Annotated in this window: 52 protein-coding genes, 1 tRNA gene and 1 riboswitch (1 of these 54 cut by a window edge); of the genes, 28 read left to right on the forward strand and 25 right to left on the reverse strand. The window is 70.9% G+C overall.

The window, feature by feature from the left end; genetic code table 11:
* On the reverse strand, nt 1-103 hold a 103-nt coding region (locus ABD329_RS33825; RefSeq protein WP_158786612.1), incomplete at its 3' end, for a biotin carboxylase N-terminal domain-containing protein.
* Nucleotides 104-447: 344 nt separating this feature from the next.
* On the opposite strand from ABD329_RS33825, the gene ABD329_RS33830 reads away from it, so the two are divergent.
* On the forward strand, nt 448-900 hold the full coding sequence (locus ABD329_RS33830; RefSeq protein WP_309142883.1) for a hypothetical protein: 453 nt from the start codon (nt 448-450) through the stop codon (nt 898-900).
* 62 nt (nt 901-962) lie between these two features.
* Here the strand turns inward: ABD329_RS33830 and ABD329_RS33835 are convergent, their stop codons facing one another.
* The 4 genes from ABD329_RS33835 to ABD329_RS33850 form a co-directional block, all read right to left on the reverse strand.
* A complete protein-coding gene (locus ABD329_RS33835) occupies nt 963-1,568 on the reverse strand; it encodes a Maf family protein (protein WP_198280491.1) in 606 nt (201 codons plus the stop codon).
* Nucleotides 1,569-1,713: 145 nt separating this feature from the next.
* Nucleotides 1,714-1,845, reverse strand: a complete 132-nt coding sequence (gene mmpB / locus ABD329_RS33840) for a morphogenic membrane protein MmpB (protein WP_020870724.1) — start codon at nt 1,843-1,845, stop codon at nt 1,714-1,716.
* Between the two features lie 94 nt (nt 1,846-1,939).
* Nucleotides 1,940-2,146 (reverse strand): acyl-CoA carboxylase subunit epsilon, encoded by a 207-nt coding sequence (locus ABD329_RS33845; protein ID WP_086883216.1) that lies wholly within the window; start codon nt 2,144-2,146, stop codon nt 1,940-1,942.
* Nucleotides 2,147-2,168: 22 nt separating this feature from the next.
* Entirely contained in the window at nt 2,169-3,767 is a 1,599-nt protein-coding gene (locus ABD329_RS33850) for an acyl-CoA carboxylase subunit beta (RefSeq protein ID WP_198280490.1), read from the reverse strand.
* A gap of 261 nt (nt 3,768-4,028) precedes the next feature.
* Between ABD329_RS33850 and ABD329_RS33855 the strand changes: the two genes are divergently transcribed.
* From ABD329_RS33855 to hutH, 6 genes are all read left to right on the forward strand, one after another.
* Entirely contained in the window at nt 4,029-4,916 is an 888-nt protein-coding gene (locus ABD329_RS33855; protein WP_198280779.1) for a biotin--[acetyl-CoA-carboxylase] ligase, read from the forward strand.
* Between the two features lie 146 nt (nt 4,917-5,062).
* Nucleotides 5,063-6,241 carry an adenylate/guanylate cyclase domain-containing protein gene (locus ABD329_RS33860; protein ID WP_198280778.1) on the forward strand — a complete coding sequence of 393 codons (1,179 nt, stop codon included), beginning with the start codon at nt 5,063-5,065 and terminating at the stop codon, nt 6,239-6,241.
* A 295-nt stretch (nt 6,242-6,536) separates the two neighbouring features.
* Nucleotides 6,537-8,099, forward strand: a complete 1,563-nt coding sequence (locus ABD329_RS33865) for a cytochrome P450 (RefSeq protein ID WP_198280777.1) — start codon at nt 6,537-6,539, stop codon at nt 8,097-8,099.
* A 258-nt stretch (nt 8,100-8,357) separates the two neighbouring features.
* Nucleotides 8,358-9,152 (forward strand): enoyl-CoA hydratase/isomerase family protein, encoded by a 795-nt coding sequence (locus ABD329_RS33870; RefSeq protein WP_198280776.1) that lies wholly within the window; start codon nt 8,358-8,360, stop codon nt 9,150-9,152.
* A gap of 312 nt (nt 9,153-9,464) precedes the next feature.
* Complete coding sequence (locus tag ABD329_RS33875; RefSeq protein WP_344317376.1) at nt 9,465-10,583, forward strand: GGDEF domain-containing protein; 1,119 nt, start codon at nt 9,465-9,467, stop codon at nt 10,581-10,583.
* 587 nt (nt 10,584-11,170) lie between these two features.
* On the forward strand, nt 11,171-12,715 hold the full coding sequence (hutH, locus tag ABD329_RS33880) for a histidine ammonia-lyase (RefSeq protein WP_198277368.1): 1,545 nt from the start codon (nt 11,171-11,173) through the stop codon (nt 12,713-12,715).
* A gap of 94 nt (nt 12,716-12,809) precedes the next feature.
* On the opposite strand, the gene ABD329_RS33885 is transcribed toward hutH, so the two are convergent.
* On the reverse strand, nt 12,810-13,115 hold the full coding sequence (locus ABD329_RS33885; RefSeq protein ID WP_037954470.1) for a hypothetical protein: 306 nt from the start codon (nt 13,113-13,115) through the stop codon (nt 12,810-12,812).
* Nucleotides 13,116-13,214: 99 nt separating this feature from the next.
* Between ABD329_RS33885 and ABD329_RS33890 the strand changes: the two genes are divergently transcribed.
* From ABD329_RS33890 to ABD329_RS33900, 3 genes are all read left to right on the forward strand, one after another.
* Complete coding sequence (locus ABD329_RS33890; protein WP_164434909.1) at nt 13,215-13,541, forward strand: hypothetical protein; 327 nt, start codon at nt 13,215-13,217, stop codon at nt 13,539-13,541.
* Nucleotides 13,542-13,770: 229 nt separating this feature from the next.
* The gene (locus ABD329_RS33895) at nt 13,771-15,048 is read left to right on the forward strand and encodes a L,D-transpeptidase (protein ID WP_198277367.1); all 1,278 of its coding nucleotides are present in this window, start codon (nt 13,771-13,773) and stop codon (nt 15,046-15,048) included.
* 267 nt (nt 15,049-15,315) lie between these two features.
* Nucleotides 15,316-16,104, forward strand: coding sequence for a VOC family protein (locus ABD329_RS33900; RefSeq protein WP_198277366.1), 789 nt, complete (start codon nt 15,316-15,318; stop codon nt 16,102-16,104).
* Between the two features lie 127 nt (nt 16,105-16,231).
* On the opposite strand, the gene ABD329_RS33905 is transcribed toward ABD329_RS33900, so the two are convergent.
* Nucleotides 16,232-17,695, reverse strand: coding sequence for a DUF2079 domain-containing protein (locus ABD329_RS33905; RefSeq protein WP_198277365.1), 1,464 nt, complete (start codon nt 17,693-17,695; stop codon nt 16,232-16,234).
* Nucleotides 17,696-17,778: 83 nt separating this feature from the next.
* On the opposite strand from ABD329_RS33905, the gene ABD329_RS33910 reads away from it, so the two are divergent.
* From ABD329_RS33910 to ABD329_RS33925, 4 genes are all read left to right on the forward strand, one after another.
* A complete protein-coding gene (locus ABD329_RS33910; protein ID WP_198277364.1) occupies nt 17,779-18,462 on the forward strand; it encodes an HNH endonuclease family protein in 684 nt (227 codons plus the stop codon).
* 161 nt (nt 18,463-18,623) lie between these two features.
* Nucleotides 18,624-19,241 (forward strand): SurA N-terminal domain-containing protein, encoded by a 618-nt coding sequence (locus ABD329_RS33915; protein ID WP_198277363.1) that lies wholly within the window; start codon nt 18,624-18,626, stop codon nt 19,239-19,241.
* A gap of 14 nt (nt 19,242-19,255) precedes the next feature.
* Nucleotides 19,256-20,260, forward strand: a complete 1,005-nt coding sequence (locus ABD329_RS33920; protein WP_198277362.1) for a nucleoside triphosphate pyrophosphohydrolase — start codon at nt 19,256-19,258, stop codon at nt 20,258-20,260.
* A 103-nt stretch (nt 20,261-20,363) separates the two neighbouring features.
* The gene (locus ABD329_RS33925; protein WP_198277361.1) at nt 20,364-20,783 is read left to right on the forward strand and encodes a DUF6479 family protein; all 420 of its coding nucleotides are present in this window, start codon (nt 20,364-20,366) and stop codon (nt 20,781-20,783) included.
* A gap of 92 nt (nt 20,784-20,875) precedes the next feature.
* Here the strand turns inward: ABD329_RS33925 and ABD329_RS33930 are convergent, their stop codons facing one another.
* From ABD329_RS33930 to ABD329_RS33960, 7 genes are all read right to left on the reverse strand, one after another.
* Complete coding sequence (locus tag ABD329_RS33930; RefSeq protein WP_198277360.1) at nt 20,876-22,249, reverse strand: tryptophanase; 1,374 nt, start codon at nt 22,247-22,249, stop codon at nt 20,876-20,878.
* A 157-nt stretch (nt 22,250-22,406) separates the two neighbouring features.
* A complete protein-coding gene (locus ABD329_RS33935; protein WP_198277359.1) occupies nt 22,407-23,549 on the reverse strand; it encodes a tryptophan dimethylallyltransferase family protein in 1,143 nt (380 codons plus the stop codon).
* A gap of 345 nt (nt 23,550-23,894) precedes the next feature.
* Nucleotides 23,895-25,241, reverse strand: coding sequence for a cytochrome P450 (locus tag ABD329_RS33940; protein WP_138915271.1), 1,347 nt, complete (start codon nt 25,239-25,241; stop codon nt 23,895-23,897).
* 9 nt (nt 25,242-25,250) lie between these two features.
* Entirely contained in the window at nt 25,251-25,841 is a 591-nt protein-coding gene (locus tag ABD329_RS33945; RefSeq protein ID WP_198277358.1) for a GTP-binding protein, read from the reverse strand.
* Nucleotides 25,816-26,187 (reverse strand): DUF742 domain-containing protein, encoded by a 372-nt coding sequence (locus ABD329_RS33950; protein ID WP_164434928.1) that lies wholly within the window; start codon nt 26,185-26,187, stop codon nt 25,816-25,818. Before ABD329_RS33950 ends, ABD329_RS33945 begins: the two co-directional genes overlap by 26 nt.
* Nucleotides 26,184-26,585 (reverse strand): roadblock/LC7 domain-containing protein, encoded by a 402-nt coding sequence (locus ABD329_RS33955; RefSeq protein ID WP_037954446.1) that lies wholly within the window; start codon nt 26,583-26,585, stop codon nt 26,184-26,186. The genes ABD329_RS33950 and ABD329_RS33955 overlap by 4 nt, the downstream gene beginning before the upstream one ends.
* Entirely contained in the window at nt 26,582-27,739 is a 1,158-nt protein-coding gene (locus ABD329_RS33960) for a sensor histidine kinase (RefSeq protein ID WP_198277357.1), read from the reverse strand. The genes ABD329_RS33955 and ABD329_RS33960 overlap by 4 nt, the downstream gene beginning before the upstream one ends.
* A 651-nt stretch (nt 27,740-28,390) precedes the next feature.
* Between ABD329_RS33960 and ABD329_RS33965 the strand changes: the two genes are divergently transcribed.
* From ABD329_RS33965 to ABD329_RS34005, 9 genes are all read left to right on the forward strand, one after another.
* Nucleotides 28,391-29,668 (forward strand): cytochrome P450 family protein, encoded by a 1,278-nt coding sequence (locus ABD329_RS33965; protein WP_198277356.1) that lies wholly within the window; start codon nt 28,391-28,393, stop codon nt 29,666-29,668.
* 185 nt (nt 29,669-29,853) lie between these two features.
* Nucleotides 29,854-30,867, forward strand: a complete 1,014-nt coding sequence (locus tag ABD329_RS33970) for a transglycosylase family protein (RefSeq protein ID WP_344317367.1) — start codon at nt 29,854-29,856, stop codon at nt 30,865-30,867.
* Between the two features lie 255 nt (nt 30,868-31,122).
* Nucleotides 31,123-31,290, forward strand: a riboswitch (cyclic di-AMP (ydaO/yuaA leader).
* Between the two features lie 6 nt (nt 31,291-31,296).
* Nucleotides 31,297-31,995, forward strand: a complete 699-nt coding sequence (locus ABD329_RS33975; protein ID WP_198277880.1) for a LysM peptidoglycan-binding domain-containing protein — start codon at nt 31,297-31,299, stop codon at nt 31,993-31,995.
* A 213-nt stretch (nt 31,996-32,208) separates the two neighbouring features.
* Nucleotides 32,209-33,489 (forward strand): phosphopyruvate hydratase, encoded by a 1,281-nt coding sequence (gene eno / locus ABD329_RS33980; RefSeq protein ID WP_086884820.1) that lies wholly within the window; start codon nt 32,209-32,211, stop codon nt 33,487-33,489.
* A gap of 104 nt (nt 33,490-33,593) precedes the next feature.
* The gene (locus tag ABD329_RS33985; protein ID WP_198277879.1) at nt 33,594-34,076 is read left to right on the forward strand and encodes an FtsB family cell division protein; all 483 of its coding nucleotides are present in this window, start codon (nt 33,594-33,596) and stop codon (nt 34,074-34,076) included.
* Between the two features lie 70 nt (nt 34,077-34,146).
* Entirely contained in the window at nt 34,147-34,695 is a 549-nt protein-coding gene (locus ABD329_RS33990) for a DUF501 domain-containing protein (RefSeq protein ID WP_198277878.1), read from the forward strand.
* Nucleotides 34,692-35,651 (forward strand): Ppx/GppA phosphatase family protein, encoded by a 960-nt coding sequence (locus ABD329_RS33995; RefSeq protein WP_198277877.1) that lies wholly within the window; start codon nt 34,692-34,694, stop codon nt 35,649-35,651. Before ABD329_RS33990 ends, ABD329_RS33995 begins: the two co-directional genes overlap by 4 nt.
* 394 nt (nt 35,652-36,045) lie before the next feature.
* A complete protein-coding gene (locus tag ABD329_RS34000) occupies nt 36,046-37,425 on the forward strand; it encodes an NAD(P)/FAD-dependent oxidoreductase (protein ID WP_198277876.1) in 1,380 nt (459 codons plus the stop codon).
* 223 nt (nt 37,426-37,648) lie between these two features.
* Nucleotides 37,649-38,959: an SAM-dependent methyltransferase gene (locus ABD329_RS34005; protein ID WP_198277875.1), complete on the forward strand. Its 1,311-nt coding sequence runs from the start codon at nt 37,649-37,651 to the stop codon at nt 38,957-38,959.
* Nucleotides 38,960-39,059: 100 nt separating this feature from the next.
* On the opposite strand, the gene ABD329_RS34010 is transcribed toward ABD329_RS34005, so the two are convergent.
* Complete coding sequence (locus tag ABD329_RS34010) at nt 39,060-41,609, reverse strand: ABC transporter permease (RefSeq protein ID WP_198277874.1); 2,550 nt, start codon at nt 41,607-41,609, stop codon at nt 39,060-39,062.
* Between the two features lie 72 nt (nt 41,610-41,681).
* Nucleotides 41,682-42,455, reverse strand: coding sequence for an ABC transporter ATP-binding protein (locus ABD329_RS34015; protein WP_214665001.1), 774 nt, complete (start codon nt 42,453-42,455; stop codon nt 41,682-41,684).
* 413 nt (nt 42,456-42,868) lie between these two features.
* Between ABD329_RS34015 and ABD329_RS34020 the strand changes: the two genes are divergently transcribed.
* Both ABD329_RS34020 and ABD329_RS34025 read left to right on the forward strand, forming a co-directional pair.
* Nucleotides 42,869-42,951: transfer RNA gene (locus tag ABD329_RS34020), tRNA-Leu, on the forward strand.
* A 185-nt stretch (nt 42,952-43,136) separates the two neighbouring features.
* Nucleotides 43,137-44,033, forward strand: coding sequence for a Bax inhibitor-1/YccA family protein (locus ABD329_RS34025; RefSeq protein ID WP_198277872.1), 897 nt, complete (start codon nt 43,137-43,139; stop codon nt 44,031-44,033).
* Between the two features lie 152 nt (nt 44,034-44,185).
* Here ABD329_RS34025 and ABD329_RS34030 read toward each other — a convergent pair whose 3' ends face one another.
* Entirely contained in the window at nt 44,186-44,416 is a 231-nt protein-coding gene (locus ABD329_RS34030; RefSeq protein WP_037954490.1) for a DUF4287 domain-containing protein, read from the reverse strand.
* A gap of 119 nt (nt 44,417-44,535) precedes the next feature.
* Between ABD329_RS34030 and ABD329_RS34035 the strand changes: the two genes are divergently transcribed.
* Nucleotides 44,536-44,877, forward strand: coding sequence for a hypothetical protein (locus ABD329_RS34035; protein WP_198277871.1), 342 nt, complete (start codon nt 44,536-44,538; stop codon nt 44,875-44,877).
* 18 nt (nt 44,878-44,895) lie between these two features.
* Here the strand turns inward: ABD329_RS34035 and ABD329_RS34040 are convergent, their stop codons facing one another.
* The 3 genes from ABD329_RS34040 to ABD329_RS34050 all read right to left on the reverse strand — a co-directional run bounded on the left by ABD329_RS34040 (nt 44,896) and on the right by ABD329_RS34050 (nt 48,841).
* Complete coding sequence (locus ABD329_RS34040; protein ID WP_198277870.1) at nt 44,896-45,819, reverse strand: hypothetical protein; 924 nt, start codon at nt 45,817-45,819, stop codon at nt 44,896-44,898.
* A 313-nt stretch (nt 45,820-46,132) separates the two neighbouring features.
* A complete protein-coding gene (locus tag ABD329_RS34045) occupies nt 46,133-47,353 on the reverse strand; it encodes an acetyl-CoA C-acetyltransferase (RefSeq protein ID WP_198277882.1) in 1,221 nt (406 codons plus the stop codon).
* Between the two features lie 456 nt (nt 47,354-47,809).
* Nucleotides 47,810-48,841 (reverse strand): SGNH/GDSL hydrolase family protein, encoded by a 1,032-nt coding sequence (locus ABD329_RS34050; RefSeq protein WP_198279346.1) that lies wholly within the window; start codon nt 48,839-48,841, stop codon nt 47,810-47,812.
* A 197-nt stretch (nt 48,842-49,038) separates the two neighbouring features.
* Between ABD329_RS34050 and ABD329_RS34055 the strand changes: the two genes are divergently transcribed.
* On the forward strand, nt 49,039-50,424 hold the full coding sequence (locus ABD329_RS34055) for a cystathionine beta-synthase (protein WP_198279347.1): 1,386 nt from the start codon (nt 49,039-49,041) through the stop codon (nt 50,422-50,424).
* 282 nt (nt 50,425-50,706) lie between these two features.
* On the opposite strand, the gene ABD329_RS34060 is transcribed toward ABD329_RS34055, so the two are convergent.
* A complete protein-coding gene (locus ABD329_RS34060; RefSeq protein ID WP_198279348.1) occupies nt 50,707-51,144 on the reverse strand; it encodes a hypothetical protein in 438 nt (145 codons plus the stop codon).
* An 86-nt stretch (nt 51,145-51,230) separates the two neighbouring features.
* On the opposite strand from ABD329_RS34060, the gene ABD329_RS34065 reads away from it, so the two are divergent.
* Complete coding sequence (locus ABD329_RS34065) at nt 51,231-52,610, forward strand: acyl-CoA synthetase (RefSeq protein ID WP_198279349.1); 1,380 nt, start codon at nt 51,231-51,233, stop codon at nt 52,608-52,610.
* A gap of 25 nt (nt 52,611-52,635) precedes the next feature.
* Here ABD329_RS34065 and ABD329_RS34070 read toward each other — a convergent pair whose 3' ends face one another.
* From ABD329_RS34070 to ABD329_RS34085, 4 genes are all read right to left on the reverse strand, one after another.
* Nucleotides 52,636-54,084, reverse strand: coding sequence for a purine-cytosine permease family protein (locus ABD329_RS34070; RefSeq protein WP_198279350.1), 1,449 nt, complete (start codon nt 54,082-54,084; stop codon nt 52,636-52,638).
* 15 nt (nt 54,085-54,099) lie between these two features.
* Complete coding sequence (locus ABD329_RS34075) at nt 54,100-55,038, reverse strand: ABC transporter substrate-binding protein (RefSeq protein ID WP_198279351.1); 939 nt, start codon at nt 55,036-55,038, stop codon at nt 54,100-54,102.
* A 90-nt stretch (nt 55,039-55,128) separates the two neighbouring features.
* Nucleotides 55,129-55,806, reverse strand: a complete 678-nt coding sequence (locus ABD329_RS34080; RefSeq protein ID WP_198272135.1) for an ABC transporter permease — start codon at nt 55,804-55,806, stop codon at nt 55,129-55,131.
* Between the two features lies 1 nt (nt 55,807).
* On the reverse strand, nt 55,808-56,269 hold the 3' portion of the coding sequence (locus ABD329_RS34085) for an ABC transporter permease (RefSeq protein ID WP_198279352.1). It continues 180 nt past the right edge of the window; 462 of the gene's 642 nt are visible here — the last part of the coding sequence; the start codon falls outside the window, past its right edge; it ends in the stop codon at nt 55,808-55,810.

Below are 56,269 nucleotides of genomic sequence, written 5' to 3' on the forward strand. Positions count from 1 at the left end.
CCGGATCGGCGTAGACGGCTACGCTCGCGATCCCGGCATCCCGGCAGGCACGGGCAACACGGACAGCGATCTCGCCACGGTTGGCGATGAGCACCTTGCGCACGATGGCTCCCTCCTTGAAACAAGCCGAGTTTAGGTACAGGCAACACCTCGCGCCGAGCAGACCCCGGGCGTGAGCTTGACCACACGGAGCGTGAACCTCGCGCTGGACGAACGTCCGGCTCCCCCGTCGCTCCACGGTACGCCCGGTTTTCGGGGCCGTGGCGCGGTCCGCGATGTGGGCAAGGTCTCTGGCGCGCCGTGCTGCGGCGCTTCACGTTTCTTTGTGGAGACCCTACGAATGCCGGGCGGAAACTTTGCCACGGCGTTCAGCTCGTCCACACCTCTTGTGGCGGCGCGTACCCGTTAGTAGCGTGCTTCGGCACTGACAGAGTGGAGGGGATCGCGGTGGCGCGCAGACCAGTGGCCGCGGTGGCGGCAGTGACGCTGATGGTCGAGGCGGTCGGCATAGCGCTGCTGAACTGGATCCTCGGCCTGGTCGTGGACCGTCAGCAGATGTCCTTGGGCGGCATGGACACCGACGCGATGTCGATCGGGACCTGGGTCGCGGGCGGCCTCTTCGGCCTCTATCTGCTGGTGTGCGGGGTGGTGCTGCTGCGCACCGCCGTGCGCGACCGCGCCCCCGGCCGCCTGGCCCGCATCCTGCTCATCACCTGTGCGGTGGTGCACGGGCTGTTGGGCGCGTTCTCGGTCGGCCTGGTGGGCTGGGCGGCGTTCGCGTTCATGATGGTGGTGCTGGGGTTGATCGTGCTGAGCCTGCTGGGGTACGAGGCGGAATCGCCCGCCAAGCCCTCCGCCGAGGCCGCGGGCGGCGGTCAGGACGCCCCCAGCCCGGCCTGAGCGGGGAAAGGATCCAGGGAAAGCCCTAAGGGAAGTCCAGGGAAACGCCTAGCCGGAATTCCCTAGTCGTTCCAGAGGTCCGTGATCCGCACGTCCAGTTCGCCGAGCAGTCGGCGGAACAGCGGCAGGGACAGCCCGATCACGTTTCCGGAGTCGCCCTCGATGCCGTCGATGAACGGCGCCGAACGGCCGTCGAGCGTGAACGCGCCCGCCACGTGCAGTGGTTCGCCGCTGGCGACGTACGCCGCGATCTCCTCGTCCGTCGGCTCGCCGAAGTGGACGGTGGTGGACGCGGTGGCCGAGGTGCGGCGGCCGCTCGCCGTGTCGATCACGCAGTGCCCGGTGCGCAGCACCCCGGCCCGGCCGCGCATCGACTTCCAGCGGGCGGTGGCCTCCTCGGCGTCGGCCGGTTTGCCGAGCGCCTGACCGTCCAGCTCCAGCACCGAGTCGCAGCCGACGACGAGGGAGCCGGCCGTCTCCGGTAGCCCGGCCACGGCGGTGGCCTTCGCCTCGGCCAGCACCCGGGCCAGCTCGGCGGGGGTCTCGGCGCTGATCGCGTCCTCGTCCACCCCGCTGACGATCACCTTCGGCGCCAGTCCGGCCTGTCGCAGCAGCCCGAGCCGGGCGGGCGAGGCGGACGCGAGGACGAGAGTGCGCTGCGCAGTCATGCGCACCAGGGTAAGCCGCTCCTGGAGAAGGCCCGCTGCTGCGGGTGTCCGGCGGATCTTTCCCGTCCCCGCCCCAGTTGCGGGAAGGGGCGGGGAGGGGAGCAGCCCGCCGCAGGCGTACGCGTACCGCCGGGCAGGACACCCGCTACGGCCACATCCCCAGGATGCACATCGCCAGCAGCACGGAGACGGTCAGCACGGTGCGGGCGCGGCGGAGCATGGCCTCGGCGCGCCGCAGTTCCTCGGGCGGCTCATCGGGCGGCTCGGACCACAGCATGAATCCGATCCTGAGGCCGGAGACGCCGGGGCGCCTGAGTACGCGTACTCAGGCGCCCCGGCGCGAAGCTGCCATTCGGCCCGCCGCGGACCGCTCAGGCCGGCCAGTAGGTGGTGCGCCACGCTTTGGGACCCGGGTGCGGCACCCGGTGGCTGGGGACGGTGCGGGCGGGGTCGGACCACTCCTCCGGATCGTCCTCGGTCTGCGCGGCGGCCATGGCTGCCGCCGCGCGTGCTTGCACCACCGCCAGAGTGGCGGCCAACTCCTCGGGGGTCGGGTTGCCCCGGACAATACGGATCATGGAACAGCCCTTCGCTAGGGGGCTAGAGGGGGATGTTGCCGTGCTTCTTCGGGGGCAGCGCTTCGCGCTTGTTCCGCAGCGTCCGCAGACCGCGGACGATGTGGCGACGGGTCTCGGAGGGCATGATCACAGCATCCACATACCCCCGCTCGGCCGCGATATACGGATTGAGGAGGGTGTCCTCGTAGTCCGCGATCAGCTCGGTCCGGGTGGTCTCCGGATCGTCGGAGGAGGCGATGGTGCGCCGGTGGAGGATGTTGACCGCGCCCTGGGCGCCCATGACCGCGATCTGCGCCGTGGGCCAGGCCAGGTTGAGGTCCGCGCCCAGGTGCTTGGAGCCCATCACGTCGTACGCGCCGCCGAACGCCTTGCGGGTGATGACCGTGATCAGCGGGACGGTGGCCTCCGCGTAGGCGAAGATCAGCTTGGCGCCGCGCCGGATGATGCCGTTGTACTCCTGGTCGGTGCCGGGCAGGAAGCCGGGCACGTCCACGAAGGTCAGTACGGGCACGTTGAACGCGTCGCAGGTGCGCACGAAGCGCGCGGCCTTCTCGGAGGCGTCGATGTCCAGGCAGCCGGCGAACTGCATCGGCTGGTTGGCCACGATGCCCACCGGGTGGCCCTCGACCCGGCCGAAGCCGGTGATGATGTTGGGCGCGAAGAGCGCCTGCGTCTCCATGAACTCGTTGTCGTCCAGCACGTGCTCGATGGCCTTGTGCACGTCGTACGGCTGGTTCGCCGAGTCCGGGATGAGGGTGTCCATCTCCCGGTCCTCGTCCGAGACCTCCAGATCGGCCTCGTCGGGGAAGGCCGGGGGCTCGGAGAGGTTGTTGGAGGGGAGGTACGACAGCAGCGCCTTGACGTACTCGATGCCGTCCTTCTCGTCCCCGGCCATGTAGTGCGCGACACCGGAGGTGGTGTTGTGGGTCCGGGCGCCGCCCAGCGCCTCGAAGCCGACGTCCTCGCCCGTGACCGTCTTGATCACATCCGGCCCGGTGATGAACATGTGCGAGGTCTGGTCGACCATCACCGTGAAGTCCGTGATCGCCGGGGAGTAGACCGCCCCGCCCGCGCACGGGCCCACCACCAGGCTGATCTGCGGGATCACCCCGGAGGCATGGGTGTTGCGGCGGAAGATCTCGCCGTACATGCCGAGGGAGACCACACCCTCCTGGATGCGGGCGCCACCGGAGTCGTTGATGCCGACGACCGGGCAGCCGGTCTTCAGCGCGAAGTCCATGACCTTGACGATCTTCTCGCCGAACACCTCCCCGAGCGCCCCGCCGAAGACCGTGAAGTCCTGGGAGAAGACGGCCACCGGGCGGCCGTCGACCGTGCCGTAACCGGTCACGACCCCGTCCCCGTAGGGCCGGTTCTGGTCGATGCCGAAGTTGGTCGAGCGATGCCGGGCGAACTCGTCGAGCTCGGTGAAGGACCCCTCGTCCAGGAGGAGGTCGATGCGTTCGCGCGCGGTCAGCTTGCCCTTGGCGTGCTGCTTCTCCACCGCGCGCGCGGACCCGGCGTGGGTCGCTTCCGCGATGCGGCGCTTCAGGTCCGCGAGCTTCCCCGCGGTGGTGTGGCGGTCTGGAATCTCGGGGGCGGTCTCCGGCTCGGTGGACATCGGGATGCGGCTCCTGCTCGTCCTGGGGGTGGATACGGCGGGTCTTCAGGATCGGGAGAACGGGGCTTCAGGATCGGGGGAAGGCGGGGAACGGGGTCGTACGGGTCGTGATCGTGATCAGACGGGTCCTGTCGGGTTTTCGGGGGTTCCGGACCGTTCGGCGGCTTTGCGCTGGCTGGGCTACCGGCACGTAGCGTATCGGCGGCACCGCCTGGTGGCACTGCGTCGTTGGCCACACCTCCTGACCCTAGGCTGGCCCCCATGACGCCTTCTGACACCTCAGGGAGCCCAGGTGACGCGCGCGGACGCTGGTCCGACCTGGAGCGGCCACCGCTGAACGCCGCCGCGCTGCGCCGGGGGCTGGTGCGGCCCGGCGGGCTGTGGACCGAGCTCGAGGTGGTGCGGGCGACCGGCTCGACCAATACGGATCTGGTCACCCGGGCCCGGGCCGGAGCCCCCGAGGGCGCGGTGCTCATCGCCGAGGAGCAGACCGCGGGGCGCGGCCGACTCGACCGCGCCTGGACGGCCCCGGCCAGGTCCGGGCTCTTCTTCTCCATCCTGCTACGGCCCGGCGAGGCCGGCGTGCCCACCGAGCGCTGGGGCTGGCTGCCGCTGCTGGCCGGGGTCGCGGCCGCCGGGGCGCTCAGCCGTGCGGCGGGTGTGGACACCGCGCTGAAGTGGCCGAACGACCTGCTGGTGACGGTCGCGGGCGAGGAGCGGAAGTTCGGCGGGATCCTCGCCGAGCGGGCCGGGGACGCGGTGGTGATCGGCATGGGGCTGAACGTCTCGCTGCGCGCCGGTGAACTTCCCGTTCCCACCGCCGGGTCGCTGGCCCTGGCGGACGCCATCTCCACCGACCGCGATCCACTGCTGCGGGCCGTGCTGCGCTCGATCGCGGAGTGGTACGGGGAGTGGCGCCGGTTCGAGGGCGACCCGGGGGCGAGCGGCCTCCAGGAGACGTACGCGGCGGGCTGTGCGACCCTCGGGCGCCGGGTGCGGGCCGAGCTCCCGGGCGGCCGGGAGCGCGTGGGCGAGGCGGTCGCGATCGACGGCGACGGGCGTCTGGTTCTGGCCACAGAAGGCGGGGTTCAGGAGCCGGTCTCCGCCGGGGACATCGTGCATCTACGCTCCGTACCGAGGGAGGAATGACCCTCCCGCGCGAGAGTGAGCTACGGCACACCTGACGTATCGTGGTCGCGGTCGGTCCAGCTCGGGGCGGCTGTGAGCGAGCTCGGGACCGGGCCGGGAAGAGGGAACGGAAGGGCAGTGCGCAGGGATCGGACAGGGGGCGGGCGGTGACCGCCGACGACGCGGGTTCCGGCACGGCCGAGGAGCGCGAGGTGCTGGACGCCGCCGCGCCCGACGGGGCCGTACGGGACACCGGGGCGCGGGAGAGCGCCGCCGCGGAGGCCCCCGACGACGAGGACCAGCCGGACCCCATCGCGCTCCGGCTGGAGCAGCTGATCCTCGGCGCCGAGCGGCGCTACACCCCCTTCCAGGCCGCCCGCAGCGCGGGTGTCTCGGTCGAGCTGGCCACCCGCTTCTGGCGGGCCATGGGCTTCGCCGACATCGGCCAGGCCAAGGCGCTGACCGAGGCCGACGTACTGGCGCTGCGCCGGCTGTCCGGTCTGGTGGAGGCCGGGCTGCTGAGCGAGCCGATGGCCATCCAGGTGGCGCGGTCCACCGGCCAGACCACCGCCCGGCTCGCCGACTGGCAGATCGACTCCTTCCTGGAGGGGCTCACCGACCCCCAGGAGACCGGGATGACCCGGACCGAGATCGCGTATCCGCTGGTCGAGCTGTTGCTGCCGGAGCTGGAGGAGTTCCTGGTCTACGTCTACCGGCGCCAGCTCGCGGCCTCGACCGGCCGGGTGGTGCAGGCGGCGGACGACGTCGAGATGGTGGACCGGCGGCTGGCGGTCGGCTTCGCGGACCTGGTGAGCTTCACCCGGCTGACCCGGCGGCTGGAGGAGGAGGAGCTCGGCGAGCTGGTCGAGGCGTTCGAGACCACGGCCGCCGACCTGGTGGCGGCGCACGGCGGACGGCTGATCAAGACCCTCGGCGACGAGGTGCTCTACGCGGCCGACGACGCGGGCATCGCCGCCGAGATCGCGCTGCGTCTGATCGAGACGCTGACGCATGACGAGACGATGCCCGAGCTGCGGGTCGGGATCGCGTTCGGCACGGTCACGACGCGGATGGGCGATGTCTTCGGCACGACGGTGAACCTGGCCAGCCGGCTGACGTCCATAGCCCCCAAGAACGCGGTCCTGGTGGACGGCGCGTTCGCCGAGGAACTGAGCCGCACCGGGGAGGCCCCGGTGTCGGAGGCGGAGGCCGCGGAGGCGGCCGCCGCGGCGGAGAAGGAGGGCGAGGAGCCGCCCTCGTACCGCTTCGCGCTCCAGCCGATGTGGCAGCGGCCGGTGCGTGGCCTCGGGGTCGTGGAGCCGTGGCTGCTGAGCCGTCGCGCGTGAGCCCGTGCGGTGTCGCGGGCGGTGTGGGCGCGCCCGGAACGTTCCGGGTGGCCGCGTCCGGATCATTGCGACGGCTCCGGCCGGATCGTTGCGACGGCTCCGTCCGGATCAATCCCACGGCTCCGGCCGGATCGTTCCGGTGGCGCCGACCGGATCACTGAACTGGGCGCGGCGCGGGGCCTGTTGGGCTAGCCTACGTCCGCAAGATCCACTCGGTGGATCCCAGGTCCTGTCGTCGAAGTAGCACCGTCCGCGTCCGCCCGCGGGGTGGGCCCGGCGGTGTCCAGGAGCACGTGTGACCCAGCTTTTCGATTCGAGTGCTCACCGCCCGGGCGCCTTACCCCCGCCGGGCTGTCCCGCCCACGGGGAGACCGGCGCCGAACCGCTCCACGCGCCCGAGTTCGGGGCGGACCCCTTCGCGGTCTACCGGCGGCTGCGCGAGGCCCACGGCCCGCTCGCGCCGGTGGAGCTGGACAGAGGCGTACCGGCCATGTTGTGCCTGGGGTACGACACGGCGCTGGAGGTCATGCGGCGCCCCGAGACCTTCTCCAAGGACCCCCGTCACTGGCGGGACAGGAACGAGGGCCTGCTGCCGGAGGCCAGCTACGCCCCGCAGGTCATCAGGGACCGGCCGCGGGTCGACTTCGTGGACGGCGAGGAGCACCGGCGGCTGCGCGGCGCCATCGAGGACACCACCGGCCGGATCGACTCCAGCGCGCTGCGGAACTATGTCGAGCGCATCGCCGACTCGCTGATCGACCAGTTCTGCGAGGCGGGCGAGGCCGAGCTGATCGGGACGTACTGCGCACTGGTCCCGATCATGGTGACCAGCCAGCTCTTCGGCTGCCCGCAGGAGATCATGGACCGGCTGCTGCGGGGCGTGGCGGCGTTCATCGACGGCTCGGACCCGTCGGGCGGGGACCGGACCTCGGGCGCGGCGCTGCGCGAGCTGATCGACCTCAAGCGGCGCGAGCCGGGCGCCGACATCACCTCCTGGCTGATCGCCCATCCGGCGCGGCTGACCGACGAGGAGCTGATCGAGCAGCTGCTGCTGCTGATCGGGATGGTGACCGGGGTGGTGCCCGGTCTGATCGGCAACGCCCTGCGGGTGCTGCTCACCGACGAGCGGTTCTCGGGCGAGCTGATGGGCGGCAGCATGCTCGTCGAGGACGCCCTCGACGAGGTGCTGTGGACGGACCCGCCGCTGGCCAACATGGGGCTCTACTTCCCGGTGCACGACACCAACCTCGCCGGGAAGCGGTTGCGCGCGGGCGACGCCGTGATGATCAGCTTCGCGGCGACCAACCGGGACGCCCTGCTGCGGTCCCCGCACAAGCAGGGCAACCGGGCCCATCTGGCGTTCGGCGCGGGCGCCCACGCCTGCCCCGGCCGCTCCTCGGCCCGGCTGATCGCCTCCGTCGCGCTGGAGAAGCTGCTGGACCGGATCCCCGATCTGGCGCTCGCCGGGGAGATCGAGGAGCTGAAGTGGCTCTCCGGGATCTTCGTACGGGGGGTGATCACGCTGCCGGTGCGGTTCGCCCCCGTTCCCAGGCCGGGGAGCCGGCGCGGCGCACCGCCCGCCGCCCGCCCGGGGGAGCCGGGCCCGCAGGGTCCGCAGGGCCGGCCGGGCTCGCCGGGCCGACCGGGCTCGCCGGGCCAGTGGCAGGAGGCGCCGCCGGGGACGCCTCCGCCGCCGCCCATCCCGCCGATCTCATTGCCGTTCGCCACGGACGCGGCGGCCGCGGCTGAGCCCCCGACGGGGTCGGAGCCGGGGGCGGATCCGGAGCGGGCGGAGGACGGGCAGAAGCAGCAGTCGATCCTCCTGGGCTTCCTGAACCGGTGGCGGCGGGCCCGCTAAGCGCTCCGCGGAAGTGCGGCGAGGTGTGGTCGTTCGTCCGCGGCTGCGTCGTGGCCGGTCGCGCCTGCGCGGCGGAGCCGCATATCGACACAGCCCCGCGCCCCTTCGGGGCGCTGCCCGAACCGTAGCGGACTTCGGATGGGCGCCGTCGGGTGGGCGCCGGCTCCCGTCCGGGTGGCTCACAGGTTCCGCACGCCCCGGGGAGCTGGAATGATCGCGGACAGTGGTGTTCACGGTCGTTAACCGGGAGGGTGCGTGATGAGTGAGCAGCGGTACGGGGAGTGGGTCGCGGTCCGCAGGGACGGCTTCGTGGCCGAGCTGGTACTGGACCGGCCCAAGGCCATGAACGCCGTCTCGTCGGAGATGGCGCGCTCCATCGCGGCGGCCTGCGCGGCGCTGTCCGAGGACCGTGACGTCCGGGCCGTGGTGCTGACCTCGACCCATGAGCGGGCCTTCTGCGTGGGCGCCGACCTCAAGGAGCGCAACTCGCTCACCGACGCCGAGATGATGCGGCACCGGCCGGTCTCCCGCGCCGCCTACACCGGGGTGCTGGAGCTGCCGATGCCCGTCATCGCCGCGGTGCACGGCTATGCGCTGGGCGGCGGCTTCGAGCTGGCCCTGTCGTGCGACGTGATCGTGGCCGACCCGACCGCCGTGGTGGGGCTGCCCGAGGTGTCGGTCGGGGTGATCCCGGGCGGCGGCGGCACCCAGCTGCTGCCGCGCCGGGTGGGCGCCGCGCGCGCCGCCGAGCTGATCTTCTCCGCGCGCCGGGTGGCCGCCGCGGAGGCCCACGCCCTGGGCCTGGTGGACCGGCTGACGGCGGAGGGCGAGGACCGGGCCGAGGCCCTGGAGCTGGCCCGGGGCATCGCCGCCAACTCCCCGGTCGGCGTGCGGGCCGCCAAGAAGGCGCTGCGGCTGGGGCAGGGGCTGGATCTGCGGGCGGGTCTCGAGGTCGAGGACGCGGCGTGGCGGACGGTGGCCTTCTCGGGGGACCGCGCGGAGGGTGTGGCCGCGTTCAACGAGAAGCGCCCGGCGAACTGGCCGGGGGAGTAGCGACCCCGGACCGGGAGGTGACGGACTTTTCGGCAGGGGGAGTAGCGGACCCGGACCGGGGAAGTTGACCGGATCCGGGGAGCGGCCCCGGCCCGGGGGAGCGCAGCGGCCACCGGGGGTGACCGTTCGCTCGGATACCCGGGGTGAACGGCCCGCAGCGGATTGTTCTCGACGTTCTTACGCTGGAGAGCAGAGCGAACGATGCATGGCCGTGAGGAATGCGAGGCCGTCGTGACGGACAACGGGGAGATCGGCGGGCGGCCCGGCGGGGTCGACGGACGATTGCGGGCCGTCGTGCGGCTCGCCCAGGAGATGGCGGCGGCGCACACCCCGCAGGAGTCGATGGGTGCGGCGGCCGAGGCGGCCTGCCGCGCCCTCGGCGGCAGCTTCGCGGCGATCTCGATGTGGGAGCGCGAGCGGGGGCGGCTGCGGGTCCTGGTGAACGTGGGCGAGCTGATGGCGGGCGAGGAGCGGCTGCCGGAGGACGAGTCGTACCCGGTGCACGACTTCCCGGAGATCGCCGAATTCGTGCATGAGCACTGGGCCGCGGGCGGGGAGCCGCACGCCTGGGTCGAGACGGCCGAGGGCGTGGGCACCGGCACCGGCACCGGCGTCGGCTCGGCCCCGCCCAGCGGCAGCTGGGGAAGGGTGGCCGCGCTGCGGCGGCGTGGCCGCGGCAGCTGTGTGGTGGCCCCGATCGTGCTGCACGGGCGGGCGTGGGGCGAGCTGTATGTGGCCCGGCCGGCCGGGCGGCCCGTCTTCGACCGCGACGACGCCGACTTCGCGACCGTGCTGGCCTCGGTGACCGCCGCCGGGCTGGCCCAGACCGAGCGCCTGGAGGAGGCCCGCCGCCTCGCCTTCACCGATCCGCTGACGGGCCTCGGCAACCGGCGGGCGGTGGACATACGGCTGGACGAGGCGCTGGAGGCGTACCACGCGGACGGCACGGTGGTGAGCCTGGTGGTCTGCGACCTCAACGGCCTCAAGCGGGTGAACGACACCCTCGGCCACGCGGTCGGCGATCGCTTGCTGGAACGATTCGGCTCATTGCTGTCCATATGCGGCGCGATGCTGCCCGGGGCGCTGGTGGCCCGGCTGGGCGGCGATGAGTTCTGCCTGCTGGGGGTCGGGCCCCCGGCGGACGAGGTGGTCCGGGTGGCCGATGAGCTGTGCCGGCGGGCGGCGGAGCTGGAGCTGGGCGAGGGGGTGGCCTGCGGGATCGCCTCCACGGGCGATCCGATCGGCCCCGTGCCGTCGGCCCGCCGCCTCTTTCGGCTGGCGGACGCGGCGCAGTACCGGGCGAAGGCGGCGCGCTCGCAGAAGCCGGTGGTGGCGGGCCGGGATGGGGGTGCGGAGGACGCGGTGATCCGCCTCGCCGACACCTCGCCCGCCCACCCCCCGGAACGCCGCCGCTTCCGAGGCCGCCGCTAGCCCCCACTGCGAGCTCCGCCCTGGGGTCCGCTCCTCAAGCGCCGGAGGGGCTGGAATGCAGGGCTCCGTCCTAGGGCTGGTGCAGGGCTGCGGCGGGCTTCGTTCCGCACCCCCGGCCTCTTCCCGATTCCGGGGTCGGGCCCCCGGCCCCCGCGCCGGGGCTCCGCCCCGGGCCCCGCTCCTCAAGCGCCGGAGGGGCTGGAATCTGGTGCAGGGCTGCGGCGGGCTTCGTTCCGCACCCCGGCCTCTTCCCGATTCCGGGGTCAGGCCCCGGGCCCCTGCCGGGGCTCCGCCCTGGGGTCCGCTCCTCAGGCGCCGGAGGGGCTGAAACGGCCTCCCGTCCCCTGGCTCCGCTGGGGACTCGGGGCGCGGCCCCGCTGACGCGCGGGGTTCGACCCGCAGGGCGCGGGAGCGCAGCCCGGGACGGTGGTCTGGGGGCTCGGGGCGCAGCCCCGGTTCGGGGTCGGGGCGGAGCCCCGCATTGCAGCCCCTCCGGCGCTTGAGGAGCGGGGTCGGGGGCGGAGCCCCGGAAGGGACCGTGGGTAGCGGGGTGACAGGCGGGGATTCACTCTCTAGGGTGCCTGAATATGGATATGCACACTGTGGTGGTGGGGACGTCCGGAACGACCGCCGACGATGTCATCGCCGTAGCCCGCGGCACCGCGCGCATCGAGATCTCCGAGGCGGCCCTCGACGCCGTCTCCACCGCGCGGCAGGTGATCGACGACCTGGCGGCCAAGCCCGAGCCCGTCTACGGCGTCTCCACCGGCTTCGGCGCGCTGGCCGTGCGCCACATCAGCCCCGAGCTGCGCGCCCAGCTCCAGCGCAACATCGTGCGCTCGCACGCCGCCGGCATGGGCCCGCGGGTGGAGCGCGAGGTGGTGCGGGCGCTGATGTTCCTGCGGCTGAAGACGCTCGCGTCCGGCCGCACCGGCGTCCGGCCCGTCGTGGTGCGGACGATGGCCGCGCTCCTCAACGCGGGGATCACCCCCGTCGTGCACGAATACGGCTCGCTGGGCTGCTCCGGCGACCTGGCCCCGCTGTCCCACTGCGCGCTGGCGCTGATGGGCGAGGGCGAGGCCGAGGGCCCCGACAAGGCCGTGCGGCCCGCCGCCGAGCTGCTGGCCGAGCACGGCATCGAGCCGGTCGAGCTCCGCGAGAAGGAGGGGCTCGCGCTGCTCAACGGCACGGACGGCATGCTCGGCATGCTGATCATGGCCTGCGCCGACCTCGCCCGGCTCTTCACCGTCGCCGATGTGACCGCCGCCCTCTCGCTGGAGGCGCTGCTCGGCACGGACCGCGTCCTCGCACCCGAGCTGCACGCCATCCGCCCCCACCCGGGGCAGGCCGCCAGCGCCGCCAACATGCTGCGGGTGCTGGCGGGTTCGGGGCTCACCGGGCACCACCAGGACGATGCGCCGCGGGTCCAGGACGCGTACTCGATCCGCTGCGCCCCGCAGGTCGCGGGCGCCGGCCGGGACACCCTCGCGCACGCCCGGCTGGTCGCGGAGCGCGAGCTGGCCGCCGCCGTGGACAACCCCGTGGTGCTGCCCGACGGGCGGGTGGAGTCCAACGGCAACTTCCACGGCGCGCCCGTCGCGTACGTCCTGGACTTCCTGGCCGTCGCCGCCGCCGACCTCGCCTCGATCGCCGAGCGCCGCACCGACCGGCTGCTGGACAAGAACCGCTCCCACGGCCTGCCGCCCTTCCTGGCCGGCGACCCGGGCGTGGACTCGGGGCTGATGATCGCCCAGTACACCCAGGCCGCGCTGGTGAGCGAGATGAAGCGGCTCGCCGTGCCCGCCTCCGTCGACTCCATCCCGTCCTCCGCCATGCAGGAGGACCATGTCTCGATGGGCTGGTCGGCGGCGCGCAAGCTGCGCACGGCGGTGGACAGCCTGGCCCGCGTGCTGGCCGTCGAGCTGGTCGCCGCCACCCGGGGCATCGAGCTGCGCCAGGGCCTCGAGCCCGCGCCCGCGAGCCGGGCGGTGCTGGCGGCGGTGCGCCGGGCGGGCGTCGAGGGGCCGGGCGAGGACCGCTATCTGGCGCCCGACTTGGCGGCCGCGGAGGCGTTCGTACGATCCGGAGAGCTGATCGAGGCCGTGGAGTCGGTGACCGGCTCCCTGGACTGAACCGGGCCGGACTGAACCGGGCCGGACTGAACCGGCCCGGACTGATCCGGGCCAGGGGCCGGTGCGCACTCAACGCGGCCCCCGGGCCAAGGGGCTAGTACGCCTCCGGGCGGGTGCGCCGCACGGAGGCGGTCACCATCGCCACACCCAGCCCCAGGAAGGCCGTGCCGCCGAAGAGATACGGGGTGACGTCCACGCTGCCGGTGTCGGCCAGATCCCCGTCGGGCACGGCCTCGGTCCTGGGCCCGGACCCGGGCGAGCCCTCGGAGGTCCGCGAGGACGCCGATGACGATCCCGGGTCCTCAACGGTGGCGTTGGCGGACGGGACGAACCACAGGGCGCACAGCAGCGAACCGGCAGCGGCGGCGGTCAGCAGCGGTCGGCGTGCGGACAACGGCATCCTCCTTGAGGCTGCGGCAAATTGACCCCGTGCGCCGATCGTAGTGACAACTGCGGGTCGTGCGGAAGCGAGACGGGTCGGACCCCTAACCTCCGTCGCATGACGAGTACCGAGACATCACGTTTTGTCCGGCTTCGTGTGGAGCTTGTAGTCGAGATCACCGACGCGGACCGGCTGCGGCGCGCGGCGTACGAGCGGATCGACGGCGACGAGTCCATGGCCGCGGAGGAGCGGGGCCACGCACGCCGCATGGTGGAGTCGGACGAGGCCGAGGCGCTGGCCTATCTGGTCGAGCCGTTCGAGCTGGTGGAGGAGGTGCCGGGGGTCGAACTGGCGCAGGCGTCCTGGAGCAGCGAGCACATCGACTACGATCCTCGCGCCGTCGAGTGGTCCGGGGCCTTCCCCGACCTGGACGAGGACGATTGAGCCCGGAGAGAGCCCGGGGAGAGCCCGGGGAGAGCCCGGAGTCGCATTCCGGGCGACGAAGACGGCTGAGCCGTGCGGGTCCGGGTGCCGGTGGGTCTTAGGCTTGACTGGCGCCTTTGCTAAGTGGTCTTGCGCACAGTTTTACTGTGCGTGGAACCGACCAAAAGGTACAGGCGTTCTTATCGGGCAGGTCCGGGGTTTCTGGGGTCCAGATCAAGATCCAGGTCAAATGGAGAAGCGTGTGATGACGGACGGCAAGCGCCGTAAGGGGCTGGTGGCCGTGGCCGCCGTGCTCGGCGGCGTACTCACTCTCGCCGCGTGCGGCGGGGATGGCGGCGACGACGACGCCAAGAACGACGGGCACAAGTCGCAGTCGCAGGTCGACGAGGCGGCGGCCAAGGACGCGTCGGACGCCCACATCAAGATCACGCCGAAGGCCGGTGCGACGAACGCGGGCATCAACAGTGACACCAAGGTCACGGTGAGCGAGGGCAAGCTCACCTCCGTCACGATGACCTCCGCGGCCACCGGCAACACCGTGGCCGGGACCATATCGCCGGACAAGACGTCCTGGAAGCCGAGCGGTCAGCTGGAGCGGGCCACTCAGTACAAGATCAGGGCGTCCGCCGAGGACTCCAAGGGCCGTAAGGCGACCGAGAACTCGTCCTTCACCACCGTCTCGCCCTCCAACAGCTTCATCGGCAACTTCACGCCGGAGGACGGCTCCACGGTCGGCGTGGGCATGCCGGTGTCCATCCGCTTCGACAAGGCGGTGACCAACAAGAAGGACGTCGAGTCCCACATCAAGGTCACCTCCAGCAGCGGCCAGCAGGTGGTCGGCCACTGGTTCGGCGGCGACCGGCTCGACCTGCGCCCGAAGGACTACTGGAAGGCGGGTTCGACCGTCTCCCTGAAGCTGGACCTGGACGGCGTCGAGGCGTCGCCCGGTGTCAAGGGCGTCCAGGAGAAGACGGTCAACTTCAAGATCGGCCGCTCCCAGGTCTCCACGGTGGACGCGGAGTCCAAGGAGATGAAGGTCGTCCGCGACGGCAAGCTGCTGAAGACCATCAAGATCTCGGCCGGCAGCCCCGAGAACACGACCTACAACGGTCAGATGGTGATCTCCGAGAAGTTCAAGGAGACCCGGATGAACGGTGCGACGGTCGGCTTCACGGACGACGACGGCAAGGGCGAGTACGACATCAAGGACGTCCCCCACGCGATGCGGCTGTCCACCTCGGGCACCTTCATCCACGGCAACTACTGGGGCGCCAAGTCCATCTTCGGCAACGTCAACACCAGCCACGGCTGTGTCGGTCTGTCGGACACCAAGGGCGCGGGCGACCCCAACACGGACGGCGCCTGGTTCTACGACAACTCCCAGGTCGGTGACGTCGTCATCGTGAAGAACTCCAAGGACAAGACCGTCCAGCCGGACAACGGCCTCAATGGATGGAACATGGACTGGAGCCAGTGGGTGGCCGGAAGCGCGGTCGGCAGCGCCTGACGCCCCCTCTACTCACCACCGCCGGGCGGCGGTCGGCCTTCGGGTCGGCCGCCGCCCGGCTTTGTGCGGCGGCTTGTGCGGCGGCTTTGTGCGGCGGCTTTGTGTCGCGGCCGGAAGCCGTGTGCCGCGTTCACGGCTCGTCAGCGAACCGGTGCGCACCGTAGCCGTCCGCCGAGTGGCGTGCCGCCCGGGCCGGAGGAGAATGGGCCATGGGGACATCCCGTACCGGCCGCGCCCGGCCGGAAGTGGCGATACGGAGGCGGCCCCATGCCCGAAGTCACGTCCTATCAGCCCGGCACGCCCTGCTGGATCGATCTGATGGTCCCCGACCAACAGGCCGCCCTGGACTTCTACTCCGGGCTGTTCGGCTGGGAGGGAGAGGTCGGCCCTCCGGAGACCGGCGGCTATGCGACCTGGTCCATGAGGGGCAAGCCCGTCGCGGGGGTGATGTCCGCGCAGTCGGTGGGCGAGGAGGCCCCGCCGCCGACCGTCTGGACCACCTACTTCTGCTCCGCCGACGCCCAGGCCACCTCGGAGTCCATCAGCCGGGCCGGCGGCACCGTGCTGATGCCGGTCATGGATGTGATGGACCTCGGCCGGATGCTGGTGGCGGCCGACCCGCTGGGGGCCGTCTTCGGCGTCTGGCAGCCGCTCGGCTTCACCGGCGCGGGCCTCGTCAACGAGCCGGGCACGCTGATCTGGAACGAGCTCAACACCACCGACCGGGAGGCGGCTTCGGCCTTCTACGCGGAGGCGCTGGGCGTGGAGTCGACCCCCATGGAGGAGGAGGGCGCCGAGGGCTATTTCGCGCTCTCCGTCGACGGCCGCACGGTCGGCGGGCTCCAGCCGCTGCGGGAGGGGATGCCACCGGAGGTGCCCCCGCACTGGCTGGTCTACTTCGCCGTCGAGGACACCGACCGCATTTCGGCCAAAGTGTCCGCCGAGGGCGGCACGGTCCTCCGCCCGCCGTACGACATGATCGCGGGCCGGATGTCGCTGGTGAAGGATCCCCAGGGGGCGCCGTTCGCCCTGATCGCCCCGAAGCCCATGGGCTGAGCCGGCGCGGTGGTGCGCCCCGAAGGGGCGCGGGGCTGTGTCGATATGCGGCCGCCGCGCAGGCGCGACCGGCCACGACGCGGCCGCGGACGAACGACCGCACCCCGCGGCACTTCCCGCGGAGCGCTTAGCCCCGCTTGAGGACGAAGTAGCCGGAGGTGGAGCCCACGGGCGTGTACGAGCTGCCCGGGTGGAGCTGCCCGGCGTACTCGATCACCTGCCGCTCGGTGCGCTCCGGCGGCTCCTGGAGGGCTATGTAGTCCGGCCGTATGTCCTGGGTGGCGCCGACCCACAGCACCCGGCAGCGGCTGGTGAGCCGGCTTATCGGCCCGACGTTGGCCTCCACCGTGGCCCCGTCCGGGATCCGGTCCAGCAGCCGCTCCACCGCCCGCGTCTGCGGGGACTTGTCGTAGGTGGCGCCCTGGGTGAGGCCGTACAGCGGCATGGAGGACGACAAGGCCAGGGCCGCGCCGCACACCGCCGCGGGCAGCTGACGGGCGTACGAGGCGAGCCAGGGCCGGTGGGTGTCGCGGACCCGGTCCAGGGCGTCCACCAGGGCCAGCAGGACGACCGGCATCAGCACCGCGCTGTAGTGCCAGTCGGTGCCCCAGTAGTGGTCGTCGTGGGAGAGGAAGCGCCAGCCGAGGGTGGGCACGGCGGCCAGCAGCAGCGGGGAGCGCAGCGCCAGCAGTCCGGTGGTCGGCAGCAGGATCCACAGCAGGGTGCGCAGCGCGGTGCCGAAGGGGATCGTGCCGGTCTGCTCACCGCCGCTGCCGACCTTGTCCCAATAGTCGTACGACCCGGCGCCGTTGAAGCCGGGGATGACCACGCCGAGCGCGAGCGCCGAGACCGCGATGCCGAAGCCCATCAGCGCGACGGCGAGCGGGACGGCGCGGGGGCCGCGCTCCGGGTCGCGCCGGGCGCGGATCCAGACGACCGCGCCGATCGCGGCCACCGTGGCGCCCATGTCCTCCTTGACGAAGACCAGCGGGGCGGCCCACAGCAGCGCCGGGTACCAGCGCCCGCGGATCACCGCCTCCAGGGAGAAGGCGATGAGCGGAACGGCGAAGCAGATCTCGTGGAAGTCGAAGTCCACGGCGCGCTGGAGGCCCCAGGACACCCCGTAGGCGATGCCGATCGCGAGCCCCCGGCCGCGCCCCAGCAGCCGGGCCGCGACGCGGGCGACGGGGACGGCGGAGACGGCGAACAGCGCCGCCTGCGCGACCAGCAGGGTGACCGGGCCGGGGAAGAGCCGGTAGACGGGGCCGAGCAGGGCCGTTATGGGGCTGAAGTGGTCGCCGAGGATATTGGCGCCGGGGCCCTTGAGATCGGCTATGGGGGCCTGGAAGTGCGCGTACGCCCGTATCGCCTGTTCGAAGATGCCCAGGTCCCAGGACATGGTGGCCATGCGGCGGTAGCGGCAGACCGACAGCGCCGTGAAGGCGGCGAAGAGGGCGAGGGCCAGCCAGTACGGATCGGCCTCCGGCCGTCGCAGTACGCCTGCCCTCGCGAGAAGCCGGGTACGCCCCCCGATGACGGCGGTCGCCCCCTCGGCGCCGGTGCCGGGCGGAGCGGTTGCGGCCGTGTCCATCCAGGGTCCTTATCGTGTGGGCGGTCTGTGCGAAAAGATACGCGAAGGGGGCGGGAAGGTTGCAGGGACGGTTTCGCATACCGATGCGAAGTTCGGCGGCGGTGCTGGCCGCGCTGCTGGCGGTCGGCGGCTGCAAGGCCGGTGACCAGGACGGCAAGGGCGCAGGCGGGGGCGGGAGCGACCCGAGTCGGCCCGCGGCGGCCGGCTCGGCCCTGGCGGCTGTGTCCTCGCTCACAGTCAAGGGCCGTGCGCCGAAGACGGGTTACGAGCGCGGCGAGTTCGGCAGCGCGTGGGTGGACACCGACGACAACGGCTGCGGGACCCGCGATGACATCCTCAAGCGCGACCTGACGGACGTGAAGTTCCGCGACGGCCACTGTCTGGTCGCCTCGGGCACGCTCAACGACGAGCCGTACACCGGCCGCGACGTCCGGTTCGTCCGGGGCCACAGCAAGGTGGACATCGACCATGTGGTCGCGCTGTCGGACGCCTGGCAGAAGGGCGCCCAGAAGTGGGACCGGGACAAGCGCCTGGAGTTCGCCAACGATCCGCTCAATCTGATCGCCGTGGACGCCTCCGCCAACCGCCGTAAGGGCGACGGCGACACGGCGACCTGGCTGCCGCCCAACAAGGCGTACCGCTGTGACTACGTGGCGCACCAGGTGGCGGTGAAGAAGGCGTACGGGCTGTGGGTGACCGGGGCCGAGAAGAGCGCGATGAAGCGGGTGTTGGGCGGCTGCCCGGGCACGAAGTTGCCCGCGCGCTAGGTCGCCGGGGCCGGAGGCGGCCACCGGCGGACCGGAAGCCGGAGGCTGACCAAGACCGTGGTGAATCGTTGTCCAAGCAGTGGCCTAGGCCGCGCCGACTCCATACCATCGATCAACGCCAGATCGTTTGTCGCGCCGCACGATCTCTGCCGGGAGGCTCAATGATCCGCCGCCGTACTGCGCTCACCGTCTCCGCCGCGTCCGCGCTGCTGCTCTCCGCGCCGCTGATCACCGCGTGCGGCGACGCCCCGCGGCCCGGTGCCGCGGCGGTCCTGGACGGTGGCCGGATCACCGTGTCCCAGCTCCAGTCGCAGGTCAAGGCCGTCCGGCAGGCACAGAGCAATGACCCGAGGGCGGCCCAGACGGTCGCGGGCAGCGGTCGGCTGAGCCAGGACACACTGATCCGGATGATCCAGTTCCGGGTGATCGAGCGGGCCGGTAAGGACAACGGGATCCACCCCACCCGCCGCGAGGTCCAGATCGCCCGCGACGCCGCCGAGAAGCAGAGCGGCGGAGCCACCGCCCTGCGCGGCCTCTATCTCCAGCAGGGCATCGCGCCCGGCGGGATCGACGAGGCGGTCCGGATGGACCTCACCCGCAACGCCCTGCTGCGCAAGCTGGGCACCGCCAAGGTCAATGAGGTGTTCACCCGGACCTCCAAGGAGCTCGACATCCGGGTGAACCCCCGCTACGGAAAGTGGGACAACACCCAGGGCACCGCCGTCCTGGCCAAGGAAGCCTGGCTGCGCACCTCCGGCGGTACCCCCGAGCAGGCGTAAGTTACGTTGCAAGGGTGACCGCAGCTGACTCGCCCGTCCCCGCCGACGCCGCCGCCCCCACCGGGCGCATCGTCCTCCTCACCACCAGCCACCGGGTGGCCCCCGGACTGCTGTCCTGGCCCGCCTGGCAGGCGCTGCGCGGCGCCGACCGGGTGCTCTCCGGCGATCCGGACCATCCGCAGCTGCCGTATCTGCGGGACGCGGGCGTCGAGGTGGAGCCGGGCGCGCCGGGCGCGCGCGAGCTGGTCGACTACTGCGTGGCGGAGGGCGGCCGCACGGCCGTCGTGATCACCTCAGCCGAGGGCGAGTCCGAGCTGACCGACGGGCTGGCGCGGCTGGCCGGATCCGGCCGTGAGGCGATGCCGGACCTGGAGCTGCTGCCCGGTTCCTACGATCTGCCGGGCGCGCGGCTGCTCGATCTGGTGCAGGTCATGGACCGGGTCCGCGCCGAGTGCCCGTGGAGCGGCACCCGGACCAACGAGGAGCTGGTGAAGTACGGCATCGAGGAGGCGTACGAACTCGTCGAGGCCATCGAGGAGGGCGACCGCGAGGCGCTGCTGGAGGAGCTCGGCGATGTGCTGCTCCAGGTCGTCTTCCACGCCCGGATCGCCCAGGACGACCCCGAGCACCCGTTCTCGATCGACGATGTGGCGGGCGGCATCGTGGAGAAGCTGATCCACCGCCATCCCCATGTCTTCGGCGACGAGGCCGCCGAGACCCCGGAGGACGTCCGGCGCCACTGGCTGCGCACCAAGGCGGCCGAGAAGCGGCGCGATTCGGTCACCGAAGGGGTGCCGCTCGGTCAGCCGTCGCTCGCGCTGACCGCCAAGCTGGCCTCCCGCACCCGGACGGCCGGGCTGGACGTGGCCCTGCCGGACGGGGCGGGCATCGGCTATGAGCTGCTGGCGCTCGCGGTGCGGGCCGAGGCGGAGGGCGTGGACCCGGAGGCGGCGCTGCGCGCGGCGGCCCGCGCCTACCGCGACGCGATCCGGGCGGCGGAGGGCTCCGCGGCGCGGTGACGCGGGGGCTCCCCGAGGACGCGGGCCACCGGATGACGCGGGGCCGTAGGTGACGCCCATGGGGCCGGAGTGATATCCGGGCGGGTCCGGGTACCCGGTCGCCATGGATACGTACACCGAGGATCTCGCCGTGTCCCGGGACCTGCTGGTCGGTACGGGGCCGTTCATCGTCGGGCTGGTGGTCGTGATCCTGTGCTTCGGGGCCGTGTGGTGGGGGATCCGGATACGGGCCCGTGAGCCGGTCCCGCCCCAGCGGCCGCAGCGCCGCGCCGGTTCCTGGCAGACGGCCAAGGAGGCCGACCACGAGGCGCGGGCGGCGGGCCATGGCCCGGGGCACCAGGACGACGAGGACAGCGTCGGCTATGTCACCCAGAACCGTGAGCCCCACGAGGTGGATCGGGACGGCCGCCGCCGGTTCCCGTCCGAGCTGGGCGGCCCCGGCACCCGCGACTCCGGCAAGCGCGGCACCGAGGACCGGCCCAACTGGCGCGAGGGCAGCAGCGGCTCGTTCGGCAACGGCTGAGGCGTACGAGGCCGGACGCGCGAGACGTACGTACGACGCGGGCCCGGCAACCGTGGTGTCCGGTGCCGGGCCCGCGCGCGGTCGTACGGAGGTCAGCGCCTGACGGGCACCGGCTCCAGCGTGGCGCGGAAGTGGCGCAGGATCGGGGACTGCTCGGTGATCCGGAAGCCGTACACCTGGTCCGCGTTCTTGGCGATCCTCGCGAGCGTCTCGCCCACGTGGTCGTAGTGGCTGCGGGTGTAGACCCGGCGCGGCAGGGCGAGCCTGACCAGCTCGTACGGCGCGCTCTTGATCGGGTTGCCGTGCTCGTCCTCCTCACCGAGGTAGAGCGACCCCAGCTCGGCCGAGCGGATGCCGCCCTCCAGGTAGAGCTGGCAGGCCAGGGCGTGGCCGGGGTAGTTGTGCGGCGGGATGTGCGGCAGCAGCCGACCGGCGTTGAGGTAGAGCGCGTGCATGCCCGGCGGCTCCACGATGTCCACGCCCGCGGCGCGGACCCGGTGGGCCAGGTGGGAGGCGATCTCGGCGCGCTCGGCGAGATAGCTCGGCTCGGTCACCTCGGTCAGCCCCTGCGCCATCATGTCGAGGTCGCGTCCGGCCAGACCGCCGTAGGTCGCGAACCCCTCGGTGGCGATGAGGAGCAGCTCGCACTTCTGGGCGAGCTCCGGGTCGTTGGTGCCGATGAAGCCGCCGATGTGGACGATGCCGTCCTTCTTGGCGCTCATCATGCAGCCGTCCGCCAGGCGGAACGCCTCCTCCGCGACCTGCCGCGGGGTGCGGTCGCGGTAGCCGTGCTCATGGCGGGTGACCAGCCAGGCGTTCTCGGCGAACCGGGCCGCGTCCAGGAAGAGCGGCACCCCGTACTGACGGCACAGGGCGGCCGTCCGCTTGAGGTTCTCCATGGACACGGGCTGTCCGCCGCCGCCGTTGTTGGTGATGGTCATGACGACCACGGCGACCCGGGAGCCATCGGGCCCGGACAGCGTCCGGGCGAGCGCGTCCAGGTCGATGTTGCCCTTGAACGGGTCGGTGCTGTCGAGGTTCCTGGCCTCGGGGCACGGCAGGTCGCGCGCCTCGGCCTGGTTCAGCTCGACATTGGCCCGGGTGGTGTCGAAGTGGGTGTTCGACAGCACGAGGTCGCCGCGCTCCAGCAGGGTGGTGAACAGCACGCGCTCGGCGGCGCGCCCCTGGTGGGCGGGGAGGATATGGGCGTAGCCGGTGAGCTCGGTGACCGTCTCGTGGAACCGGTAGAACGAGCGGGAGCCCGAGTAGGACTCGTCGCCCGCCATCCCGGCGGCGAGCTGGGCGGCGGACAGCGCCCCGGTGCCCGAGTCGGTGAGCAGATCGATGGTCACCTCTTCGGCGCGCAGGTCGAAGAGGTTGTAGTTGACACGCTTCAGCGCCGCTTCGCGCTGCTGCCGTGTGGTGACGGGTATCGGTTCGACAACCTTGATCCTGTACGGCTCCACGCTGCCCCTGCTTCCTGTCTGTTCGTCGTTCGGTGTTTCCGCGTGCTCGGCGTGCGGTGTCCCGGAGTCCGGTGTCCCGGAGTCCGGTGTCCCGGAGTTCGTGTCCCGGCGTGCTCGGCGTGCTCGGCGTGCTCGGTGTTCGAGGTACCGGCGGGGTTCAGAGCCGGGCCCGCACCCGGTCCCGGGTGGGGACCGGCTCGCGGGGCGGCCGGGTCTCGTACGCCTCGGAGGAGACGTAGACGGTCACCCGCCGCGGCCGGCCGCGCTGGTGGACCAGGGCCAGATAGGCGATCAGGCCCACGCCGTCGCCGAGGGGACGCGGACTCACGGCGGCCAGCGCCCGGTCGAGGGCCGCGCTGTCCATGTCATTGCCGCGCAGCACGGCCACGGCCCGCTCCCGCGCCTCGCCGTCGTGCCGGACGTAGTCGCGGACGGGCACGTGGAGCGTGTATCCGCTGGGCAGCCCGGTCGCCGTCTCCGTGAAGGAGTGGCAGGTGAGGGCGGGGCGCCCGGTGAGCCGGTCGGCGCCGTCGGCGTCGGCGAGGTCCCCGGCGGGGAAGTCGCCGACGGTGCGGAAGAACTCCTCCAGCCCCTCCCGGCCCGGTGCGGGGGTCATCCGGGGCAGGGAACCCGCCTCGGCGGGGGACATCCCGGGGTGCCTGAGGTAGACCTTCACCCGCGGGGCGTCCCAGTCGCCGAGGTCCAGGGCGAAGAACGGGAAGCCCTCCGCCCGGGGCAGCGAGTCGAACGCTTGGCCGTGGCCCAGCCTCGCCAGTGCCTCGCGGACCGTCTCGGCGGCCCGGTCGGCGCCGTTCGCCGAGGGGTTGAGGTAGACCTTGACCCCGGGGACGCCGCCGGGGCGGAGCTCCAGGGCGCACCACAGGGCCATTGGGCCCTCGGGGGACGGTGGGAGGAACAGGTCCTCGATCCGGTCGAGCTGGTCGGTCGAGAACCCCCAGCGGTCCGCCATGGCGTGAATTGATCGCAGGCCGGCCCGGCCGTTCTCCGCCAGGTCGTCCCCGCTGGAGCAGCCCGGCTCCACCAGCACCCGCAGGTCCGGGGTCTGGCCCGGCAGGAAGGCCAGGGAGAACTCGACGGGGCTGTGGTCGTCGGAGAGGAAGGTGTGGGACGGGGGCGGCAGTGCCAGCGGCCGTCCGGCCGTGGCCCCCAGACTCTCGATCAGTACACCCGTGTACGCGGCCGTATCGGCCTCGCTCAGCCCCGCCACGTGGCACAGCCGGGTCAGCTGGCCCGTGGCGAGGTCACCGAGCAGTGCCTCACCCGAACTGAATCCGTTCATCGAACCTCCCGCTGAATCGAGAGGAACGGCTGTTTTGGTTTAGGCGGTGGGGATACCCGGTTTTGCCGTACCACGAGAAGATACCCGCCCCGGGGGGCGGGTATCTGGGCTCCCATCGCGTGTGGGTCCGCGAAATTAGGGTAGGTGTTCGATTGGCCGCGGGTGTGGGGGTGCGGTCGGGATATGAGTGGTACCGCTGATCGTCGACCGACAGTGATGTCGCCGGCGGCGGGAGACCTCACGACAGCTCCTCTTAGATTTTGGCCAACATAAATTGCGCAACACTGCCTACCCGTTCAGTTGAACATTCATGCGGTATGAAATGGGTTCCCGATGTGACCTATATCACGCTCGCCACCATGAGAGGAACGAACTCCACAAGCCGCCCTTCTCCTGCTTATTCTGGGCGTGGGCGCGATGGTCGCCCGTGGGGATCTGTTGCTGCGTAACGGGCTGTTTTTCCGTACGTATCGGAGTGAATCGGGCAGGCAGCGCGGTCAGCCCTCGGTTGAATGGGCCGGGGCGCCAGGTCAGGCTCGACTCGGGCACCGCGAGCTCGATGTCCGGCAGCTTGTTGAGTAGTTTCTCGATGGCCACCACACCGATGAGCTGAGAGGTGTCCTTGGCCGGGCAGGCGTGCGGACCGGCGCTCCATGCCAGGTGAGCGCGCTTGCTGAGCTGCTGCCGGGAGGCGGACAGCGCGGGGTCGCTGTTCGCGGCCGCGATGGAGATCAGCACCAGCTCACCCGCCCGCAGCCGGGTCCCGGCGAAGTCCACATCGGTCACCGGGTAATGCGGAGCGTAATTGGCCATCGGCGGGCTGTTCCACAGCACATCGTCGAGGGCGTCCTCGACCAGCAGTCCGGCCCCCGCGTACCGCTCGTCCGAGAGCAATAGCAGCAGCGCATTGGCGATGAGATTCCGCTGCGGCTCGGCACCGGCACCCAGCAGCAGCACCAGCTGATGAGCCATTTCCTCATCATTCAGCTGGGCATGGTGCTGCATAAGCCAGGAGGTGACATCGTCACCGGGCTGCTTGCGCTTCAATGCGACGAGTTCGCCGACGCTCTGGCCGAGCACCTCGTTCGCCTTCTCCGCATTGATTCCGTCAAAAATACCGGAGATGCCGAAGATGACCCGGTCGCCGATCTCCGCCGGGCATCCAAAAAGCTCATTGAAAACAAACAGCGGCAGCAGTTTGGCATAATCGTTGAGCAGATCGGCCGAGCCGCGGGAGAGGAACTGGTCCATCAGATAGTCCGCGACGCGTTCGACGTGGCGGCTCAGCCGGTGCGTATCCACCCGGGCCAGGCTGTCGGTCACCGCCTGCCGCAGCCGCATATGCTCGGCTCCGTCGGTGAACATGCAGTTCGGCCGGTACTCCAGCAACGGGACGACCGGATTGTCCCGGGTGACCTTGCCCTCGTTGTAGTCACGCCAGCGGCGCGAGTCCTTCCGGAAGGTGTCCGGGTTCTGTAGCAGCTGGAGCGCCGCCGAGTAGTCCGTGACCAGCGTGGCCTCGACGCCCGGGGAGAGCTCCACCGGCGCGGTCGGGCCGTACGAGCGCATATAGGTGTAATAGGCACCCGGATCGGCGGCGAACTCCGTCCCGTACAGCGGCACCCGCTTGCCACTGCCATGGGCGGGGCAGCCGGGTGGTGGCGCCGCCGGAAAATCCGATTGCATGTTCATCAGGTGCTCCTAGCGGGTACGTTCCTGTAGGTAACGGACAAGCGTTATCAGCGCGTTGGCCGATGACTTCTCGTCACGTGCGTCACAGGTGACGATCGGGGTCTCGGGCAGCAGGTCGAGCGCCTCGCGCAATTCGTCGTCGGGGCGGGCCGGCGTGCCGTCGAAGTGGTTGACGGAAATCGCATAGGGCAGTCCGTAGTGCTCCACCAGGTCGATCACCGGGAAGGATTCCTTGAGCCGTTCGGGATCGACGAGGATCAGTGCCCCGAGAGCGCCTCGGGTCATGTCCTCCCACACCTGGACGAAGCGCTCCTGTCCGGGCGTGCCGAAGAGATACAGGACAAGTCTGTCGCTGAGCGTGAGCCGACCGAAGTCCATGGCCACGGTGGTCGTGGTCTTGCCCCGGGTGCCCATGAGGTCGTCGACTTGGGCTCCGGCCTGAGTCATCCGCTCCTCGGTGCGCAGCGGAGGAATCTCGGACATGGTGCCGATGAACGTCGTCTTTCCGACCGCGAAATGCCCCACGACCAGGATCTTGGCCGCGATCTGCACCGCTTCGTTCAGATAGACGTCATCATCCGAAACGGGCCTGGAGCCCATCCAGCACCTCCTGAAGGAGCGAAACGTCGACAAGCTGCGCGGGAGGCGCGGGTGCGCGGGTGACGAGGTATCCGTCCGTGGAGAGATCGGACAGCAGGACCTTCACGATGCCGATCGGAAGTCCCATGTGTCCGGCTATCTCCGCGACCGAGAGATAACCACCCGAGCACAGCTCCAGGAGCCCGCGCTTCTCCGGGTCGAGATGGCTGGGGGGTCTCTCCTCGGAGGCGGTGACCAGCGTGATCAGGTTGAACTGGTCGTTCTCCGGAAGCCCTCGACCGTTGGTGATGACGTACGGTCGCACTAATTGAGCGGATTCGGGCTCCTGCTCGCCTGGCGCCGTCATGCCTGAATTCCGGTGTTTTCGCGCGGTGGTGTGGTCAGCGCCTTGCCGAGCTGCCCGACGAGCTGCTGCATCCGGAAGGTGATGTCGGCCATGTCGACGTCGGGCGCCGAGGAGACCGCCAGATACGCGCCCTCACCCGCGGAGATGAGGAAGACCCAGCCACCGTCGAACTCGACCAGGGTCTGGCGCCACGTCATATGGGGGCCACCGCAGAAGCCGGCCATGGTGCGGCTCAGCGACTGAATGCCGCTCATCGCCGCCGCGACGGTGTCGGCCTCGTCCTTTTTGACCTCTTGAGAACGGGCCATCAGCAGACCGTCGGCGGAAACCAGGATCGCATGACGAGCCCCTGGTACTTCCAGGGCGCTCTCAAGCATCCATGACAGGTCGTTGTTCACTGAGGATCATGCCCTTCCCTGTTCGGGTTTGCTGCTGAGCGGCCGGACTGAGTGCCGCGCTGGAACGCGCCCATGATCGATGCGGTTTCCTCGCTCGTCCGGGCCGCGGCAGTGGTGTCCGCTCTCGGGACGATGGAAATCGCGCCCTTACGGCGACGCTTGGGCAGGCCCCCCGCGGTGGAACCGCTCACGGTAGAACCGCTCACGGTGGAACCGGCCATGGTGGAAACGCTCGGCTCCGGCTGCTCGGCCGCTGCGGGAGCGTGGGTCGTCGGCTGCTCTTCCGGCTCGGGCATATTGGTCAGAAGGTCCTCGGGGAGAAGCACGACCGCGCGAACACCACCGTACGGAGAGGCCGAATCGACGGACACCGTGAAGCCATAGCGCGCGGCGAGCACACCGATCACCGCGAAACCGAACTGCGGCGGATTGCCCAGTCCCGTTACACCGGTGGCGTGGGTGGCCGAGAGCAGCTTGTCCGCCCGGTTCTTCTCCTCCTCGTTCATACCGACGCCGGCGTCGTCGATGATGACGCAGACACCCTTGGGGACGGTGCGGATGGTGATGTCGATGGGCGAGTCGGGCGCGGAGTAACTGGTCGCGTTGTCCAAAAGCTCGGCCAGCGCCAGCGCGACCGGTTCCACGGCCCGGCTGACCAGGGCGAAATTGCTCTGCGAGCGGATTTCCACCCGGGTGTAGTGGCGGATGCGGCCCTTGGCGCTGCGCACCACGTCGTAGACCGAGGCGACGGCCCGCTGCCGGCCCAGCCAGCCGTCACAGAGCACCGCGATGGACTGCGCACGCCGACCGAACTGCGAGTTCATGTGGTCGATCTCCAGGAGGTCCTGGAGGAGCTGGTGCTCGCCGTACTTGTCCTGTGTCTTGGAGATGGCCAGCTGCTGCTCGTTGGCGAGGCCCTGGAGGGTACGCATGGCGGACTTCAGGGCGCTCTTGGTGGCCTCTTCGGCGCGGTTGTGGGCCTCCTGTACCGCCTCGGCGTAATTGTTCTCGAGGTCGGCCGCGCGTTTCTCTAGCTCCGCCTTCTCCTGGCGCAGATTCGCTCGCGCCTTTCGCCCGCGGACAATGGCGGTTGCGGCGAGAGGCGTGCCAGCGATCAGGGCCCAGAGCGCTGGATCCTGTAGATATTGCGTCATTGAGACTCTCTTTAAACGACTAGACCGCCAGGGACTTTAGGGAGGTGTGGTGCGTTATGCGTCTGGAATGGTCGGGGCGGCGGTAAGTCAGCGCCCGTACGGCGCCCGCGGGTTCCGGGGACATCGCACTCGTCTTGCCGACGGCAGCGCACAGGCGTCGGTGCGCCGGAACGGCTCCGTATGCCCGACTGGCGGCATAATGCTCCTCAGAGTGGGATCCTCTCGGCGTGATGCGCCGGATCGCCGTGTGTCTTACGCGCCCTTGGCTCGCCTGGCAAGCGCGGTGATCGTATCACCGGTATCACTGGGCCCCGTGCATGTGCCCCAGTCCCATTCGTTCACCTGACGTCGTTTCAGCCACACCCCCAGTTCACCGCGTTGACCGACGTCAGGGCATGTCCCGGGGGATCGTAACGGGGCGGCACGGGCATCCGCCGAACGGCGGTCCCAGCCATCAGATATCCGGGCATTCGGCCCCGGCTGTGCGTGGGTGGTGAAGGGTGTGTGGAGATGAACGGGGAATTCCGCTAGACATTCATCCCGGTCATGACTCCCTTATTCTCTTTGTTCTGCTTATTCCCTTATTTCTCTTGTCTGCGGTTACTTCCGACAGGCCGGGGGAGAGCGGCCCCTCGCCGGTATCGTCGGGGGGTGTCGGAACAGCCCTGTGACAGCTCCGCTCCCACCCTCTTCACCTGGGAGTTCGCCAGCGATCCCTACCCCGCGTACGCCTGGCTACGCGAACACGCCCCGGTGCACCGGACCACGTTGCCCAGCGGTGTGGACGCCTGGCTGGTGACCCGCTACGCCGACGCCAGGAAGGCGCTTGCCGATCCCCGGCTCTCGAAGAACCCCCAGCGGCACAGCGCGGCGGCCCACGCCAAGGGCAAGGTGGGCATCCCGGGCGAACGCCGGGCCGAGCTGATGACACATCTGCTCAATATCGACCCTCCCGACCACACCCGGCTGCGGCGGCTGGTGTCGAAGGCGTTCACCCCGCGCCGGGTGGCCGCGTTCACCCCCCGGGTGCAGACCCTCACCGATCAGCTCATCGACGCCTTCGAAGAGAGGGGAGAGGCGGACCTCATCCATGAGTTCGCCTTTCCCCTCCCCATCTACGCCATCTGCGATCTGCTCGGGGTGCCGCGCGAGGACCAGGACGACTTCCGGGACTGGGCGGGCGCGATGATCCGGCACGGCGGCGGCCCGCGCGGCGGAGTGGCCCGCGCGGTGAAGCGGATCCGGGCCTATCTGGGCGAGCTGATCCACCGCAAGCGCCTGGAGCTCGCGGAGCGCGGGGAAGAAGAGGACGGGGAGGATCTGATCTCCGGCCTGATCCGGGCCAGCGACCACGGTGAGCACCTCACCGAGAACGAGGCCGCGGCCATGGCCTTCATCCTTCTCTTCGCCGGCTTCGAGACGACCGTCAATCTCATCGGCAACGGCGTCTACGCGCTGCTGCGCCATCCGGAGCAGCGCGCCCTCATGCAACGGGCCCTGGAAGAAGGGGACGAGCGGCTGCTCGCCGCCGGGGTCGAGGAACTGCTCCGCTACGACGGACCTGTGGAGATCGCCACCTGGCGGTTCGCCACCGAGCCGCTCACCCTCGCCGGGCAGCCCATCGCCGCGGGGGAGCCGGTGCTGGTGGTGCTCGCCGCGGCCGACCGGGACCCCGAGCGGTTCGCGGAGCCGGACGTCCTCGATCTCACCCGCCGGGACAACCAGCACCTCGGCTACGGCCACGGCATCCATTACTGTCTGGGCGCCCCGCTGGCCCGGCTGGAGGCCCAGACCGCGATCGCCACCCTGCTGCGGCGGCTGCCCGGGCTGCGGCTCGCGGAGGATCCGGACGATCTGCGGTGGCGCGGCGGGCTGATCATGCGCGGGCTGCGCACCCTCCCGGTGACCTGGAATTCCGCGGACGGCTGAGCCCGGCGAAACGGGTGGTCCGGACCGCCAAGGCCCGTACGGCCGGACATAGGTGATGAATGATCAGTCGTGTGACCTCGGCGTGACCTGGGATACATCGCCTTGTGATGATCGAGTGCCCTCGCTATGTTCACCGGCAAACCTTGTCGCCATAGCGCCATAGCGCCATAGGAGAGGTCAATCGCATGCGTTCCGGTAATGGTCGACACCGTCGCCCCCGTCAGGCTCCGGCCATCATCGTCGCGGCGGGGGTCACGGGAGCGGGCCTCGCCATCCCCCTCTTCGGGGCGGCCGGCGCACAGGCCGCCCAGACCGCCACCTGGGATCACGTCGCCGAGTGCGAGAGCGGCGGTATGTGGAGCGCCAACGAGGGCAACGGCTTCTACGGCGGGCTCCAGCTGACCCTCGACATGTGGAAGAAGTACGGCGGCACGGAGTACGCCCCGCGCCCCGACCTCGCCAGCCGCTCCCAGCAGATATCCGTCGCCGAGGCGATCCTCGGCGACCGCGGCCCCGACGCCTGGCCGAGCTGTGCGCTGGGCGCCGGGCTCACCGACGGCGGCGGCGCCCCCGATGTGGACCCCGGCAGCACGGCCACCCCGGATCCGGGGACGGGCCGCGACGGGGACGACCCGGGGGACCGGGGGCGGGACGGCTCCTCCTCGGACGCGGACCGTTCGGGGACGTCCGGCGGCGCGGACAAGCCGGACGCGCCGGACGCGCCGGACGCGTCCGGGTCGGACGAGGGCCGGGAGGCGCCCCGCACCTCCAAGTCCCCCGACGGGTTGGACGGCTCCGCCTCGGACGACCCGGCGGCGGACGGTGCGGATTCGGGCGGCCCCTCGGACTCGGACAGCCCCTCGGCGTCGGACGACTCCAAGACCTCCTCCGCCGACCCGTCGTCCTCCGGCCGCCACCGCGGCGCCCCGGACGCCGGGGAGGGGGCCGACGACGGCGACGCGGGGAGCGAACGGCCCTCCGGGCGCCATGCCTCGCGCGGCGCTTCGGACCGCGACGAGAGCTCCACGGACGACGATTACACTGTTCGCCCGGGTGACAACCTGTCAGGGATCGCCGAGCACCAGAATGTGTCCCGGGGTTGGGAAGGGCTCTACGAGTCCAACGAGGACCTCATCGGGACCGACCCCGATCTGATCATCCCTGGTCAGCGACTTGACCTCACCATCAGGGAGCAGTGATTCGGGGGGAATTGCCCGATCTGGACCCGGTGAGACATACATCTCGTCACATTTTCCGGGGCGCACCTGGTGTCCGATCCCTCCTCACCCGGCCCCACCTGCGTCGATGTGGGCCGGGTGAGATCAATTACAGCCCCATTCACTGCCCTTGGGGTGTTTGAACGTTCTTGGAAGGTGTGTTTAACGTCTTTCCGCTCGCCACCGCGGGCACCGTCGATCGTCACGCCGAATCCTGCCGGCGGTCGGGGGGAAACCGACGCGTCAGCGCCGAAGGCAGGAGCGGGGGACCCAAGGTAGGTGCCGAGTGGCCTGTGGATACGGGCTTGTCGGCTAGGGGTGAAGCCGGGAGCGACCATCGCGACCGGCCGGGCAACTCACGTCCGAACCCGACAGCTCACCTCGTAGGCGTCGGTGAGGAAACGAACCAAAATGCTCAAGTCCAACGGGAAGCACCGCCGCCCCTCCAAGGCCACCCGTATCGCCGCGCTCACCGGTCTCGCCGGTGCCGCCGTGGCGGCACCGCTCATCGGGGCGACCTCCGCCTCCGCGGCCACCACCTCCCAGTGGGACCAGGTCGCGCAGTGCGAGTCCGGTGGCAACTGGTCGATCAACACCGGCAACGGCTACTTCGGCGGCTTGCAGTTCTCGAGCTCCACCTGGGCCGCCTACGGCGGCACGGCCTACGCCTCCACGGCGGACAAGGCCAGCAAGGCCCAGCAGATCCAGATCGCCGAGAAGGTCCTGGGCAGCCAGGGCAAGGGCGCCTGGCCGGTCTGCGGCAAGGGCCTGACCTCCGGCGGCAGCCCGTCCGCCCCGTCCGCGCCCTCCGGCTCGCAGGACCAGTCCTCGGCGACCACCAAGTCCGCCCCGGCCGCCCAGCCGGCGCAGCCGAAGGCCCAGCCGAAGGCGCAGCCGCACACCGCGCCCGAGCACGCCGCGCGGCACCAGACCCGTGGCCCGATCAAGAAGGGTGACGGCGAGTACAAGGTCAAGTCCGGCGACACCCTCGGCAAGATCGCCAAGGCTCACGACGTCAAGGGCGGCTGGAAGAAGCTCTTCGAGCTGAACAAGGACATCGTGGAGCAGGCCGACCTGATCTTCCCGGGTCAGCAGCTGCACCTCCGCTGACACCGGCTCCCGAGAACGAGCCCCGGCCGGGCGTGCCGCCCCTATGGCGCGCCCCGCCGGGGCTTTCCCAATGCATAAGAAATCTGGATTTTTAATCCAGAATCCGGCTTTTGTGCCGCGCCCCCGTCTCGTGGGGCGGGCGAACGCGGGGTGCAGCCCTCCCGGCCCGTTAGGCTCGTGCTGCTACCGCAGACCCATACGAAGGAGAACCTCGTGCCGTCCATCGACGTCGTCGTAGCTCGCGAGATCCTCGACTCGCGAGGCAACCCCACGGTCGAGGTCGAGGTTGGCCTCGACGACGGCAGCACCGGCCGTGCCGCCGTGCCGTCCGGCGCCTCCACCGGCGCCTTCGAGGCCCTCGAGCTCCGTGACGGCGACAAGAACCGCTACAACGGCAAGGGCGTGGAGAAGGCCGTCCTCGCCGTGATCGAGCAGATCGGCCCCGAGCTGGTCGGCTATGACGCCACCGAGCAGCGGCTGATCGACCAGGCGATGTTCGACCTGGACGCCACTCCGGACAAGTCCTCGCTCGGTGCCAACGCGATCCTCGGCGTCTCCCTCGCCGTCGCGCACGCCGCCTCCGAGGCGTCCGACCTCCCCCTCTTCCGTTACCTCGGCGGCCCGAACGCCCATCTGCTGCCGGTGCCGATGATGAACATCCTCAACGGCGGGTCGCACGCCGACTCCAATGTGGACATCCAGGAGTTCATGATCGCGCCGATCGGCGCGGAGTCCTTCTCCGAGGCCCTGCGCTGGGGCGCCGAGGTCTACCACACCCTGAAGTCCGTGCTGAAGGAGCGCGGTCTGTCCACCGGGCTCGGCGACGAGGGCGGCTTCGCGCCGAACCTCGGCTCCAACCGCGAGGCCCTCGACCTGATCCTCGAGGCGGTCAAGAAGGCCGGCTACCAGCCGGGCCAGGACATCGCGCTCGCGCTGGACGTCGCCGCCTCCGAGTTCTACAAGGACGGCACGTACCAGTTCGAGGGCCAGTCCCGCTCCGCCGCCGAGATGACCTCGTACTACGCCGAGCTGGTCGCCGCGTACCCGCTGGTCTCCATCGAGGACCCGCTGAACGAGGAGGACTGGGACGGCTGGAAGACCATCACCGAGCAGCTCGGTGACAAGGTCCAGCTGGTCGGGGACGACCTCTTCGTCACCAACCCCGAGCGGCTGTCCCGCGGTATCGACAGCGACACCGCGAACGCCCTGCTGGTCAAGGTCAACCAGATCGGCTCGCTGACCGAGACCCTCGACGCGGTCGAGCTGGCCCAGCGCAACGGCTACAAGTGCATGATGTCGCACCGCTCCGGTGAGACCGAGGACGTCACCATCGCCGACCTGGCCGTCGCCACCAACTGCGGCCAGATCAAGACCGGTGCCCCGGCCCGCTCCGAGCGGGTGGCCAAGTACAACCAGCTGCTGCGCATCGAGGAGATCCTCGACGACGCCGCGGTGTACGCGGGCCGTTCCGCCTTCCCGCGCTTCAAGGGCTGAGCGGACACGTCTGACGCCCGTCCCCGGCCGCGGTCCCGTACCGTGGCCGGGGACGGCGTCGCTCGACGGCGTTATCCAAGCGAAGTCATCACCGGGGAGGCGACGTGCCGGCGGATCGGGAACGGTTCTCCACCGCGACCAGGCTCAAGGCGCTCGGCGAGCACGCCGCCGCCCGGGTCTACCGCGTGCGCACCAAGCGCCGCCGCGGCCGGCTGACCGGCCGGGCCGCCCTGCTCGCGCTGGTCGTCTGCTCCCTCGTCGTGGCGCTCGCCTATCCGATGCGGCAGTACATCTCCCAGCGCTCCGACATCGCCGAGCAGCGGCACGAGGCCCAGCGGGCCCGCGAGGACGTGAAGAAGCTGCGGGAGCGGAAGGCCAGGCTGCGCGACCCCGCCTACACCGAGCAGCAGGCCCGGGAGCGGCTGCACTTCCTGATGCCGGGGGAGACCGGCTTCAGCGTGGTGGACGGCGCCGGCTCCACCGAGCGCTCCACCGACCAGGGCGCGGCCGGCCGCCCCTGGTACACCAACCTCTGGGACGCCGTGGACACGGCGGACGCGGCGGGGGCGGGCGGCGCGCGCCGCTGAGGCGCCGCGCTCCGGCCGCCGGCCGCACCCGGCGTTCGAATCGAAACGAAGAAGAAGAGCTTTCCCACTGATGGATACGCCCCCGCCCCAGACGGAGCCCACCGCGCCCACCGACGCGGACATCCACGCCGTACGGGAGCAGCTGAACCGCGTGCCCCGGGGCCTGCGTGCGATCGCGCACCGCTGCCCCTGCGGCAATCCCGACGTCGTGGAGACCGCGCCGCGGCTCGAGGACGGTACGCCCTTCCCCACCCTCTACTACCTGACCTGTCCGCGCGCCGCGTCCGCGATCGGCACGCTGGAGGCCGAGGGCGTGATGAAGGAGATGACGGCCCGGCTGGGCACCGACCCCGAGCTGGCCGCCGCCTACCGCGCCGCCCACGAGGACTACATCGCGCGCCGCGACGCCGCCGAGGTGCTCCAGGGCTTCCCCAGCGCGGGCGGCATGCCGGACCGGGTGAAGTGCCTGCACGTGCTGGTGGCCCACTCCCTCGCGGCCGGCCCCGGGGTCAATCCGCTGGGGGACGAGGCGATCGCGATGCTGCCGGAGTGGTGGCGCAAGGGCCCGTGTGTGAGCCCCCGCGGCACCGATGGCCCGAGCCGGGAGGAGAGCGCATGACCCGCGTCGCCGCCGTGGACTGCGGCACCAACTCGATCCGGCTCCTGGTGGCGGACGCCGATCCGGCCACCGGGGAGCTGATCGAGCTCGACCGCCGGATGAAGATCGTCCGGCTGGGGCAGGGCGTGGACCGCACGGGCCGGCTCGCCCCCGGGGCGTTGGAGCGCACCTTCGCCGCCTGCCGCGAGTACGCGGAGGTCGTGCGTGAGCTGGGTGCCGAGCGGGTCCGCTTCGTGGCCACCTCCGCCTCCCGGGACGCCGAGAACCGCGAGGAGTTCGTGCGCGGGGTCGTGGAGATCCTGGGCGTGGAGCCCGAGGTGATCACCGGGGACCAGGAGGCGGAGTTCTCCTTCACCGGGGCCACCAAGGAGCTCACCGGCCATGACCACGTGGCCGGGCCCTATCTGGTGGTGGACATCGGCGGCGGTTCGACGGAGTTCGTCGAGGGCGGCGACCGCGTACGGGCGGCCCGCAGCGTGGACATCGGCTGCGTCCGGCTGACCGAGCGCCATCTGGTGGTGGACGGCCGGATCACCGACCCCCCGACGGAGGATCAGATCGCCGCCATAAGGGCCGATGTGGAGCGGGCGCTGGACCTGGCCGAGCGCACCGTGCCGCTCAGCCGCGCCTGCCGTCCCGCGGACGGCCACGCGCTGGTCGGTCTTGCCGGTTCGGTCACCACCGTGGCCGGGATCGCGCTGGGTCTGAAGGAGTACGACTCCTCCGCGATCCACCACTCCCGGATCACCCTCGGCCAGGTCCGCGAGATCACGGGCAGGCTGCTCCGTTCCAGTCACGCGGAGCGGGCGGAGATCCCGGTGATGCACCCGGGGCGGGTCGACGTGATCGGCGCGGGGGCGCTCATCCTGCTTTCGATCATGGAAAGGACCGGCGCCGAGGAGGTCGTGGTGAGCGAACACGACATCCTCGACGGGCTCGGCTGGAGCATCGCCTGAGCGGGCGGAATAACGTATGAGCGGCCGCGGAACCCCCTTCGGGGGCCCTCCGCGAGCCGCCTCCAAGAAAGTTCGTGAAACTCTTCACATGAAAAAGGCGCCTGGTGGCCGCCCGATGCGGCGCTCTGGGGCGGTTTCGGCGGCCGGGCCCCGTAACTGACCGGATCGTGAGGTGTCAGGGCGGTGTTCGGTGGTTCCGCGCGGACTGCCTGGTCTACTCGCGCGTTCAGTCACAAGCCCTGTTCAGAGGGGTAGGAACGGGTGGATCCGGCCAATGGTTCCGCTGTGCTGGTATGGCGTCCATCACGGGAGCGGCGGAGTGTAGCAGATACCCTCACCATGCTTGTGAAGGGGCTCACGAGGTCCCCCCCAAGGGGTGCTGGATACTCGAATCATGAGCACCACGGAGCGTCCCAGGATCCTCGTTGTAGGCGGTGGGTACGTTGGCTTGTACGCGGCGCGCCGCATTCTGAAGAAGATGCGGTACGGCGAGGCGACCGTCACGGTCGTCGACCCTCGCTCGTACATGACGTACCAGCCCTTCCTCCCCGAAGCTGCGGCCGGCAGCATCTCCCCGCGCCACGTCGTGGTTCCGCTGCGGCGCGTGCTCCCCAAGGCGGAGGTCCTCACCGGCCGAGTGTCGACCATTGACCAGGACCGCAAGGTCGCCGTCATCCAGCCGCTCGTCGGCGAGACGTACGAGCTGCCCTTCGACTACCTGGTCGTCGCCCTCGGCGCGGTCTCCCGCACCTTCCCGATCCCCGGCCTCGCCGAGAACGGCATCGGTATGAAGGGCATCGAGGAGGCCATCGGCCTGCGCAACCACGTCCTCGAGCAGCTCGACAAGGCCGACTCCACCACGGACGAGGAGATCCGCCGCAAGGCGCTCACCTTCGTCTTCGTCGGCGGTGGCTTCGCCGGCGCGGAGACCATCGGCGAGGTCGAGGACATGGCCCGTGACGCGGCCAAGTACTACCCGAACGTCAAGCGCGAGGACATGCGCTTCGTCCTCGTCGACGCCGCCGACAAGATCCTCCCCGAGGTCGGCCCGAAGCTGGGCAAGTGGGGTCTGGAGCACCTCCAGAAGCGCGGTATCGAGGTCTACCTCGAGACCTCGATGAACTCCTGCGTCGACGGCCATGTCGTCCTCAAGAACGGCCTCGAGGTCGACTCCAACACCATCGTGTGGACCGCGGGCGTCAAGCCCAACCCGGCGCTGGCCCGGTTCGGCCTCCCGCTCGGCCCGCGCGGCCATGTGGACACCGCCCCGAGCCTCCAGGTCCAGGGCAGCGACTACATCTGGGCCGCCGGCGACAACGCCCAGGTGCCTGACCTCGCCACCGGCGAGGGAGCCTGGTGCCCGCCGAACGCCCAGCACGCGCTGCGCCAGGCCAAGGTCCTCGGTGACAACGTGATCTCCGGTATGCGGGGCTTCCCGCAGAAGGACTACAAGCACGCCAACAAGGGGGCCGTCGCGGGTCTGGGCCTCCACAAGGGCGTCGCGATGATCGTCTTCGGCAAGATGAAGATCAAGCTGAAGGGCCGCCTGGCCTGGTACATGCACCGTGGCTACCACGGCATGGCCATGCCGACCTTCAACCGCAAGATCCGGGTGCTCGCCGACTGGACGCTGGGGATGTTCCTCAAGCGCGAGGTCGTCTCGCTCGGCGCCATCGAGAACCCCCGCGAGGAGTTCTACGAGGCCGCCTCCCCGGTCAGCGCCGCCACCGCGGCCAAGCCCGCGGCCCCGGCCGAGAAGGCCAAGGCGTCCTGACCATACGGGTCCGGACATACGGGCCCGAACCGTACGACTGAACGCCAAGGGCGTCCGCCATCCGTGGGGCGGACGCCCTTACGTCTGCCCTCGGACGCCCTCCGATGGCCCGCTTTTGAAGCTGTTTTGCCGATTCCAGACGTGTCGGCGGGACTGAACGGCGGGTTCCGTGGTGTTTACGTGGTGAGTGAATCTTCCTGACTCGCCATCACGGAGGTGCGAAATGGCCGACGCCGCTGGGCGGATCGCCACCCTGGCCGAGGAGGTGCTGGGAACCCCTCTCCCGATTCGCGTCCGCGCCTGGGACCACAGCGAGACCGGTCCGCCCGGCGCGCCCACCCTGGTCATCCGGCGCCGCCGGGCGCTGCGCAGGGTCCTGTGGCGGCCGGGTGAGCTGGGCCTGGCCCGCGCCTGGGTCGCCGGGGACCTCGATGTCGAGGGCGATCTGTACGACGCCCTGGACCGGCTGTCCGGGCTGCTGTGGGAGCGCGACCCCGCCACCGCGCCGCGGTCCCGGCTCCGCACCGGACTCCAGGCGCTGAGCGACCCCGCGCTGCGCACCGCCGCCCGGGAGATGATCGCGCTCGCCGGGCCCGGGCTGCCGCCGCCCCCGCCGCGCGAGGAGGCCAGGAAGACCCTCGGTCCGCTGCACTCCCTGCGCCGCGACCGCAGGGCCATCAGCCACCACTACGACGTCGGCAACGACTTCTACGAGCTGGTGCTCGGCCCCTCCATGGTCTACTCCTGCGCCTACTGGGACCGGGACTCCACACTGGAGGACGCCCAGCGCGCCAAGCTGGACCTGGTCTGCCGCAAGCTGGCGCTGAAGCCCGGCCAGCGGCTGCTGGACGTGGGGTGCGGCTGGGGCTCGATGGTGCTGCACGCGGCGCGCGAGTACGGGGTGCGCGCCGTCGGCGTCACGCTCTCCGAGGAGCAGGCGGCGTACGCCCGCAAGCGCATCGCGGACGCCGGGCTCACCGACCAGGTGGAGATCCGGGTCCAGGACTACCGCGAGGTCCCGGACGGGCCCTACGACGCCATCTCCTCGATCGGCATGGCCGAGCACGTGGGGGCCGTGCGGTACGCCGAGTACACCGCCATCCTGCACCGGCTGCTGCGGCCCGGCGGGCGGCTGCTCAACCACCAGATCGCCCGGCGCCCCCAGCCGGACGAAGAGGCGTACCACGTGGACGAGTTCATCGACCGCTATGTCTTCCCCGACGGTGAGCTCGCCCCGGTCGGCCGGACCGTGACCCAGCTGGAGGAGGCGGGCTTCGAGGTACGTGACGTGGAGGCCATCCGTGAGCACTACGCGCTCACGCTGCGCCGCTGGGTCGCCAACCTGGAGCGGTCCTGGACCCAGGCGGTGCGGCTGACCTCCCCGGGCCGGGCCCGGGTCTGGCGGCTCTACATGGCGGCCTCCGCGCTCTCCTTCGAGCGCAACCGGATCGGGGTCAACCAGGTCCTCGCCGTCCGCACCCCGGAGGGCGGGGCCTCGGGGCTTCCGCTGCGCGCCCGCGACTGGCGCGGCTGAAACCGGGCACGACGCGGACGTCCCCGCCCGCCCCTCTCGGGGGGCGGACGGGGACGTCCCGGGTCCGGCTCGCCGCTGTGCGGCCCGCTCGGCTACTCGGCTACTCGGCCTTGATGGCGGCCAGCATGTTGAGCTTGGAGGCCCGCCGGGCCGGCCACAGCGCCGCGATGACGCCCACGAAGGCGGCCATCAGCACGAACAGCCCCATCCGGGCCCACGGAAGCACCAGCTCGTAGCTCGGCAGCTCGGTGGCGATCAGCTCACCGGCCGCCCAGCCGAAGAAGACGCCGAGACCGAGGCCGAGCACCCCGCCGAAGAGCGAGATGACCAGCGACTCCAGCCGGACCATCCGCTTGATGCCGGGCCGGTCCAGGCCGATCGCCCGCAGCATGCCGATCTCCTTGGACCGCTCGAAGACCGACATCGCCAGGGTGTTGATGACACCGAGCACGGCGACGATCACGGCCATGGCGAGCAGCCCGTAGAGCATGTTCAGCATCAGGGTGAAGGCGCTGGCGATCTCGTCCGAGGTGTCCTGCTTGTTCTGGATCTTGATCGCCGGGTTGTCGCCGAGCGTCTTCTTCAGCAGGTCCTTGTTGTGCTCCGTGGCGCCGCCCTTGGTCTTCAGCATCACCTGGAAGTCGGCGACGGTGGCCATGTGCGGGGTGACCGTGGCGCTGTCGACCATGACGCCGCGGATCATCTGGTTGCCCTCGTAGACACCGCCCACGGTCAGCTTGCCGCTGCGGCCGTCCTCGTAGGTCACCGGGATGGTGGAGCCGACCTTCCAGTGGTGCTCATCGGCGATCTTGTCGTCGATGAGGGCCTTGGTGCCCCCGAGCGAGGCGAACGAGCCCTCGGTGAAGTCCACCTTCACCAGGTCCTTGATGGCCTTCGGGTCGACACCCGTCAGGGAGTCGGTGTCGCCGGCGACCCGGGCCGGGGAGGAGCGCAGCGGGCTGATCGTGGTGACCTCGGGCAGCTTGGCCAGGGTCTTGGAGACCTCGGGCGACAGCGGCCGCCCGCCGGTCCCGCCGCCCCCACCCATGCTGACGACGTAGTCGGACCGCAGCCCGTCCGCCGCCATCTTGTCGATCCCCTTCTGCATGGATCCGGCGATCACCGTCATACCGGTGATCAGGGTGAGACCCACCATCAGGGCGGAGGCGGTGGCGGCGGTGCGGCGCGGGTTGCGCACCGCGTTCTGCCGGGCCAGCTTGCCGGGCATCCCGAAGATCCGCAGCACCGGGCCGGCGGCCGCGATCAGCGGCCGGGACAGCAGCGGGGTGAGCACGAAGACGCCGATCACCAGGACGGCCGCGCCGAACGCCATCGGGCCCTGGCCGTCGCCGCCCATGCCCGCGCCGGCGACCACCATCGCGATACCGGCCGCGGCGAGGATCGCGCCGATGGTGTTGCGCACCACCAGACCGCGGGTGGTCGGCGCGGCGTGCACGCTGTTCATCGCGGCGACCGGCGGGATCTTGGCGGCGCGGCGGCCGGGCAGCCACGCGGAGAGGACGGTCACCACGACGCCCACGACCACCGACGCCAGCACCGTGGTCGGCGCGACGATCAGCGGACCGTCCGGGACGTTGGCCCCGGTGGAGTTGAGCACCGAGCGCAGCACGGCGCCGATGCCGACACCGGCGGCGAGACCCACCACGGCCGCGACGGCGCCCACGACCGTGGCCTCGATCAGCACCGAACGGGTCACCTGACGGCGGGTCGCACCCACCGCGCGCATCAGGGCGAGCTCCCTGGTGCGCTGGGCGACCAGCATGGAGAAGGTGTTGACGATGATGAAGATGCCGACGAAGAGCGCGATACCGGCGAACACCAGCATCGCGGTCTGCATGCTGCTCATGCCCTCTTCGATCGCCTTGGCCTGGTCCTTGGCGAGCTTCTTGGCGGTGGTCGCCTTGGCCTGCTCGGGCAGGATCTTGTCGAGCGACGACTTCAGGGTGGACTGCGAGGTGCCCGCGGCGGCCTTCACATCGATCTCGTCGAACTGCCCGGGCTTGCCGAACAGCTTCTGCGCGGTGGCCGTGTCATAGAGCGCGAGGGTGCCGCCCGCCGCGACATTGCCGTCGTCGGTGGTGAAGACGCCGACGACCTTCTCGGTGCGCACCGGGCCGTCGACGGAGACCCGGATGGAGTCCCCGGCCTTGTAGTGGCCGCGCTCGGCGGTCCTGGAGTCCAGCGCGACCTCACCCGCGGCCTTGGGGGCGCGGCCCTCGGTCATGTTGTACCGGGGGTCCTTGCCGTCGGGGCCCGGGTAGTAGTTGCCGCCGAGGTTGGAGAAGCCGCCGCCGAGCAGGTCGCCCTTCTTGTCGGCGAGGGCGGAGGAGCCCTTCACCACACCGAAGGCGGAGGCGGCGCCGGGCGCCTTGGACGCCTGGTCCAGCAGCCGCTGGCTCAGCCGGGGCGCGTCACCGGGGTTGGCGGAGTCGTCGTCCTTCTTGTCGGGGGAGATGGCGACGTCGACGCCCTTGAAGCCCTTCTGGGAGCTCTTCTGGTAGGCGTCGGAGATGGTGTTGGTGAAGACCAGGGTGCCGGCGACGAAGGCCACGCCGAGCATCACGGCGAGCACGGTCATCAGCAACCGGGCCTTGTGCGCAAGCACATTGCGCAGGGCTGTACGGAGCATGAGGTGTCAGTCCTGAAGGGGGTGGGGTGGGGGAGTGCGAGGCGGCGTGCTGGTACGGGCGCGCGCCCCGCGTCAGCTCGTACGGCCCTTGGCGTCGAAGCGCTTCATGCGGTCCAGGACCGAGTCGGCGGTGGGGTTCCGCAGCTCGTCCACGATCCGGCCGTCGGCGAGGAAGACCACCCGATCGGAGTAGGACGCGGCGACCGGGTCATGGGTCACCATCACGATCGTCTGGCCCAGCTCCCGCACCGAGTTGCGGAGGAAGCCCAGGACCTCGGCGCCGGAGCGGGAGTCCAGGTTGCCGGTCGGCTCGTCGGCGAAGATGATCTCCGGCTGGCCGGCCAGGGCGCGGGCCACGGCGACGCGCTGCTGCTGGCCACCCGACAGCTGGTTGGGGCGGTGCTTGAGCCGGCCGGCCAGACCGACCGTGGCCACCACCTGGTCCAGCCACGCCTGGTCGGCCTTGCGGCCCGCGATGTCCATCGGGAGGGTGATGTTCTCCAGCGCGTTCAGCGTCGGCAGCAGGTTGAACGCCTGGAAGATGAAGCCGATCTTGTCGCGGCGCAGCTGGGTGAGCTTCTTGTCCTTGAGCGTGGTCAGTTCGACGTCACCGATCCGGGCCGAGCCGCTGGAGATGGTGTCGAGGCCCGCCATGCAGTGCATCAGCGTGGACTTGCCGGAGCCGGAGGGGCCCATGATCGCGGTGAACTCCGCCTGGCGGAACTCGACGGAGACCGAGTCCAGGGCGATTACCTGGGTCTCCCCCTCGCCGTAGACCTTGCTCAGGTCCGTGGCGCGGGCGGCCGCCGCGGTGGAGTGGGCGGTGGTTTGGACGCCGAGGGGCATGGTGGTCACGTTGAACGACTCCTGTCGTGCTCTGCGGGAGTGGGCGGGACGTCACTCCATGGTTCCGGTTGTGAAAGGGAACGGGATCAGCCCGTGCTCCCGTATCCGTGGGGGTCTCGCGATGTAGGTGGTCCTGGCGGAGTCCTCCTTGAGGAGGAGAGGACGCGCCCGTCCGGGGCGTCGAGATTGCGTCAATCCCCAGTTAATGGGGGTTCAGGGCATATCGGCAGGTCCAATGGCCGTCGGCATCTTCGGGTACCCCGCCCCGCTGCTGATGCACCCTCAGTTGCCAATAAAATAAGACAACCTCGGGCCGAGGATTCACTGTGCGGGGGCATGTCCCCGGATAGGCTCGTGCTGCTCTCTTCCAGGGGAGGGCCGTATGCGCGCGGTACGGCCCAGGGGGAACCGCTGCCCGGATGGTGGAATGCAGACACGGCGAGCTTAAACCTCGCTGCCCCTCGCGGGCGTACCGGTTCAAGTCCGGTTCCGGGCACCTTCAGATCCGGTGGGCGCACTCAGCGTGTGTGGATGGTCGCCCCAGGTGCGTGCGCGGGGCCCGCAGGGGCCTCGCGCGGCCTCTTCCTGCGTGAAAAGATCCTCCTTGGGCACTAGGGTGCTTTCTTTGCTTACCCATTACTCTTGAGTCAAGGTCGCGCCCGGCGGCCACGGAGGAGTGAGATGAGGAGCAGCAACCCGGTCTTCTCGCGACGGGGGTTCAGCCGCAGCGGCGGCTACGCCGGTTTCGGCGCGGCGCCGCAGGCCGGGAGTCCCGCCGCCGGTCAGGCCAACCCGTACGCGGGCGGTAATCCGTACGCGCAGACACAGGCGCCCACGAACCCCTATGCGGCGGGCGACCAGCGGAATCTGACCCCCGAACAGCTACAGCAGATGTACGGCGCGCCGCCGGCGGGCCCGCTCCAGACCGGCCGGATGACGATGGACGACGTCGTCATGCGCACCGGTATGACCCTCGGTACCGTCATCGTCGCCGCCGCGGTCGCGTGGATCGCGCAGCTTCCGGTGGGCGTGGGCTTCGGCGCCGCGCTCGTGGCGCTGGTGCTCGGCCTCGTCCAGTCGTTCAAGCGCACGGCCTCGCCCGCGCTGATCATGGGTTACGCCCTCTTCGAGGGCCTCTTCCTCGGCGTCATCAGCCAGGTGTACAACGACCGCTGGTCCGGCATCCCGATGCAGGCCGTGCTCGGCACGATGGCCGTGTTCGTCGGTGTGCTCGTCGCGTACAAGACCCGCCTCATCCGGGTGAACGCGCGGTTCCAGCGCTTTGTGGTCGCCGCCGCCATCGGGTTCATCCTGCTGATGGCGGTCAACCTGCTGTTCGCCGCCTTCGGCGGCGGGGACGGCCTCGGCTTCCGCAGCGGTGGCCTCGGCATCGTCTTCGGCCTCGTCGGCGTCGTGCTCGGCGCGGCGTTCCTGGCGATGGACTTCAAGCAGGTCGAGGACGGTGTCCGGTACGGCGCTCCGCGCGAGGAGTCCTGGCTGGCCGCCTTCGGGCTGACGCTCTCGCTGGTGTGGATCTACCTGGAGCTGCTCCGGTTGATCTCGATCTTCAGGGACTAGCGTCGCCGAGTGTCGCGTAGCACCTCGTAGCACGTAGACAGCGCGTAGAAGGGCCCGCGGAGGCGAAGACCTCCGCGGGCCCTTCTTCCTGTGCGGCTTAAGCCGCTCCGTTCGGTGGGTCTGTCATACACGCTTCTGCCTCCGGGCAGCGGCTACAGCAGCTTGCGTGCCGCACGCCTCAAGTCGTGTTCATGGATGATGGCCTTCGCATGGCCATAGGCGAGCTGGTGCTCGCCGCGCAGCCAGCTGACCTTCTCCTCGAATCGGAAGAAAGCGGGGCCCTCGTCGACCGTGCGCAGCCAGTCTGCGACTTCACGGCCCGTGCACTGGGGGATGCGGGAGAGTAGGTTCCGGTGAGTCTCGTCGGAGAAGATTTGGGACATCGGCGCCTCCGGACGCTTCCATGCCGGACCCGGGTCAACGGCCCGGGTTTCCTTCAGCTCACCGTGCCTGAGTGTTCGCCCGTTGGCAACAGTCCCTCAGTGGCGCATACGCTCGGAGCGTGGATGATGTCTCCCCCCTCCTGACCGCCGTCGACCGGCTCGCCGACCGGTTGCGCGCCCTTCCGCAGTCCCGGTTGCGCGCGGGCGCGGCCGCCGAAGGGCTGGCCCTGGCCAGGGAATTGTCGGTGCGCGCACAGCGGCTCGAGGAGCCGGGAACCCCGCCGCGGATCATGCCGGACGCGGGGCTGTTCGTGGTCGCCGACCAGGTGGCGGTGGCCGGACATGACTTGGTGCACGCGCTGGAGCGTGCGCCGGGCGGCGCCGGGGGCGGCGAGACGGCGCCGGGGGCCGCCGAGGCGGTGGCGCTCGTGGTGGAGGCGGCGCGGCGCTGCGGTGTCTGAGCGCGCGCTTACCGTGAGTTACAGCGAAGCGATGACGCGGTCGGCGAGGACGTACACGTTCTCCTCGCCGCAACCGAACGTGAGCGCGTAGGCACCGGACACGCCCGAGCCGCCCAGCAGCACCGGGGCGGTGCCCTCGCGCAGCGCGTCCGCCAGCCGCTCGGCCGTCTCCCGGTGGCCCGGGGTCATGCAGATCGTGGTGCCGTCGGCGAAGACGTAGACATCGAGGGTGCCGAGCGGCCCGGGCCGCACATCGGACAGCGGGGTGCGGGCGTCGGCCAGCTCGGTGAGCCGGGTCACCGTGCGGTCGTGGTCGGCGATCGGTGATGACGGGGTGAAGTCGGGGTGGGACGGATGGCGACGGCGGGCCGCCGCCAGCTCGGCCGACTCCCGGGGCTCCGCCGCGGGCCCCGCCCCGGCGCCCAGCTCCAGCTCCACCTCGGACTCGACCTCGGGTTCCTGATCCCCATGGGGGTCCATCGCCTCGGGGCCCAGCGCGTCCAGCCCGAGCAGCGGTTCGAGCCCGGCCAGGTCGGCCTGGCGGGGCACGAAGAGCTGCGCGTCCTGGGAGGCGTCCTCGAACCCGCCCGGCCCGCTCAGCAGCGAGTGGGCGTCGGCCGCTCCGGCGGAGTCCCTGGCCTCCTGGGCGGCCCAGAACGCCCGCGCCTCGGCCAGCTCGCGCTCCCGCTCCTCGGCCAGCGCGTCGGCGACGGCCGCGCGTATCTCGGCGGCCGGGGTGGCGCGGGGCGCGGGCACCGTCGGGCCGTCCTCCTCGCCGCCGCCTCCGCCGCCGGTCCGGGCACCGGCGGCCACGGTGGCCGCGAGCTCGGCGCGCAGCTCACTGATCTGCCGGCGCACACCGCGCGCGGTGTGCAAGGCGGCCGCCCCTACGGCCGTGGCGGTCGCCGCGGCCAGGAGGAGGACAAGACTCGTGGGGCTCACTGACGTACTCCCGGTTGGCTGTAGATCCCCCGAATTCCTACCTCAGCTTGAGGCTTATCGCCTCTCGACGTCAGTGCATACCATCACCAAATGGGCAGAATTCGGTACCGGGCGGGTCTTTGGTCACCGGCGCTGAGCTGGGGATACGGCTCTCCCCCAGGACCTTTGTCACATCCTGGGGGAGATTCGGTCACGGCCCGGGCCGAACCAGTGTCGCAGACGCGCTACGCCGCGGCCGCCCGGCCCGGCTCCGCGGACCGGATGGGCTCGCCTCGGCTCCGCGGACCGGCTCGGCTCCGCGGACCGGCTCGGTTCAGCTCAGGCGCTCGATGACCATGGCCATGCCCTGGCCGCCACCGACGCACATGGTCTCCAGGCCGAACTGCTTGTCGTGGAACTGGAGCGAATTGATCAGCGTGCCGGTGATCCGGGCGCCGGTCATGCCGAAGGGGTGGCCCACGGCGATCGCGCCGCCGTTGACGTTGAGACGGTCCAGGTCGATGCCCAGATCGCGGTAGGACGGGATGACCTGCGCGGCGAACGCCTCGTTGATCTCCACCAGGTCGATGTCGCCGATCGACATCCCGGCGCGGGCCAGCGCCTGCTTGGACGCCTCGACCGGGCCGTAACCCATGATCTCGGGGGAGAGTCCGGTGACGCCGGTCGACACGATCCGCGCCAGCGGGGTCACGCCCAGCTCCCGCGCCTTGGTGTCGGACATGATCACCAGCGCGGCGGCGCCGTCGTTGAGCGGGCAGCAGTTGCCCGCGGTGATCCGGCCGTCGGGGCGGAAGACCGGCTTCAGGCCCCGCACCCCCTCCAGGGTGGTGCCCGCGCGGGGGCCGTCGTCCTGGCTGACGACCGTGCCGTCGGGGGTGGTCACCGGGGTGATCTCGCGCTCCCAGAAGCCCTTCTTGATGGCCTCCTCGGCGAGGTTCTGGGACCGCACGCCGAACTCGTCCATCTCCTCGCGGGTGACCCCCTTGAGCCGGGCCAGGTTCTCCGCGGTCTGGCCCATCGCGATGTACGGGTCGGGCAGAAGATCGTCCTCGCGCGGGTCGTGCCAGTCGGAGCCCTCCTGTTCGGCGCGCGCGGCCGTACGGGCCTCGGCCTCCGCGAACAGCGGGTTGTGGGTGTCCGGCAGCCCGTCCGAGGTGCCCTTCTTCGATCGCGAGACCATCTCGACGCCCGCCGAGATGAAGACGTCGCCCTCGCCCGCCTTGATGGCGTGCAGCGCCATCCGCGAGGTCTGGAGGGAGGAGGAGCAGTAGCGGGTGATCGTACAGCCGGGGAGGTGGTCCATCCCCATCTGCACGGCCACGATCCGCCCCAGATTGTGTCCCTGCTCACCGCCCGGGAGCCCGCAGCCGAGCATCAGGTCGTCGATCTCGCGGGGGTCGAGCTCGGGGACCTTGGCGAGCGCGGCCTGGATGATCTCGGCGGTGAGGTCGTCCGGCCTCAGATCCTTGAGCGAGCCCTTGAAGGCGCGGCCGATGGGGGAACGGGCGGCAGAGACGATCACTGCTTCGGGCATCACGGCTCCATGGGGGCGGGGTGCGGGCGGGACTCCGAGGGAAGTTACCCGTACGTATCGGCAGGGTCACGGGGTGCGGGCTGTGACACCGGACTCTTTTTTCCAAGCGTACGCTCAGCGACCCGCGATGCGGAGCCCCTATCGGGGCGTCACCAGGCCGCGCTGGGGCCGGTGGCCCCAGCGCCGGTCCGGCCGGTGGCCTCCGCCCCGGGCCCCTGCCCTGGCCGCCTCGGGCCCTTGCCCTGGCCGTCTCGGGCCCCCTGGCCTGGCCGCCCCGGGCTCCGGCCGCGGACCCGCCCCGGGCTTCGGCCGCGGACCCGCCCCGGGCTTCGGCCGCGGACCCGCCTCGGGCTCCGGCCGGGACCCGCCCCGGGCTTCGGCCGCGGACCCGCCCCGGGCCCCGGCCGGCCCGACCGTCAGCAGCTCTCAGCAGCCCTCAGCAGCCCCCAGCAGCCCTCAGCGGCCCGAAGGGGGTGGGGACGTCGGGGACGAGGTGTCGGGGGAGCCCGAGACGGCCGCGGGCTCCTTCGTGGTGGGGCCCTGGCGGCGCAGCAGACGGGCCCAGGGGCCGCGGGCCGCGGTGACCTCCGTGCCGCCCTCCGCGGCCGCCTCCGCCGCCGCCGTGGCGACCGGCAGGATGCCCTCGTCGAGCATCTCCGGCGCCTCCTCGGGCCACAGGCCCAGCGAGTCGCACAGGGTCGGCAGAACGGCCATCGCGGCCGTGGCGTACCCCTCCGCCGAGGGGTGGTAGTTGTCCGGGCCGAACAGCTCCCGCGGATTCGCCGCGAACTCCGGCCCCAGCAGATCGCCCAGTGAGACCGTGCGCCCGCCCTGCTCGACCACCCCGATCGTCTGCGCGGCGGCCAGCTGCCGGCTCAGCCGCCGCGCGATCCAGCGCAGCGGCTGATAGACGGGCTCGATCGTGCCGAGGTCGGGACAGGTGCCCACGATCACCTCGCAGCCTGTGTCGCGCAGTCTGCGCACCGCGTCCGACAGCAGCCGCACCGACTTGGCGGGCGGCATCCGACGGGTGACGTCATTGGCGCCGATCATGATCACGCATACGTCGGGGAGCAGATCCGGATCCTCCAGCACCAGCGTGACCTGGCGCTCCAGATCGCTGGACTGCGCCCCCGGCAGCGCCACGTTCCGCAGGTCCACCGGGCGCTCCGCGACCGCCGCCAGCCCCGAGGCGAGCAGCGCGCCCGGCGTCTGACTAGGGCGGTGGACGCCCTGCCCGGCGGCCGTGGAGTCGCCGAGAAAGGCCAGCCGCAGTGGTGACTGGCCGGTCCTGCGGGCGAAGGCGAAGCCATATCGGCCGTCCGCGCGCGGAGGCGGATCGTCCGACCCGCCCACGACCCGCTTCGCATGGGACACCTCAGTGAGCAACAGCACGGCGGTCACCCCGCCCAGCAGCCCGATCCCGCCGCCCCCGTACGCCGCCGCGGCGGCGATCCGCCGCGCCACCCTCGCCCTCGACATCGACATGGGTCCAGCCCACCTCCGTCCGCACGCGCACGCGCTTCTTTCTCCTTTGTACGCCTTGCTAACAACTTGTTGCCCCGTGCAGGCTTCGTCCCAACGCACCGGTCGGAGGGCGGCGGCGCGCAATAAGCTGACAGCACGGCCCCGCGACGGCGGCCGCCCCGACGCGGAGATCCCGCGGAACCGGACCAGGAGCAGGTGTGCAGTACTACGAATCGATGATTGAGCTGGTCGGCAACACCCCGCTGGTGAAGCTCAACACCGTGACCGAAGGCATCCGGGCGACCGTCCTGGCCAAGGTCGAATACTTCAACCCCGGCGGCTCGGTGAAGGACCGGATCGCGGTCCGGATGATAGAGGCCGCCGAGCGCTCCGGGGAGCTGAAGCCGGGCGGCACCATCGTGGAGCCGACCTCCGGGAACACCGGTGTGGGCCTCGCCATGGTCGCCCAGCGCAAGGGCTACAAGTGCGTCTTCGTCTGCCCGGACAAGGTGTCCACGGACAAGATCAATGTGCTGCGGGCGTACGGCGCCGAGGTCGTGGTCTGCCCCACCGCGGTGGATCCCGAGCACCCCGACTCGTACTACAACGTCTCCGACCGGCTGGTCCGCGAGACGCCGGGCGCCTGGAAGCCCGACCAGTACAGCAACCCGAACAACCCGCTCTCCCACTACGAGACCACCGGCCCCGAGCTGTGGGAGCAGACCGAAGGCAAGATCACCCACTTTGTGGCGGGCGTCGGCACCGGCGGCACGATCTCCGGCACCGGCCGCTATCTGAAGGAGACCAGCGAGGGCCGGGTCCAGGTGATCGGCGCCGACCCCGAGGGCTCGGTCTACTCCGGCGGCTCCGGCCGCCCGTATCTGATCGAGGGGGTCGGCGAGGACTTCTGGCCGACCGCGTACGACCAGACCGTCGCGGACGAGATCGTGGCCGTCTCCGACAAGGACGCCTTCCAGATGACCCGGCGGCTGGCCAAGGAGGAGGGGCTGCTGGTCGGCGGCTCCTGCGGGATGGCCGTCGTGGGCGCGCTGAAGGTCGCCGAGCGGCTCGGCCCGGACGATGTGGTGGTCGTCCTGCTGCCCGACAGCGGCCGCGGCTATCTCTCCAAGATCTTCAATGATGAGTGGATGGCCGACTACGGCTTCCTCGAGGAGGACGGCCCCTCGGTGCGGGTCGGCGATGTGCTCCAGGGCAAGCAGGGCGGGCTGCCCTCGCTGGTCCATATGCACCCGGAGGAGACGGTGGGCGAGGCCATCGACGTACTGCGGGAGTACGGCGTCTCGCAGATGCCGATCGTCAAGCCGGGCGCCGGCCACCCCGATGTGATGGCCGCCGAGGTCATCGGTTCGGTGGTGGAACGCGAGCTGCTGGACGCCCTGTTCGCGAAGCGCGCGGAGCTGACCGACCCGCTGGAGAAGCACATGAGCCCGCCGCTGCCGCATGTCGGCTCCGGTGAGCCGGTCGAGGACCTGATGGCGGTGCTGGGCGCGGCGGACGCGGCGATCGTGCTGGTGGAGGGCAAGCCCAAGGGTGTGGTGAGCCGGCAGGACCTGCTGGCGTACCTGGCGGGCGACCCGAAGTGAGGGCCCGTAAGGGTTCCAACTCCCCCTTCGGGCAAGTGGTACGAACGTGTCACGCGCCCGCAGCACAGGGTTAACACGGCTCCGGCAGATTAGTGGGCGTCGGAAGGACGACACCGACACCCGAGATGAGGCGACAGGACCTCCGGAGCGGCTCCCGGACCTCCATGTTCGCCTGGACGCGGATTTCCGGCCCTGACCCGGCCCGCGTCCCCGCGGGGACCGCCGTCGTCCCGCCCTCGGTGCCCAGCACCGGGGTGCGGCGGTCCCCGCGCAGTACTTCTCTCAGTCCCCGCTCTCTTCGGGCCTCCGGCCCCGGCGGAGCCAGGAGAAGGCCCCCACGGCATGAACGGCGTTGACGCCGAAGATTCCGGCCCAGGTGATCAGCAGGCCCGGCAGGCCCTCGTTCACGACGCCGATGGCCGACAGCGGGATGGCCAGCACCAGGGAGACCCCGACGAAGGCGAAGCGCTCGCCGAGGCCCAGGCCGTGGGCCTGGTCCGCGGACGCGCCGGTGGCGTACGGGCGGCTGCCGCGGGCCGTCGCCATCTGCTGTTCGGCGAGCTGGCGGCGGACATGGCGGTCCGCCGTATCGTTGAAGCGCTGCTCGACCTTCTCCATGAAGGAGTCGACCAGCTCCGACTCGTACTCCGCACCCAGCTCCTTACGGGTCTGGAGGGCCGCGTCGAGTTCCTTTTTCAGATCCGGGTCACGGGCGTCCATGCTGAGGAACGGTACGGTCGCGGGGACGCTTTGTCGGTAGGGCTAGCCCCCGAAACCAGCCCCCGAACCCAGAAGGAGTCAGTTCCGTGACCGCACCTCTCCTCACGTCCCTCGCCGCGCCCGGCGACGACCGCCCCGACGCGCTGAGCGTCGCCGGCCGCGCGCTCTCGCGCGAGGAACTGCTCGGTGCCGCGGGCGCGGTGGCGGCTCGTATCGCCGGTGCGCCGGTCGTCGCGGTCCGGGCGACCGCGACCCCGGAGACGGTGGTGGCGGTGGTCGGCGCGCTGCTGGCCGGGGTGCCGGTGGTGCCCGTACCGCCGGACTCCGGCCTGGCCGAACGCGACCACATACTGCGGGACTCCGGCGCCACCTTGCTGCTCACCGGAGAGGCCGTGGACGCCCCGGTCGAGACCGTCCCAGTGTCCCTGACCGAGCGCGCGGCGTGGACGAAGGCGGAGCCGGACCCGGAGTCCACCGCGTTCATCCTCTACACCTCGGGCACCACGGGGGCGCCCAAGGGCGCGCTGATCTCCCGGCGGGCGGTGGCCGCCGACCTGGACGGGCTCGCCGCGGCCTGGGCCTGGACCGCGGAGGACACCCTGGTCCACGGGCTGCCGCTGTTCCATGTGCACGGCCTGGTGCTGGGCGTGCTGGGTGCGCTGCGGACGGGCAGCAGGCTCGTCCACACTGGCAAGCCGACCCCGGCGGCGTACGCGGCGGCGGACGGCAGCCTCTACTTCGGCGTCCCCACCGTCTGGAACCGTGTCGTCCAGGACCCGGACTCCGCCCGCGCCCTGGCCTCGGCCCGACTGCTGGTCTCCGGCAGCGCCCCGCTCCCCGCCCCCGTCTTCCGCGACCTGGAACGGCTCACCGGCCAGCGCCCCATCGAGCGCTACGGCATGACCGAGACCCTCATCACCATCAGCACCCGCGCCGACGGCGAGCGCCGCCCCGGCTATGTCGGCACCCCGCTCTCCGGCATCAGCACCCGGATCGCCGCCGAGGAGGGCGCCGAGATCGGCGAGCTCCAGCTGACCGGCCCGACCCTCTTCGACGGCTACCTCAACCGCCCCGAGGCCACGGCCGGTTCGTACACCGAGGACGGCTGGTTCCGCACGGGCGACATCGCCGCCGTCGACCCGGACGGCTTCCACCGCATCGTGGGCCGCGCCTCCACCGACATGATCAAGTCCGGCGGCTACCGCATCGGCGCGGGCGAGGTCGAGAACGCCCTGCTGGACCACCCGGCCGTCCGCGAGGCCGCCGTCGTCGGCGCCCCGCACGAGGACCTGGGCCAGGAGATCGTCGCGTATGTCGTGGCCGACGGCATCGGGGAGCAGGAGCTGATCGACTTCGTGGCCTCCCAGCTCTCCGTCCACAAGCGCCCCCGCAAGGTCCGCTTCCTGGAGGCCCTCCCCCGCAACGCCATGGGCAAGCCCCAGAAGAAGCTCCTGCCCCCGGCCTGAGACCGGCCCGCGAGGTCCCGCCGCCTCACCCGGATTCGGTGACGCGCGGGCGGCCCGGTGTGGGTTCCGGGGCGAGGATCATGCGGTCCGGGACGTGGGCGGTGTCGCGGTGGGCCAGGAGCCAGTAGACGGCGGCGGGGACGGCCAGGCCGATGAGCCAGGAGATGTCCGCGCCGCCCAGTGGGGCGACGAAGGGGCCGGTGTAGAAGGCGGTGGACAGGAAGGGGAGTTGGGCGAGGACGCCGAGGGCGTAGGTGGACAGCGCCTTCCAGCGCCAGGCGCCGTAGCGGCCGTTCGGGTCGCTGAGGGCGGGGATGTCGTAGCGCTCCTTGGCGATGGCGTAGTAGTCGACGAGGTTGATCGCGCTCCACGGGGTGAAGAAGGTCAGCAGGAACAGCAGGAAGTCCTTGAAGGAGGACAGGAAGCTGTCCTTGCCGAGCAGCGCGACCGCCGTGCCCGCGACCATGATCCCGGCGATGTAGGCGGCCCGGCCGCGCGGGGAGAGGGTGGCGCGGCCGCGGAAGCCGCTGACGCTGGTCACCATCGACATGAAGCCGCCGTAGGTGTTGAGCACGTTGATCGTCAGCTTGCCGAGGGCGATGACGAAGTAGAGCAGCGAGGTGATCAGGGCCGCGCCGCCGCCGAGGCCGACGATGTACGTGACCTCGTGGCCGACGAAGGCATGGCCGGCCGCGGCGGCCGCGAGGGCGCCGAAGGTCATGGACCACTGGGAGCCGAGGACGGTGCCGGCGAGGGTCCAGGAGAAGGTGGCCTTCGCGGAGGTGGCGCGCGGCAGATAGCGGGAGTAGTCGGCGACGTACGGGCCGAAGGCGAGCTGCCAGGAGGCGGACAGCGACACCGCGAGGAGGAAGAGCGGGAAGTCGAAGGTCCGGTCGTGGAGGAGGGTGGCCAGGTCGGTGCGGTCCAGCAGCCGGATGCCCAGATAGACGAAGGCCAGGGCGCAGACGACGCCCGCGATCCGGCCCAGGGTGTGGATCAGGCGGTAGCCGACGGCCGCCGCCACGGCGGTGACGAGGGCGAAGAGGACGATGCCGGTGGTGTCGCCGAGATGGGTGAGCTCGCCGACCGCCTGCCCCGCCAGCACGCTGCCGCTGGCGAAGAAGCCCACGTACATGACGATGACCAGCAGCAGCGGGACGATCGCGCCCCGCACCCCGAACTGGGCCCGGGAGGAGATCATCTGGGGCAGGCCGAGCCGGGGTCCCTGGGCGGAGTGGAGTGCCATGACGGCTCCGCCGAGCAGGTTGCCGATCAGCAGGGCGATGATCGCCCAGAAGGCGGCGGCGCCGAAGACCACGGCCAGGGCCCCGGTCACGACGGCGGTGATCTGGAGGTTGGCGCCGAGCCACAGGGTGAACTGGCTGAAGGCGGTGCCATGGCGTTCCGCGTCCGGGACGACGTCGATCGAGCGCTTCTCGACCAAGGAGTCCAGTGCGTCTTGGGAGTCGGGCATACGGTGCTCCTGCCGCTACTTCTTGGCGAGGCCGTTCTTGGCGGCCCAGTCGGCGGCGACCCGGTCCGGGTCCTTCTTGTCGTTGCTCACCAGCTTGTTGAGCCGGGCCAGTTCCCGGGTGGTGAGGGCGCCGCCCAGGCGGGCCAGGGCCTTGCGGACCTTGGCGTCGGCCTTGGCGGCGCGGACCACGGGCACGATGTGCTGGGCGGGGATGAGCGCCTTGGGGTCGGCGAGGATCACCCAGTCGTTGGCCTCGATGTCGGGGTCGGTGGAGAAGAGGTTGGCGACGTCCACGTCGCCCTTCTTCAACGCGCCCTTGACCAGGGGCCCGGAGGCGTCGAGGGCCTTGAACTCCTTGAAGGTCACGCCGTACCGGTCCTTGAGGCCGACCAGGCCGACCACGCGGTTCTTGTCCTCGGCCGGGCCGCCGAAGACCAGCTTGCCGTTCTGCTTGGCGAGGTCGGCGAAGCTGCGCAGCCCGTGCTTCCGGGCGGCCTCACGGGTGACGCAGAAGACGTCCTTGTCCTCGGCGGCCGCGTACGACAGGGCCTCCAGACCGCTGGGGAGGGCCACGGTGAGGGCGTTCTGGAGGTCGCCGGCCTCGGTCTGCGGGGCCTTGTCGTCGAAGTGGAGCAGCAGATTGCCCTGGTACTCGGGGAGCAGATCGATATCGCCCTGCTGGAGGGCGGGTATGACGATCTCTCGGGAGCCGAGGTTGGGCCGCACGCTGGTCTTGATGCCCGCGCCCTTCAGCGCCTCGGCGTAGAGGTAGCCCAGCAGCTGGTTCTCGGTGAAGTTGGCGGTGCCGATGACCAGCCCGCCCAGGCTGCTGCCGCCGCCCGAGCCGCCGCTGCCGCCGTCGCCCTTGAGCGAGGTGACGCCGCCGCTACAGGCGGCGAGCGTGGGCACGGAGGCGCCGGCGAGCAGGCCGCCGAGCAGTTTCCTGCGGTTCATTGGGGTCGTCTCCTCGGATCGGAGTTCGGAGTGGAGTCGCTGAGTCGGTGGGGCGCTGAGTCGCCTCGGGGTGAAGCCGCGTGGCGGCGCTCAGTGCGCGTGGGCGCGCGGGGGGCGGTTGCGGAACAGCAGGCGCTGCACTCCGGCCAGCGCCAGGTCGAGGGCGATGGCCAGCACGGCGACCAGCACCGCCCCGCCGAGCACCTGCACCAGATCGCGCTGGGCGAGCCCGTCGAAGACATAGCGGCCGAGTCCGCCGAAGCTGACGTACGCGGCGATGGTGGCGGTGGCCACGACCTGGACGCAGGCCAGCCGCAGCCCGGTCATGATCAGCGGCAGCGCGAGCGGCAGCTCGACCTGGAACAGCACCTGGTACCAGCGCATGCCCTGGCCCCGTGCCGCGTCCCTGACCTCGGGGTCCACGGCGGCCATGCCCGCGTACGTATTGGTGACGATCACCGGGATCGCGAGGGCGACCAGCGAGACGTACACCGGCCACATGCTCAGCCCGCTGGCCAGGAAGACCAGCGTGACCAGGCCGACGGTCGGCAGCGCCCGCCCGAAGCCGGAGAGGTTGATGGCGAGGAACGCGCCGCGCCCGGTGTGCCCGATGAGCAGCCCGACCGGCAGCGCGATGGCGGCGGCGACCAGGGTGGCCAGCAGCGAGTACTGGAGGTGCTCCAGCAGCCGGGTGGCGATGCCGTCGGGCCCGGACCACTGGGAGCCGCTGGTCAGCCAGCGGAGGAGGTTCTGGAGTAGTTCGAGCATGTCAGGCACGCCTCCTCAGCCACGGGGTGCACAGCCATTGGATGGTGACCAGCACGGCGTCCGCGACCAGCGCCAGCAGCAGGGACAGGACGACTCCGGCCACGACGGGGGTGGGGTAGTTGCGCTGGAAGCCGTCGGTGAACAGTTGGCCGAGACCGCCGTACCCGATGTAGCTGGCCACGCTGACCAGCGATATCGCCATCACCGTGGCCACCCGTACGCCCGCCATGATCACCGGGAAGGCGAGCGGCAGCTCGACGGTGAGCAGGGTGCGCAGCGGGCGGGCGCCCATCGCGGTGGACGCCTCGCGGACCTTGGTGGGGACGCTGTCGAGGCCCTCGACGGTGTTCCGGAGCAGTACGACCAGGGTGTAGATGGTCAGGCCGGTGATGGCGGTGGTGCGGGTGAGGCCGGTGACCGGCAGCAGCAGGACGAAGATCGCGATGGAGGGGATCGTGAACAG

It is taken from the genome of Streptomyces javensis, from assembly GCF_039525925.1.
Lineage (GTDB): Bacteria > Actinomycetota > Actinomycetes > Streptomycetales > Streptomycetaceae > Streptomyces > Streptomyces asiaticus.

What these genes read in the sequence shown, in the direction of transcription:
- ABD329_RS33835 (WP_198280491.1), bottom strand. Translation starts at nt 1,568, where the DNA reads ATGACTGCGCAGCGCACTCTCGTCCTCGCGTCCGCCTCGCCCGCCCGG.
- mmpB (WP_020870724.1), bottom strand. Translation starts at nt 1,845, where the DNA reads ATGCTGTGGTCCGAGCCGCCCGATGAGCCGCCCGAGGAACTGCGGCGC.
- ABD329_RS33845 (WP_086883216.1), bottom strand. Translation starts at nt 2,146, where the DNA reads ATGATCCGTATTGTCCGGGGCAACCCGACCCCCGAGGAGTTGGCCGCC.
- ABD329_RS33850 (WP_198280490.1), bottom strand. Translation starts at nt 3,767, where the DNA reads ATGTCCACCGAGCCGGAGACCGCCCCCGAGATTCCAGACCGCCACACC.
- ABD329_RS33855 (WP_198280779.1), top strand. Translation starts at nt 4,029, where the DNA reads ATGACGCCTTCTGACACCTCAGGGAGCCCAGGTGACGCGCGCGGACGC.
- ABD329_RS33870 (WP_198280776.1), top strand. Translation starts at nt 8,358, where the DNA reads ATGAGTGAGCAGCGGTACGGGGAGTGGGTCGCGGTCCGCAGGGACGGC.
- ABD329_RS33875 (WP_344317376.1), top strand. Translation starts at nt 9,465, where the DNA reads ATGGCGGCGGCGCACACCCCGCAGGAGTCGATGGGTGCGGCGGCCGAG.
- hutH (WP_198277368.1), top strand. Translation starts at nt 11,171, where the DNA reads ATGGATATGCACACTGTGGTGGTGGGGACGTCCGGAACGACCGCCGAC.
- ABD329_RS33885 (WP_037954470.1), bottom strand. Translation starts at nt 13,115, where the DNA reads ATGCCGTTGTCCGCACGCCGACCGCTGCTGACCGCCGCCGCTGCCGGT.
- ABD329_RS33890 (WP_164434909.1), top strand. Translation starts at nt 13,215, where the DNA reads ATGACGAGTACCGAGACATCACGTTTTGTCCGGCTTCGTGTGGAGCTT.
- ABD329_RS33895 (WP_198277367.1), top strand. Translation starts at nt 13,771, where the DNA reads ATGGAGAAGCGTGTGATGACGGACGGCAAGCGCCGTAAGGGGCTGGTG.
- ABD329_RS33900 (WP_198277366.1), top strand. Translation starts at nt 15,316, where the DNA reads ATGCCCGAAGTCACGTCCTATCAGCCCGGCACGCCCTGCTGGATCGAT.
- ABD329_RS33905 (WP_198277365.1), bottom strand. Translation starts at nt 17,695, where the DNA reads ATGGACACGGCCGCAACCGCTCCGCCCGGCACCGGCGCCGAGGGGGCG.
- ABD329_RS33910 (WP_198277364.1), top strand. Translation starts at nt 17,779, where the DNA reads ATGCGAAGTTCGGCGGCGGTGCTGGCCGCGCTGCTGGCGGTCGGCGGC.
- ABD329_RS33915 (WP_198277363.1), top strand. Translation starts at nt 18,624, where the DNA reads ATGATCCGCCGCCGTACTGCGCTCACCGTCTCCGCCGCGTCCGCGCTG.
- ABD329_RS33925 (WP_198277361.1), top strand. Translation starts at nt 20,364, where the DNA reads ATGGATACGTACACCGAGGATCTCGCCGTGTCCCGGGACCTGCTGGTC.
- ABD329_RS33935 (WP_198277359.1), bottom strand. Translation starts at nt 23,549, where the DNA reads ATGAACGGATTCAGTTCGGGTGAGGCACTGCTCGGTGACCTCGCCACG.
- ABD329_RS33940 (WP_138915271.1), bottom strand. Translation starts at nt 25,241, where the DNA reads ATGAACATGCAATCGGATTTTCCGGCGGCGCCACCACCCGGCTGCCCC.
- ABD329_RS33945 (WP_198277358.1), bottom strand. Translation starts at nt 25,841, where the DNA reads ATGGGCTCCAGGCCCGTTTCGGATGATGACGTCTATCTGAACGAAGCG.
- ABD329_RS33950 (WP_164434928.1), bottom strand. Translation starts at nt 26,187, where the DNA reads ATGACGGCGCCAGGCGAGCAGGAGCCCGAATCCGCTCAATTAGTGCGA.
- ABD329_RS33960 (WP_198277357.1), bottom strand. Translation starts at nt 27,739, where the DNA reads ATGACGCAATATCTACAGGATCCAGCGCTCTGGGCCCTGATCGCTGGC.
- ABD329_RS33970 (WP_344317367.1), top strand. Translation starts at nt 29,854, where the DNA reads ATGCGTTCCGGTAATGGTCGACACCGTCGCCCCCGTCAGGCTCCGGCC.
- ABD329_RS33975 (WP_198277880.1), top strand. Translation starts at nt 31,297, where the DNA reads ATGCTCAAGTCCAACGGGAAGCACCGCCGCCCCTCCAAGGCCACCCGT.
- ABD329_RS33990 (WP_198277878.1), top strand. Translation starts at nt 34,147, where the DNA reads ATGGATACGCCCCCGCCCCAGACGGAGCCCACCGCGCCCACCGACGCG.
- ABD329_RS33995 (WP_198277877.1), top strand. Translation starts at nt 34,692, where the DNA reads ATGACCCGCGTCGCCGCCGTGGACTGCGGCACCAACTCGATCCGGCTC.
- ABD329_RS34000 (WP_198277876.1), top strand. Translation starts at nt 36,046, where the DNA reads ATGAGCACCACGGAGCGTCCCAGGATCCTCGTTGTAGGCGGTGGGTAC.
- ABD329_RS34005 (WP_198277875.1), top strand. Translation starts at nt 37,649, where the DNA reads ATGGCCGACGCCGCTGGGCGGATCGCCACCCTGGCCGAGGAGGTGCTG.
- ABD329_RS34010 (WP_198277874.1), bottom strand. Translation starts at nt 41,609, where the DNA reads ATGCTCCGTACAGCCCTGCGCAATGTGCTTGCGCACAAGGCCCGGTTG.
- ABD329_RS34015 (WP_214665001.1), bottom strand. Translation starts at nt 42,455, where the DNA reads ATGCCCCTCGGCGTCCAAACCACCGCCCACTCCACCGCGGCGGCCGCC.
- ABD329_RS34025 (WP_198277872.1), top strand. Translation starts at nt 43,137, where the DNA reads ATGAGGAGCAGCAACCCGGTCTTCTCGCGACGGGGGTTCAGCCGCAGC.
- ABD329_RS34030 (WP_037954490.1), bottom strand. Translation starts at nt 44,416, where the DNA reads ATGTCCCAAATCTTCTCCGACGAGACTCACCGGAACCTACTCTCCCGC.
- ABD329_RS34045 (WP_198277882.1), bottom strand. Translation starts at nt 47,353, where the DNA reads ATGCCCGAAGCAGTGATCGTCTCTGCCGCCCGTTCCCCCATCGGCCGC.
- ABD329_RS34050 (WP_198279346.1), bottom strand. Translation starts at nt 48,841, where the DNA reads ATGTCGATGTCGAGGGCGAGGGTGGCGCGGCGGATCGCCGCCGCGGCG.
- ABD329_RS34060 (WP_198279348.1), bottom strand. Translation starts at nt 51,144, where the DNA reads ATGGACGCCCGTGACCCGGATCTGAAAAAGGAACTCGACGCGGCCCTC.
- ABD329_RS34070 (WP_198279350.1), bottom strand. Translation starts at nt 54,084, where the DNA reads ATGCCCGACTCCCAAGACGCACTGGACTCCTTGGTCGAGAAGCGCTCG.
- ABD329_RS34075 (WP_198279351.1), bottom strand. Translation starts at nt 55,038, where the DNA reads ATGAACCGCAGGAAACTGCTCGGCGGCCTGCTCGCCGGCGCCTCCGTG.
- ABD329_RS34080 (WP_198272135.1), bottom strand. Translation starts at nt 55,806, where the DNA reads ATGCTCGAACTACTCCAGAACCTCCTCCGCTGGCTGACCAGCGGCTCC.